General features: G+C 73.4%; 47 protein-coding genes (1 of these 47 cut by a window edge). 23 read left to right on the forward strand and 24 right to left on the reverse strand.

Annotated elements, in window-relative coordinates; all coding sequences use genetic code 11:
• Positions 1-171: 171 nt before the first annotated feature.
• The gene (locus DRV84_RS10340; RefSeq protein WP_115980138.1) at positions 172-1170 is read left to right on the forward strand and encodes a helix-turn-helix transcriptional regulator; all 999 of its coding nucleotides are present in this window, start codon (positions 172-174) and stop codon (positions 1168-1170) included.
• Between the two features lie 369 nt (positions 1171-1539).
• Here DRV84_RS10340 and DRV84_RS10345 read toward each other — a convergent pair whose 3' ends face one another.
• A complete protein-coding gene (locus tag DRV84_RS10345; RefSeq protein ID WP_115980141.1) occupies positions 1540-2430 on the reverse strand; it encodes a LysR family transcriptional regulator in 891 nt (296 codons plus the stop codon).
• A gap of 148 nt (positions 2431-2578) precedes the next feature.
• Between DRV84_RS10345 and DRV84_RS10350 the strand changes: the two genes are divergently transcribed.
• From DRV84_RS10350 to DRV84_RS10380, 7 genes are all read left to right on the forward strand, one after another.
• On the forward strand, positions 2579-3055 hold the full coding sequence (locus tag DRV84_RS10350) for a formate dehydrogenase subunit gamma (protein WP_115980144.1): 477 nt from the start codon (positions 2579-2581) through the stop codon (positions 3053-3055).
• Entirely contained in the window at positions 3052-4578 is a 1527-nt protein-coding gene (locus tag DRV84_RS10355; RefSeq protein WP_115980146.1) for an NADH-ubiquinone oxidoreductase-F iron-sulfur binding region domain-containing protein, read from the forward strand. The genes DRV84_RS10350 and DRV84_RS10355 overlap by 4 nt, the downstream gene beginning before the upstream one ends.
• 136 nt (positions 4579-4714) lie before the next feature.
• The gene (fdhF, locus tag DRV84_RS10360; RefSeq protein ID WP_115980149.1) at positions 4715-7597 is read left to right on the forward strand and encodes a formate dehydrogenase subunit alpha; all 2883 of its coding nucleotides are present in this window, start codon (positions 4715-4717) and stop codon (positions 7595-7597) included.
• Between the two features lie 23 nt (positions 7598-7620).
• Positions 7621-8397 (forward strand): formate dehydrogenase accessory sulfurtransferase FdhD, encoded by a 777-nt coding sequence (gene fdhD / locus DRV84_RS10365; RefSeq protein WP_239995051.1) that lies wholly within the window; start codon positions 7621-7623, stop codon positions 8395-8397.
• A complete protein-coding gene (locus DRV84_RS10370; RefSeq protein ID WP_115980155.1) occupies positions 8387-8602 on the forward strand; it encodes a formate dehydrogenase subunit delta in 216 nt (71 codons plus the stop codon). The genes fdhD and DRV84_RS10370 overlap by 11 nt, the downstream gene beginning before the upstream one ends.
• A gap of 176 nt (positions 8603-8778) precedes the next feature.
• Positions 8779-10098: an NAD(P)/FAD-dependent oxidoreductase gene (locus DRV84_RS10375; RefSeq protein WP_115980158.1), complete on the forward strand. Its 1320-nt coding sequence runs from the start codon at positions 8779-8781 to the stop codon at positions 10096-10098.
• Between the two features lie 12 nt (positions 10099-10110).
• Positions 10111-10467 carry a DUF5368 domain-containing protein gene (locus DRV84_RS10380; RefSeq protein WP_115980161.1) on the forward strand — a complete coding sequence of 119 codons (357 nt, stop codon included), beginning with the start codon at positions 10111-10113 and terminating at the stop codon, positions 10465-10467.
• A gap of 100 nt (positions 10468-10567) precedes the next feature.
• Here the strand turns inward: DRV84_RS10380 and DRV84_RS10385 are convergent, their stop codons facing one another.
• Both DRV84_RS10385 and DRV84_RS10390 read right to left on the reverse strand, forming a co-directional pair.
• A complete protein-coding gene (locus DRV84_RS10385) occupies positions 10568-11395 on the reverse strand; it encodes a nitroreductase (RefSeq protein ID WP_115980164.1) in 828 nt (275 codons plus the stop codon).
• A gap of 218 nt (positions 11396-11613) precedes the next feature.
• Entirely contained in the window at positions 11614-12690 is a 1077-nt protein-coding gene (locus DRV84_RS10390; protein ID WP_115980167.1) for a CaiB/BaiF CoA transferase family protein, read from the reverse strand.
• 149 nt (positions 12691-12839) lie between these two features.
• Here DRV84_RS10390 and DRV84_RS10395 point away from each other — a divergent pair, with 149 nt between their 5' ends.
• Both DRV84_RS10395 and DRV84_RS10400 read left to right on the forward strand, forming a co-directional pair.
• Positions 12840-13646 (forward strand): TIGR03084 family metal-binding protein, encoded by an 807-nt coding sequence (locus tag DRV84_RS10395; protein WP_115980170.1) that lies wholly within the window; start codon positions 12840-12842, stop codon positions 13644-13646.
• 262 nt (positions 13647-13908) lie between these two features.
• Positions 13909-14751 (forward strand): enoyl-CoA hydratase-related protein, encoded by an 843-nt coding sequence (locus DRV84_RS10400; RefSeq protein ID WP_115980173.1) that lies wholly within the window; start codon positions 13909-13911, stop codon positions 14749-14751.
• A 48-nt stretch (positions 14752-14799) separates the two neighbouring features.
• Here the strand turns inward: DRV84_RS10400 and DRV84_RS10405 are convergent, their stop codons facing one another.
• The gene (locus DRV84_RS10405) at positions 14800-15693 is read right to left on the reverse strand and encodes a LysR family transcriptional regulator (protein ID WP_115980176.1); all 894 of its coding nucleotides are present in this window, start codon (positions 15691-15693) and stop codon (positions 14800-14802) included.
• Between the two features lie 110 nt (positions 15694-15803).
• On the opposite strand from DRV84_RS10405, the gene DRV84_RS10410 reads away from it, so the two are divergent.
• Genes DRV84_RS10410 through DRV84_RS10420 form a run of 3 tightly spaced genes read left to right on the forward strand, consistent with a single transcriptional unit; the run spans position 15804 to position 20636 of the window.
• On the forward strand, positions 15804-17348 hold the full coding sequence (locus DRV84_RS10410; RefSeq protein ID WP_115980179.1) for a proton-conducting transporter transmembrane domain-containing protein: 1545 nt from the start codon (positions 15804-15806) through the stop codon (positions 17346-17348).
• 31 nt (positions 17349-17379) lie between these two features.
• Positions 17380-19791, forward strand: coding sequence for a YbcC family protein (locus DRV84_RS10415; protein ID WP_115980309.1), 2412 nt, complete (start codon positions 17380-17382; stop codon positions 19789-19791).
• Complete coding sequence (locus tag DRV84_RS10420) at positions 19788-20636, forward strand: DUF6671 family protein (RefSeq protein WP_115980182.1); 849 nt, start codon at positions 19788-19790, stop codon at positions 20634-20636. The genes DRV84_RS10415 and DRV84_RS10420 overlap by 4 nt, the downstream gene beginning before the upstream one ends.
• 309 nt (positions 20637-20945) lie before the next feature.
• Here the strand turns inward: DRV84_RS10420 and DRV84_RS10425 are convergent, their stop codons facing one another.
• A complete protein-coding gene (locus tag DRV84_RS10425; protein WP_115980185.1) occupies positions 20946-22070 on the reverse strand; it encodes an NAD(P)/FAD-dependent oxidoreductase in 1125 nt (374 codons plus the stop codon).
• Between the two features lie 554 nt (positions 22071-22624).
• Between DRV84_RS10425 and DRV84_RS10430 the strand changes: the two genes are divergently transcribed.
• From DRV84_RS10430 to DRV84_RS10440, 3 genes are read left to right on the forward strand one after another with little or no spacing between them, the layout of a single operon-like run.
• Positions 22625-23320 (forward strand): hypothetical protein, encoded by a 696-nt coding sequence (locus tag DRV84_RS10430; protein ID WP_115980188.1) that lies wholly within the window; start codon positions 22625-22627, stop codon positions 23318-23320.
• A complete protein-coding gene (locus DRV84_RS10435) occupies positions 23317-24426 on the forward strand; it encodes an AAA family ATPase (RefSeq protein ID WP_115980190.1) in 1110 nt (369 codons plus the stop codon). Before DRV84_RS10430 ends, DRV84_RS10435 begins: the two co-directional genes overlap by 4 nt.
• Positions 24423-25646 carry a vWA domain-containing protein gene (locus DRV84_RS10440; protein WP_115980193.1) on the forward strand — a complete coding sequence of 408 codons (1224 nt, stop codon included), beginning with the start codon at positions 24423-24425 and terminating at the stop codon, positions 25644-25646. The genes DRV84_RS10435 and DRV84_RS10440 overlap by 4 nt, the downstream gene beginning before the upstream one ends.
• 232 nt (positions 25647-25878) lie before the next feature.
• Here the strand turns inward: DRV84_RS10440 and der are convergent, their stop codons facing one another.
• From der to DRV84_RS10455, 3 genes are read right to left on the reverse strand one after another with little or no spacing between them, the layout of a single operon-like run.
• Positions 25879-27348 (reverse strand): ribosome biogenesis GTPase Der, encoded by a 1470-nt coding sequence (gene der, locus DRV84_RS10445; RefSeq protein ID WP_115980196.1) that lies wholly within the window; start codon positions 27346-27348, stop codon positions 25879-25881.
• Between the two features lie 49 nt (positions 27349-27397).
• Complete coding sequence (locus DRV84_RS10450; RefSeq protein WP_115980199.1) at positions 27398-28753, reverse strand: PQQ-like beta-propeller repeat protein; 1356 nt, start codon at positions 28751-28753, stop codon at positions 27398-27400.
• Between the two features lie 26 nt (positions 28754-28779).
• A complete protein-coding gene (locus DRV84_RS10455) occupies positions 28780-29448 on the reverse strand; it encodes a hypothetical protein (RefSeq protein WP_115980201.1) in 669 nt (222 codons plus the stop codon).
• A gap of 214 nt (positions 29449-29662) precedes the next feature.
• Here DRV84_RS10455 and DRV84_RS10460 point away from each other — a divergent pair, with 214 nt between their 5' ends.
• Genes DRV84_RS10460 through DRV84_RS10470 form a run of 3 tightly spaced genes read left to right on the forward strand, consistent with a single transcriptional unit; the run spans position 29663 to position 34898 of the window.
• The gene (locus tag DRV84_RS10460) at positions 29663-30979 is read left to right on the forward strand and encodes an efflux RND transporter periplasmic adaptor subunit (RefSeq protein ID WP_115980204.1); all 1317 of its coding nucleotides are present in this window, start codon (positions 29663-29665) and stop codon (positions 30977-30979) included.
• Positions 30976-34638: an efflux RND transporter permease subunit gene (locus DRV84_RS10465; protein WP_115980207.1), complete on the forward strand. Its 3663-nt coding sequence runs from the start codon at positions 30976-30978 to the stop codon at positions 34636-34638. Before DRV84_RS10460 ends, DRV84_RS10465 begins: the two co-directional genes overlap by 4 nt.
• A 5-nt stretch (positions 34639-34643) precedes the next feature.
• Positions 34644-34898 carry a GlsB/YeaQ/YmgE family stress response membrane protein gene (locus DRV84_RS10470; protein WP_115980210.1) on the forward strand — a complete coding sequence of 85 codons (255 nt, stop codon included), beginning with the start codon at positions 34644-34646 and terminating at the stop codon, positions 34896-34898.
• A gap of 46 nt (positions 34899-34944) precedes the next feature.
• On the opposite strand, the gene DRV84_RS10475 is transcribed toward DRV84_RS10470, so the two are convergent.
• Both DRV84_RS10475 and DRV84_RS10480 read right to left on the reverse strand, forming a co-directional pair.
• Positions 34945-36774 carry an ABCB family ABC transporter ATP-binding protein/permease gene (locus tag DRV84_RS10475; protein WP_239995052.1) on the reverse strand — a complete coding sequence of 610 codons (1830 nt, stop codon included), beginning with the start codon at positions 36772-36774 and terminating at the stop codon, positions 34945-34947.
• A gap of 59 nt (positions 36775-36833) precedes the next feature.
• Positions 36834-38384 (reverse strand): LysM peptidoglycan-binding domain-containing protein, encoded by a 1551-nt coding sequence (locus DRV84_RS10480; protein WP_239995053.1) that lies wholly within the window; start codon positions 38382-38384, stop codon positions 36834-36836.
• A gap of 95 nt (positions 38385-38479) precedes the next feature.
• On the opposite strand from DRV84_RS10480, the gene DRV84_RS10485 reads away from it, so the two are divergent.
• Entirely contained in the window at positions 38480-39049 is a 570-nt protein-coding gene (locus DRV84_RS10485) for an LOG family protein (protein WP_115980216.1), read from the forward strand.
• Here the strand turns inward: DRV84_RS10485 and rarD are convergent.
• The 8 genes from rarD to DRV84_RS10525 form a co-directional block, all read right to left on the reverse strand.
• Positions 38935-39882 (reverse strand): EamA family transporter RarD, encoded by a 948-nt coding sequence (gene rarD, locus DRV84_RS10490; RefSeq protein WP_115980218.1) that lies wholly within the window; start codon positions 39880-39882, stop codon positions 38935-38937. The genes DRV84_RS10485 and rarD overlap by 115 nt on opposite strands.
• A 63-nt stretch (positions 39883-39945) precedes the next feature.
• Positions 39946-40398 carry a baeRF12 domain-containing protein gene (locus DRV84_RS10495; protein WP_115980232.1) on the reverse strand — a complete coding sequence of 151 codons (453 nt, stop codon included), beginning with the start codon at positions 40396-40398 and terminating at the stop codon, positions 39946-39948.
• Positions 40395-40613: a hypothetical protein gene (locus DRV84_RS10500; RefSeq protein WP_115980235.1), complete on the reverse strand. Its 219-nt coding sequence runs from the start codon at positions 40611-40613 to the stop codon at positions 40395-40397. The genes DRV84_RS10495 and DRV84_RS10500 overlap by 4 nt, the downstream gene beginning before the upstream one ends.
• 165 nt (positions 40614-40778) lie before the next feature.
• On the reverse strand, positions 40779-41378 hold the full coding sequence (locus DRV84_RS10505) for a superoxide dismutase (protein WP_115980238.1): 600 nt from the start codon (positions 41376-41378) through the stop codon (positions 40779-40781).
• 95 nt (positions 41379-41473) lie between these two features.
• On the reverse strand, positions 41474-42040 hold the full coding sequence (locus DRV84_RS10510) for a sarcosine oxidase subunit gamma (RefSeq protein ID WP_115980241.1): 567 nt from the start codon (positions 42038-42040) through the stop codon (positions 41474-41476).
• Complete coding sequence (locus DRV84_RS10515) at positions 42033-45050, reverse strand: sarcosine oxidase subunit alpha family protein (RefSeq protein WP_115980244.1); 3018 nt, start codon at positions 45048-45050, stop codon at positions 42033-42035. The genes DRV84_RS10510 and DRV84_RS10515 overlap by 8 nt, the downstream gene beginning before the upstream one ends.
• A gap of 73 nt (positions 45051-45123) precedes the next feature.
• Complete coding sequence (locus DRV84_RS10520; RefSeq protein ID WP_115980247.1) at positions 45124-45453, reverse strand: sarcosine oxidase subunit delta; 330 nt, start codon at positions 45451-45453, stop codon at positions 45124-45126.
• Between the two features lie 85 nt (positions 45454-45538).
• The gene (locus tag DRV84_RS10525; protein WP_115980250.1) at positions 45539-46786 is read right to left on the reverse strand and encodes a sarcosine oxidase subunit beta family protein; all 1248 of its coding nucleotides are present in this window, start codon (positions 46784-46786) and stop codon (positions 45539-45541) included.
• Between the two features lie 181 nt (positions 46787-46967).
• Between DRV84_RS10525 and ccmI the strand changes: the two genes are divergently transcribed.
• Genes ccmI through DRV84_RS10540 form a run of 3 tightly spaced genes read left to right on the forward strand, consistent with a single transcriptional unit; the run spans position 46968 to position 48955 of the window.
• Positions 46968-48212: a c-type cytochrome biogenesis protein CcmI gene (gene ccmI, locus DRV84_RS10530; protein WP_115980253.1), complete on the forward strand. Its 1245-nt coding sequence runs from the start codon at positions 46968-46970 to the stop codon at positions 48210-48212.
• Positions 48209-48700 (forward strand): Holliday junction resolvase RuvX, encoded by a 492-nt coding sequence (gene ruvX / locus DRV84_RS10535; RefSeq protein WP_115980256.1) that lies wholly within the window; start codon positions 48209-48211, stop codon positions 48698-48700. The genes ccmI and ruvX overlap by 4 nt, the downstream gene beginning before the upstream one ends.
• A 15-nt stretch (positions 48701-48715) precedes the next feature.
• Positions 48716-48955, forward strand: a complete 240-nt coding sequence (locus tag DRV84_RS10540) for a DUF1289 domain-containing protein (RefSeq protein WP_115980258.1) — start codon at positions 48716-48718, stop codon at positions 48953-48955.
• Positions 48956-49031: 76 nt separating this feature from the next.
• On the opposite strand, the gene DRV84_RS10545 is transcribed toward DRV84_RS10540, so the two are convergent.
• The 6 genes from DRV84_RS10545 to DRV84_RS10570 all read right to left on the reverse strand — a co-directional run.
• Positions 49032-49823 carry a hypothetical protein gene (locus DRV84_RS10545; protein ID WP_115980260.1) on the reverse strand — a complete coding sequence of 264 codons (792 nt, stop codon included), beginning with the start codon at positions 49821-49823 and terminating at the stop codon, positions 49032-49034.
• Positions 49817-50641, reverse strand: coding sequence for a sulfite exporter TauE/SafE family protein (locus DRV84_RS10550; RefSeq protein ID WP_115980263.1), 825 nt, complete (start codon positions 50639-50641; stop codon positions 49817-49819). Before DRV84_RS10550 ends, DRV84_RS10545 begins: the two co-directional genes overlap by 7 nt.
• Before the next feature lie 398 nt (positions 50642-51039).
• Complete coding sequence (gene dusA, locus DRV84_RS10555; protein WP_115980266.1) at positions 51040-52059, reverse strand: tRNA dihydrouridine(20/20a) synthase DusA; 1020 nt, start codon at positions 52057-52059, stop codon at positions 51040-51042.
• Between the two features lie 192 nt (positions 52060-52251).
• The gene (locus DRV84_RS10560) at positions 52252-54504 is read right to left on the reverse strand and encodes a TRAP transporter permease (protein ID WP_115980269.1); all 2253 of its coding nucleotides are present in this window, start codon (positions 54502-54504) and stop codon (positions 52252-52254) included.
• Positions 54505-54629: 125 nt separating this feature from the next.
• Complete coding sequence (locus DRV84_RS10565; RefSeq protein WP_115980272.1) at positions 54630-55619, reverse strand: TAXI family TRAP transporter solute-binding subunit; 990 nt, start codon at positions 55617-55619, stop codon at positions 54630-54632.
• 397 nt (positions 55620-56016) lie between these two features.
• Positions 56017-56356: the 3' portion of a ubiquitin-like protein gene (locus tag DRV84_RS10570; RefSeq protein ID WP_147298851.1), read on the reverse strand. Its footprint extends 869 nt past the window's final position; the window shows 340 of its 1209 coding nt (coding positions 870-1209); its start codon lies off the right edge, out of view; the stop codon is at positions 56017-56019.

Raw genomic sequence — 56356 nt, forward strand, 5'->3', positions numbered from 1 at the left:
CGGCGGCGCGGCGCGGCGCGCCGCATGCGCGCCCCCACGCCGCGCGGGGCCTGCCCGCGACAGGGGGCGGCCATCCGACGGCGCGCGCGACGGCGTGGCGATCCGCAGATGGGCGCGCCCCGCGCCCCCGGGCGCAGACCCTCGCAACCGTATCGGCCGGAGGCTGAGGCCATGTCCTTCCGCAAGGCTGCCGACCTCCTGCGCCTCGCCGAGATCGCCGGCGCGCGGCACGGCGGCGTTTCGCTCGACGAGATCGAGGAGACCTTCGGGGTGGACCGGCGCACGGCGCAGCGCATGACGCGCGCGCTCGAGGACACCTTCCGCGGCGTGCGCACGCGCACCGACGAGGCGCGGCGCAAGTACTGGAAGCTCGACGCGGGCGAGGCGCGCATGGTCTTCGCCCAAGGGCTCCGCGAGGCGGAGCTCACCGCGCTCGAGATGTCGATCCGGCGCGCCGAACGCGACGGCGCGGCGCGCGACGCCGAGGCGCTCGCCCGGCTGCGCGACCGGATGCTCGCGGCGATGCCGGGGCCGCACGCGCGGCGGGTGGAGGCCGACGCGGAGGCGCTGCTGGAGGCGCAGGGCTTCGCCTCGCGCCCCGGCCCGCGGGTGCGGGTGCGCCCGGATCTCCTCGGCGTGATCGCGGAGGCGCTGAAGGCGCCGCAGCGGCTGACCATCGCCTACGCCGGCGCGCGGGACGCCGCGCCCCGCGCGCGCCGCGTCGAGCCCTACGGGCTGCTCCTCGGCACGCGGCGCTATCTCGTCGCCTGCGAGGCCGGCGGCGACGGCCGGCCGCGCCACTTCCGCCTCGACCGGATCGCCTCGGCCCGGCTGGAGCCGGAGGTCTTCGCGCGCGACCCGGGCTTCGACCTCGCCGCGCATGCCGCGCGCGCCTTCGGCTCCTACCACGACGCGCGGGAATACGGCGAGGTGGTCTGGCGCTTCGCCCCGGAGGCGGCGGCGGTGGCGCGCGAGTTCGTCTTCCACCCCGATCAGGAGATGACCGAGGCGGCCGACGGATCGCTCACCGTCCGCTTCCACGCCTCGGGGCACCTGGAGATGGCCTGGCATCTCTACCAGTGGGGCGACGCGGTCGAGGTGCTCGCGCCCGAGGCGCTCCGCGGCCTCGTCGCGGGGCATCGGCGCGGCGATTTCCCGGCGCTCCCGTGACGGCCGCTGGCGAGAGGGGGCGCTGCCCCCTCTTGGCCTGACGGCCAATTCACCCCCGGGATATTTGAGCCAAGAAGAAGGGGCTTGGGAGAGCTCGTCCATGCCGGCCGCGACAGGGGCGGGCCTGCCGGACGGCTATGCGGCGCGATGGCGGGGCGGCCGGCGCCTCGGTCCGATGAGGGGTGAGGCCGGAGGCGGGGCGCGGGCTTGCAGGCCGCCGGTCCGGCGGCGTGCGGTGCGACAGGCGGACCGCTCTCGGGACGGGGCGCGGTGTCGGGGCCGGGCGCGCCCTGCGCGCGGCGCTGTCCGAAGTCAGCGTCGCGCGGAGGCGTGTCGGCTCGTCCCGGCGGCGGGCGGCGGCCCGTCGCCTCAGCCCTCGGCGCCGGCGAGGCGGCGGGCCTCCTGCAGGAGGGCGGCGACGGCGGGCGTCGGCGGGTCGCGTTCGGGGGCGACGAGGCCGATCAGGTGCTCGGCCTCCGGCGCGACGAGGGGCACGGCGTCGAGCGCGCCGAGGCGGGTGAAGAGATCGGCGAGCCGGCTGGGCAGCACCGTGGCGAGGCCGCCGTCGACGACATGGGTGACGAGGGTAATCACCGAATTCGCCTCGAGCACCGGGTCGGCCTCGACGCCCGCCTCGGCCATGTGCCGGGCGACCAGCCGGCGGTTCTGCATGTCCGGCGTCAGGAGCGCGAGGTCCAGCCCGGCGAGCTCGGCCCAGTCGAGGCGCTCGCGGCCTGCGAGCGGGCCGCCGCGCGGCGCGAGGGCCATGTAGCGCTCGCGGTAGAGCGGCAGGGCGGTGACGCGGCCGAGCGGCTCGGCGTCGAGGTAGGTGACGCCCGCGTCGGCCTCGACGTTCTCGAGCATGGCGCGGATCTCGGCGGAGCTGCGCGAGAGGAGGCGCAGGCGCACGCCGGGGTGGCGCGCGCGGAAGCCGGTGGTGAGCGCGGTCACCGCCGAGAGCGCCGTCGGGATCACCGCGAGGCGCAGCACCCCGGTGAGGCCGCGCCGGGCGGTGCGCATCTCCTCGCGGAGCGCGCGGGCGTCGGCGACGATGCGGCGCGCCCAGTCGAGCACGCGCTCGCCCTCGGGGGTGAGGCCCTGGAACCGGCTGCCGCGCCAGACGAGCATCACGCCCAGCTGGTCCTCGAGCTGCTTGATTCCCGCCGAGAGGGTCGGCTGGGTGACGCCGCACTCCTCCGCCGCGCGGCCGAAGTGGCGCGTCTGCGCGAGGGCGATGAACATTTCGAGCTTGTCGATCACGGGCGCGGGATCCGGAGTGCGTTTGCGGCAGGGCGTGGTCGGGGACCGACGTTTGATAGAAACCCTCTATCGAGGCACGAAGCTGCGACATTGAAGCGCAGGGCGTCAAGGGGCATCCGGGCGGAGAAATTCCTGACGGAGCAGGCGGATGGCGCTCGACACGACGGAGACCCGGCACGCCCGGCTGGAGGCGATCCTCGACGCGCACGCGGGCCGTGAGGGGCCGCTCCTGCCGATCCTGCACGACGTGCAGGCGGCCTTCGGCTGCGTGCCGGCGGAGACGATCCCGCGCATCGCCGACCGGCTGAACCTGACGCGCGCCGAGGTGCACGGGGTGGTGAGCTTCTATCACGACTTCCGCGACGAACCGGCCGGGCGCGTGGTGGTGAAGATCTGCCGCGCGGAGGCCTGCAAGGCGGTGGGAAGCGACGCGCTCGCCGCCGCGGCGGAAGCGCGCTGCGGCGTGGCCATGGGCGGGACGGCGCCGGGCGGCGCGGTGACGCTGGAGCCGGTCTATTGCCTCGGGCTCTGCGCCTGCGGCCCGGCGGCGATGGTGGACGGCGAGATCCTCGGCCGGATGGACGCGGCGCGCCTCGACGCGGCGCTGACGGAGCGCGGGGCATGAAGGTCTGGCTCCCCCGCGACGCGGCCGCCAAGGCGCTGGGCGCCGAGGCGGTGGCCGCCGCGCTCGAGGCGGAGGCGGCGCGGCGCGGCGTGGCGCTGGAGCTCGTGCGGACGGGCTCGCGCGGGATGGTCTGGCTGGAGCCGCTCGCGGAGGTGGAGATCGACGGGGCGCGCCACGCCGTCGGGCCGATGACGGCGGCCGATGTGCCCGCGCTTTTCGACGGGGCGGCGGCACATCCCAAGGCGCTGGGGCCGGTCGAGGCGCTCGACTGGATGCGCGCGCAGACGCGGCTGACCTTCGCGCGCTGCGGCGTGATCGACCCGCTGAGCCTGTCGGACTACGCGGCGCACGGGGGCCTCGCCGGGCTGCGCCGGGCGCTCGGGATGGCGCCGGCGGAGATCGTCGCGGAGGTGACCGAGAGCGGATTGCGCGGGCGCGGCGGCGCAGGCTTTCCGACCGGCCTCAAGTGGAAGACGGTGCTCGAGGCCGAGGCGCCGCAGAAATACATCGTCTGCAACGCCGACGAGGGCGACTCGGGCACCTTCGCCGACCGGATGCTGATGGAGGGCGACCCCTTCACCCTGATCGAGGGGATGGCGATCGCCGGGCTCGGCGTCGGCGCGACGCGGGGCTACGTCTACCTGCGCTCGGAATACCCCGACGCGATCGAGGTGATGGAAGCGGCGGTGCGCCTCGCCCGCGAGGCGGGGCTTCTAGGCGAGAGCGTGCTGGGCTCGGGTCGCGCCTTCGACATGGAGATCCGCGCGGGCGCGGGGGCCTATGTCTGCGGCGAGGAGACCTCGCTCCTGAACTCGCTCGAGGGCAAGCGGGGCATCGTGCGCGCCAAGCCGCCGCTGCCGGCGATCGAGGGGCTCTTCGGGCGGCCCACGGTGGTCAACAACGTGCTCTCGCTCGCCACGGTGCCGGTGATCTTCGAGAAGGGCGCGGCGTTCTACGCGGACTTCGGGCTCGGGCGCTCGCGCGGCACGATCCCGCTGCAGATCGCCGGCAACGTCGCGCGCGGCGGGCTCTTCGAGACGGCCTTCGGGATGCCGCTCGGGCGGATCGTGGAGGAGATCGCGGGCGGCACGGCCTCCGGGCGCCCGGTCAAGGCGGTGCAGGTGGGCGGCCCGCTCGGCGCCTACATGGTGCCCGCGCAGTTCGACACGCCCTTCGGCTACGAGGAGGTCGACGGTGCGGGCGGGCTCGTCGGGCATGCCGGGCTCACCGTCTTCGACGACGGCGCCGACATGCTGGAGATGGCGCGCTTCGCCATGGAGTTCTGCGCGGTCGAGAGCTGCGGCAAGTGCACCCCCTGCCGGATCGGCGCGGTGCGCGGCGTAGAGACGCTGGAGCGCGTGCGCGCGGGCGACGCGGCGGCCGTGGGGCTTCTGGAGGATCTCTGCGAGACGATGAGCGCGGGCTCGCTCTGCGCGCTGGGGGGCTTCGCGCCCTTCCCCGTGACGAGCGCGCTCAAGCACTTCCCCGAGGAGTTCGGGGCGGCGCGGGAGGCCGCGGAATGAGGCGGGGTGGTTTCGCCGCGCAGTGGCGCGGCGACCGGCCGGGGGGCGCTGCCCCCGTCGCCATTGTCGCTCGGACCAATGGCGCGACAATGGCAACCCCCCGGGATATTTCCACCAAGAAGAAGGATCGGGTGGAATGAAGGATTTCGTCATTCCCTGGGACGACGCGGACAAGGGCACGCCGGCACGGACGGGCGCGCCCGTGACGCTGAGCGTGGACGGGATCGCGGTGACCGTGCCGGAGGGCACCTCCGTCATGCGCGCGGCGGCCGAGGCGGGCATCCAGGTGCCGAAGCTCTGCGCGACCGACAGCCTCGAGGCCTTCGGCTCCTGCCGGCTTTGCGTGGTGGAGATCGAGGGGCGGCGCGGGACGCCCGCCTCCTGCACGACGCCGGTGGCGGACGGCATGGTGGTGCACACGCAGACCGACACGGTCGCGAAGCTCCGCCGCGGCGTGATGGAGCTCTACATCTCCGATCATTCGCTGGACTGCCTGACCTGCGCGGCCAACGGCGATTGCGAGTTGCAGGACATGGCCGGCATGGTGGGCCTGCGCGACGTGCGCTACGGCTACGAGGGGGACAATCACGTCTTCGCCCGCGCGGGCGGCGAGGCGAACCCGCGCTACCAGCCGAAGGACGAATCGAACCCCTATTTCACCTACGACCCCTCGAAGTGCATCGTCTGCTCGCGCTGCGTGCGGGCCTGCGAGGAGGTGCAGGGCACCTTCGCGCTGACGATCCAGGGCCGCGGCTTCGACAGCCGGGTCTCGGCCGGCACGGCGGGCGACGATTTCCTGAGCTCGGAATGCGTGAGCTGCGGCGCCTGCGTGCAGGCCTGCCCGACGGCCACGCTGCAGGAGAAGAGTACATACGAGCTCGGCACGCCGGACCGGAAGGTGGTGACCACCTGCGCCTATTGCGGGGTCGGCTGCTCCTTCGAGGCGCAGCTCAACGGCGACCGGCTCGTGCGCATGGTGCCGTGGAAGCACGGCAAGGCGAACCGGGGGCATTCCTGCGTGAAGGGCCGCTTCGCCTACGGCTACGCGGAGCACCCGGACCGCATCCTCAACCCGATGATCCGCGAGACGATCGACCAGCCGTGGCGCGAGGTGTCGTGGGAGGAGGCGATCGGTTTCGCGGCCCAAAGGCTGCGCGGCATTCAGGGAACCCACGGACGCCAGGCCATCGGCGGTATCACCTCCTCGCGCTGCACCAACGAGGAGACCTACCTCGTCCAGAAGATGATCCGCGCGGTCTTCGGCAACAACAACACCGACACCTGCGCGCGGGTGTGTCATTCGCCCACGGGCTACGGGCTCAAGACGACCTTCGGCACCTCCGCGGGCACGCAGGATTTCGACTCGGTCGAGGCCTCGGACGTCGTCGTGGTGATCGGGGCGAACCCCACCGACGGGCACCCGGTCTTCGGATCGCGGCTGAAGAAGCGGCTGCGGGCGGGCGCGAAGCTGATCGTGATCGACCCGCGGCGGATCGATCTCGTGCGCACGCCGCATGTGGAGGCGGCGCATCACCTGCCGCTGCGCCCCGGCACCAACGTGGCGGTCCTCACCGCGATGGCGCACGTCATCGTGACCGAGGGGCTGGTGGACGAGGACTTCGTCGCCACCCGCTGCGATGCGGAGGCCTTCGAGGACTGGGCCGCCTTCGTCGCGGAGGAGAGGAACGCGCCCGAGGCGACCGAGGCGCTCACCGGCGTGCCGGCGGCCGAGCTGCGCGCGGCGGCGCGGCTCTACGCCACGGGCGGCAATGGAGCGATCTACTACGGGCTCGGCGTGACCGAGCACAGCCAGGGCTCCACCACCGTCATGGCGATCGCCAATCTCGCCATGGCCACCGGCAACATCGGGCGCCCGGGCGTGGGGGTGAACCCGCTCAGGGGGCAGAACAACGTGCAAGGCAGCTGCGACATGGGCAGCTTCCCGCACGAGCTGCCCGGGTATCGCCACGTCTCGGACGACGCCGCGCGGGAGGTGTTCGAGCATGTCTGGGGCGCCAGCATCGACGCCGAGCCGGGGCTCCGCATCCCCAACATGCTCGACGCCGCCGTGGCCGGCGAGTTCAAGGGCATCTACATTCAGGGCGAGGACATCCTGCAATCGGACCCGGACACGCGGCACGTGGCGGCCGGGCTCGCCGCGATGGACTGCGTGATCGTGCACGATCTCTTCCTGAACGAGACGGCGAACTACGCGCATGTCTTCCTGCCCGGCTCCACCTTCCTCGAGAAGGACGGCACCTTCACCAACGCCGAGCGGCGCATCAACCGCGTGCGCCGGGTGATGGCGCCGAAGAACGGCTTCGCCGACTGGGAGGTGACGCTGCTCTTGGCCAACGCCATGGGCGCGGACTGGGACTACACCCACCCGTCCGAGATCATGGAGGAGATCGCCGCGACGACGCCGAGCTTCGCGGGCGTGACCTATGCGCTGCTGGAGGAGAAGGGCTCGGTCCAGTGGCCCTGCAACGAGGTCCGGCCCGAGGGCTCGCCGGTGATGCACGCCGAGAGCTTCGCCAACGGCAAGGGCCGCTTCATGGTCACCGAATACGTGGCCACCGAGGAGCGGACCGGCCCGCGCTTCCCTCTGCTGCTGACGACGGGGCGGATCCTGTCGCAGTACAACGTGGGCGCGCAGACGCGGCGCACGCCCAACACCGTCTGGCACAAGGAGGACGTGCTGGAGATCCACCCGCACGACGCCGAGGTGCGCGGCGTGCGCGAGGGCGACTGGGTCAAGATCGCCTCCCGCAAGGGGGAGACATCGCTCAGGGCGCATATCACCGACCGGGTCGCGCCGGGCGTGGTCTATACCACCTTCCACCACCCCGACACGCAGGCCAACGTGGTCACCACCGACTATTCCGACTGGGCCACCAACTGCCCGGAATACAAGGTGACGGCGGTGCAGGTCGCGCCGTCGAACGGGCCCACCGAGTGGCAGCGCGACTACGCCGAACAGGCCGGGCGCGCGCGGCGCATCCTGCCGGCGGCGGAGTGATGGGGGCGCCGCGCCTCTCTCCGATGGCGCGCGCGCGCCCGCCCGCGCCCCGGCCGCTGGCCGAGGAGGCGGCCATCGCGCTCGTCTACGACGCCACGACGCAGGCCGTGATGATGGCCACGCCCGCCGATCTGGAGGATTTCGCGGCGGGTTTCACCCTGACCGAGGGGATCGCGCGCGACCTGTCGGACATCGCCGAGCTGGAGGTGGTCGAGCATCCGCAGGGGATCGAGTGCCGCATGTGGCTCGCCGCCGACCGGGCCGAGGCGCTCGCCGCGCGGCGCCGCGCGATGGCGGGGCCGGTGGGCTGCGGGCTCTGCGGGATCGACAGCCTCGAGCAAGCGGCGCGCCCCGCGGCGGAGGTCACCGCGCCGCTCGCCCTGCCCCGGTCCGAGATCCCGCGCGCGACGGAGGCGCTGCGCGCCGCGCAGCCGCTCCACGACGCCACGCGCGCGGTGCACGGGGCGGGGCTCTGGGTGCCGGGCGAGGGGCTCGTCGCGGCGCGCGAGGACGTGGGCCGGCACAACGCGCTCGACAAGCTCGCCGGCGCGCTGGCGCGCGGCGGGGTGGACGCGCGGCGGGGCGCGGTCGTGCTGACCTCGCGCGTCTCGGTCGAGATGGTGCAGAAGGCCTCCGCCATGGGTGCGCCCGCGATCCTCGCCGTCTCCGCCCCCACCGCCGCGGCGGTGCGCCTCGCCGAGGCGGCCGGGATGACCCTCGTCGCCCGCGCGCGCGACGGCGCCTTCGAGATCGCCGCCCACCCGCACCGCATCGTGGAAAGGCCCCCGCATGTCGCCTGAGAAGCTCGCCCGCATGGCCAACCAGATCGCCACCTTCTTCCGCGCGCAGCCCGCGGAGGACCGCGCGGCGCTGGTGGCCAAGCACCTCGACGATTTCTGGGAGCCGCGCATGCGCCGCCAGCTCCTCGAGCTCGTGCAGGCGGGCCACGCCGATCTCGACCCGCTGGTGGTCGCGGCGGCGGGGCGGATGCGCGCGCCGGCCTGAGCGGCCCGCCCGCTCGGTGCGCCCTTGCGGGCGCGTCTCGCGAAGAGGCCCGGCGACGGGCCGATGAGCCTCCGCCGGCGCGAAATTGGTGAACCTGCGCCACGCCTTTTTGATCTGGGTCAACGCAGCGGCATGCGATCGTATTCCATCTTCGCCATATGACGCGGAGGAGACGCATGACCGATTCCAGAGATTTCACCGCCAGCCGCCGGGGCTTCCTCGGCCTCGCGGCCGGCGCGGGGGCGCTGGCGCTCGCCGGCCAGGGCGGCCCGGCGCGCGCGCAGGTGCGCACGAGCGCCCATATCGTGATCCTCGGCGCGGGCGCCGCGGGCACGGCACTCGCCAACCGCCTCGCCGAGCGGCTCGACGGCGCGCGCATCACCATCGTCGACGGCCGGGCCGAGCACTGGTACCAACCGGGCTTCACCCTGATCGCCGCCGGGCTCCAGCCGGCCAACTACTCCGTCAGCACCACCGACGAGTGGCTGCCCGACGGCGTGACGCTCAAGCCCGAATACGCCGCCGAGATCGACCCCGAGGCGAAGACCGTGGGCCTCGCGGGCGGCGAGCGGCTCGACTACGACTACCTGATCGTCGCGCCCGGCATCACGATGGACTGGGACGCGATCGAGGGCTTCTCGCTCGACATGGTGGGCGAGAACGGCATCGGCGCGGTCTACGCCGGGCCCGACTACGCGGCCAAGACCTGGGCGGCGATGGACCGTTTCACCGAGGAGGGCGGCGAGGCCGTCTTCTTCCGCCCAGCGACCGAGATGAAATGCGCCGGCGCGCCGCTCAAGTACACCTTCCTCACCGACGACTACGCGCGGCGCAAGGGCACGCGCGGCGCCACCAACATCACCTACGCGGCGCAATCGGACAGCCTCTTCGGCGTGCCGATCGTCAACGAGAAGGTGGAGATGCTCTACGACGACCGCGGCGTGGAGCGGCGCTACGATCACGTGCTCAAGGCGCTGGATCCGGGGCGCAAGGTGCTGACGTTCGACACGCCCACCGGCGAGGAGGAGATCCCCTTCGACTTCACCAACATCATCCCGCCGATGCGCGCGCCGGAGGTGGTGCGGCAGTCGGGGCTCTCCTGGGCCGATCGCTGGGTCGATCAGGGCTGGGTCGAGGTGGACCAGCACACGCTCCGCCACCGCCGCTACCCGGAGGTCTTCGCCGCGGGCGACGTGGCCGGCGTGCCCAAGGGCAAGACCGCGGCGAGCGTCAAGTGGCAGGTTCCGGTGGTCGAGGAGCAACTCGTCGCGCAGATCGCGGGCGACACGACCGACGCCGCCTACAACGGCTACACCTCGTGCCCGCTCATCACCCGCGTGGGCCGGGCGATGCTGATCGAGTTCGACTACAAGAACCACCTGGTGCCGAGCTTCCCCGGCGTGATTGCGCCGCTCGAGGAGCTCTGGATCAGCTGGCTGATGAAGGAGGTGGCGCTCAAGGCCACCTACAACGCGATGCTGCGCGGCAAAGCCTGAGGAGGACGCGTCATGGAAGAGCTCTCGTTCGAAACCCTGATCGCCGTCTTCGAAGAGGTGTTCGGCACATTTCTCTTCTGGAGCCTCGTGGTGGTCGCGGCGGTGATCACGATCGGCTACATCTACGTGCTGATCCGCGACCGCGCGGTGAGCTGGCGGAAATTCCTGCTCGCCCAGCTCTCGATGCCCGTGGGCGCGGTGGCCGCGATCTACTTCGTGTTCTGGGTGACCAAGTCGGGCTTCGCCGACATGGGCGGGCCGATCGACATCATCGTGCTGCTGGGCGTGGGCCTCGCCGGCGCCATCGGCGCGGCGATCCTCGTCTACACGGTGCAGTCGATGATCGCGCCGCCCGAACAGGAAAGCTGACCGCGTTTCGCCCGCCGCCGTGCCTCCCTTCGGCGGCGGGCCCTCAGCGGCGGGGCGGCGCCACGCGTCGTCGTCTCCCTCGGGCGCCGCTCCGCCGCGCTCAACCGCGCCAGTCCACGACATCGTCGGGGCTGGCGCGCGCCGTTCGGTAGCCGTTGGCCGGGTGATCCGGATCGGCGCGGCCGAAGGCGATGCCGCAGACGATCCAGCGGTCCTCCGGCACGGCGAACCAGTCCCGAAGGAACGGCGCCTGCGTGGCGAGGGCGGCCTGCGCGATGGTGGCCACGCCCGCGGCCTGCGCCGCGGTCATGAAGGCGGTGACGAAGGCGCCGCAGTCGAGCACGCCGTAGGTCCCGAGCGCCGCGGGGGCGGTGACGAGCGCCACATGCGGCGCGCCGAAGAAGCGGAAGTTCTCCAACGTCTGCCGGGCCGAGGCCGCCCGGTCCCCGCGCGCGACGCCCACGGCGTCGTAGAGCTGCCAGCCGCAGGCCGAGCGGCGCGCCTTGTAGACGCCCTCGTAGGCGGTCGGGAAGGGGATGTCGGGCGCGGGCGCGGCGGTCTGCGCGTGGGCGTAAAGCGCCGCGCGCAGGCGGTCGGTCTCGGGCTTGCGGGTGACGATCAGCTGCCAGGGCTGCGTGTTGTTCCAGGAGGCGACGCGCTGCGCGGTTGCGACGATGCGCGTGACGGTCGCCTCCGGGATCGGCTCGGGCAGAAAGGCGCGACAGGACCAGCGCGCGGCGAAGAGCCGGTCGAGCGTCGCGAGCGCGTCGTCCCCTGGCCCGGCGGCGTCCGGGGCGGTGTCCCGCAGGCTGTCGGGCGCACGCCCCGGTGCAGCGTCCCTGGCGGTGCCCCGGACGCTGGCGGGCGCGCTGGCGGGCGTGGCATCGGACCCGCTGCCCGACGCGTCCCCGTCCGCTCGGCGCGCCATGCCGGGCGCGTCTCGCTGGGCCTGCTGTTCCCGCTCGCGCGCATACCCGTCCGCTCGCTGCGCCCTCTCGGGCGCGTCGCCGTCCGCTCGGTGCGCCTTGTCAGACGCGTCTCGCTGGGCCTGGTGCGCCCGCTCGGGCGCGTCCGCTCGCTGCGCCCTGCCGGGCGCGCCCCCGTCCGCTCGGCGCGCCCTGCCGGGCGCGTCTCGCTCCGGCCCGCTCATGCCCGGCCCTCCAGCCAGGCGCGGATGGCGGCGCCATGCTCGCCCCGCGCGGGCGCCGGGCGGACCGGGGCCGCCCGGCCGTCGAAGCGCGGCGCCGGGGCGGGCTGCAGCGTCTCCTCCGCGCGCACCCACGTGCCCCGCGCGGCGAGATGCGGGTCGCGGGCGGCCTCCTCGGGCGAGAGCACCGGCGCGACGCAGGCCTCCGCGCCGGCGAAATGCGCCGCCCAGTCGTCGCGCGTGCGCTCGGCGAAGCGCCCGGCGAGGCGCGCGGTCAGGCGCGGCCAGCGCTCGGCGTCGAACTGCTCGGCGAAATCGGCGTCGCCGGCGAGGTCCAGCCGCGCGAGGAAATTGGTGTAGAACTTCGGCTCGAGGCACTGCACCGCGACGAAGCCGCCGCAGGCGCAGGCGTAGGTCCGGCACCAGTGCGGCCCGTCGAGCAGGCTCCGCCCCCGCGCCATGCTGAGCCCGAGCGCCATCAGGAGCGCCATCATGTGGGCCGAGCCGTCCACGATCGCGGCGTCCACCACCGTCCCCTGCCCCGTCGTCTTGGCGCGCAGGAGCCCGGCGAGCATCCCGGCGACGAGGTAGAGCGCCCCGCCACCCACGTCGCCCACCAGCGTGGGCGGCGTCAGGGGCGCGTCGCCGGGTTCGGAGGCGTACCAGAGCGCGCCGGAGAGCCCGATGTAGGTGAGATCGTGCCCCGCCTCCGCCGCGCGCGGGCCGGTCTGTCCCCAGCCGGTCATCCGCCCGTAGACGAGCGCCGGGTTAAGCGCCCGCGCGCGCTCCGGCCCGAGGCCGAGGCGCTCCATCACGCCGGGGCGGAAGCCCTCGATCAGCCCGTCGGCGCGCGCGGCGAGCGCCTCGAGCACAGCCATGTCGCCCGGGTCCTTCAGGTCGAGCGCGATGGAGCGCTTGCCGCGGTCGAGCGCGCTGCGCTCGCCGAGGCCGGGCGTGCCCGCGGGCACCTTGCGGTGCACCACGATCACCTCCGCGCCCAGATCGGCGAGCGTCATGCCCGCGAAGGGCGCGGGGCCCAGCGCCTCGATCTCGACGATGCGGATGCCCTCGAGCATGGCCTCTCCTCCCGAGCCGAGCCTGCGCGCGATGGACGGCGCGTGCAAGCGCCGCAGCCGCGCGCGGGCGCCGGGCCGCCGGCCCCGGCCGAGGCGGCTTGAGCCCCGCGCGCGGCGGTGCCACCTTCGCGCGGAAGGAGGCGGCAGCGATGCAGCAGGCACGGGATTTCGGCGCCGAGAGCGCGGCGCTCGACGCGGTTCTGGACCGGCTCGACCCCGGGCACTGGCACCGGCCCACGCTCTTCAAGAGCTGGACGCCGGAGGATATCCTCATTCACCTGCATTTCTGGAACCGCGCGCAGGACCTCGCGCTGACCGATCCGGCGCGCTTCGAGACCGAGATGGCGCCGATGCGCGCCGCGCTGGAGGCCGGGCGCGGGCGGCTCCACGAGGCGGAGGTGGTGCGCGAGCGCGGCCCGGTGCTGCGCGCCGCCTGGGCCGCCTACGCCGCCGAGATGGCGCGGCGCTGGGCCGCGGTGGACCCGAGGCGCCGGGTGCCGTGGGTCGGGCCGGAGATGTCGGCGCGGAGCGCCATGTCCGCCCGGCACATGGAGACCTGGGCGCATGGCCTCGCCATCTGGGACATGCTCGGCCTCACGCGGGAGGAGGACGACCGCATCGGCAACATCGTCCACCTCGGCGTCGCCGCCTTCGGCTGGTCCTTCGCGGTGCAGGGGCTGGCCGCGCCGCCGCATCTGCCCCGGCTGGAGCTGACGGCGCCCTCCGGCGCGCTCTGGACCTACGGCGAGGCCGGGTGCCCCGACCGGATCGCGGGGCCGGCGGCGGATTTCTGCAAGGTGGTGACGCAGACGAGGAACGTCGCCGACACGGCGCTCCACGTCACCGGGCCGGTGGCGACCGCCTGGATGGCGCAGGCCCAGTGCTTCGCCGGCCCGCGCGAGGTACCACCCGCCCCCGGCGCGCGCGGGCCGGAGGCGCGCGCGCGGGAGGCGTGAGGCCGCGGTCGCGGGGCGCGGCCCCGTGCGCGCGCGCCCCTGACAGGGCGAGGCGAGGCCGCAGCGCCCGGCGCTTTCGGGCAGGCCGGACAGGCGACGGCCCGGACCACATGATTCGCTTCCCGGACCGCGGCGGCTGGCCAGCCCGGCGATCTGACCCGACGTATCGCGCGTTAGACACTGGCAGGTGTCGTCCGACGTGCTAGGGTGTCCGCGCTGCGGCACGGCCGACTCCCGGCCTGCCGGGGAGAGGACAGGACCGATGGTCTACGCGCCACGCGACGGCACCCGCGCGAGCCGGACGCTCCCCGCGACGCCGACCCTCGACCTCGAGGAGGGCGACGGATGGCTCGCCATCTGGCTGAACGGGCCGGAGGACGGCAACCTGCTGACGGCGCGGCGGGTCGCGGACCTCGCCCGGGTCTGCGAAACGCTCGCGCTGCGCCCCGACATCCGCGGCGTGAGCTTCCGCGGGCGGGGCGGGCGCTTCTGCGCGGGCGGCGATCTCTCGATGCTGCGCGCCGCGGCGAGCGGCGACGTCGAGCGCGAGGCCCTGATCCGCGCCTCGCGCACCACCGGCGCGCTGATGCGGCGGGTGGCGACGCTGCCGCAGCTGACCGTCATGATCGTCGAGGGCGAGGCCGTCGCGGGCGGCTGCGGCCTCGTCGCGGCCGGGGATATCGTGGTCGCGCGGCAGGACGCCACCTTCGCCTTTTCCGAAACGCAACTCGGCATCGTGCCGGCGCAGATCGCGCCGGTGGTGATGTCGCGCCTCGGCAGCCGGATCGCCCGGCGGCTCCTGTTGCTCGGCGGGCGCCTCTCGGCGGAGGAGGCCGCGCGCGCGGGCCTCGCCGACGTCGTGGTGCCCGACGGCCCTGCGCTCGAGGCCGAGCTCGATGCGCTGCGCGCCCAGGCGCGGCTCTGCGCGCCCGGCGCGGTCTCCGCGACCAAGCGGCTCCTGATGGACCTGCCGGGGCTCTTCCCGGACGAGCAGCTCGACATGGCCGCGCAGGTCTTCGCCGACCAGCTCGACAGCGCCGAGGGTCGCGAGGGGCTCGAGAGCTTCTTCGGCAAGCGCCCGCCCGACTGGACGCAGGACGCGTAGGCGGCCACCGCGGCCGGGCCGTGGCCCGGTGCGCGCGACCGACGGCCGTCAGCCCCGCGGCGCGCCCGGGGCCGCCCCGTGCACGAGCGCCCGCAAGAGCGGATTGGGAAAGCGCCGCGCGAGCGTGACGGCGTAGAAGCTCTCGACGATGCCGGGCAGGCGGTGCGCCTCCACGAGCGTGCCCTGCGCGAGTTCGTCGGTCACCACGATCGGCGGCAACACGGCGAGGCCCGCGTCGGCACGCGCCATGAGCCGCATCATCGCCATGTCGTCCACCTCCGCCGCGATCTGCGGGCGCAGGCCGAGCCGGTCGCAGAGCGCGTCGAAGCCGGTGCGCACGCCGCTGTCGCTCGTCGGCAGGATCACCGGCTGATCGGTCAGCAGATCCTCGAGCGCGGCGCCGCCCGAGAGCCGGGCGGGCGCGCCGACAAGGCTCACCCCCTGTTCGTCGATCTTGTGCGAGACGAAGGGCGTCACCGCGTCCTCGGCCGCCGCGCGGTTGAGGAGCACCACGTCGAGGTTCAGCCGCTCGAGCGCCTGAAGAAGCTCCGCCGGCCCGCCCGAGCGCAGCACGATCTCGACGTCGGCGCGCCCCATGAGCGGGCGCAGGAAGGCCAGCGTGAAGTTGCGCGACAGCGTGGCGAGCGCGCCGACGCGCAGCGCCCGCCGCGCCCGCCCCTCGGCGCGCAGGGTATCGAGAAGCTCCTCCCCGGTGGCGAAGATCGTGTCGGCGTGATCCAGCGCGAGGCGCCCGGCCTCCGTCAGGTGAAGTTGCCGCCCCCGGCGCTCGAAGAGCGGATGGCCGAGCCGCTCCTCGAGCTTGCGGATCTGCGTCGAGAGCGCGGACTGCGAGAGGTTCAGCCGCTCCGCCGTGCGCGTGAGGTTGCCGTCGTGCGCCACGGCCCAGAAGTAGCGGAGGTGGTTGTAGTTGAGCTGCGCCATGATCGTTCAAATAAATCGAACGAAACGCGCGATACAATGAATTTCTAAATTCTGCGCCGCCGCATTACCCCTCGTCGGACAAGATCCGACAGCGCGAGGGAGTGCAGCCGATGGACCTTTACACCCTGTCCCTCCTGGCCCCGGCGGCGGTGCTCGTCGCCGCCGCGGCCGGGTTCCTGAACGCGGGTCGCCGCCCCGAGTGGGTCCCGCAGATCGCCGAGGGCGCGGCGCTCGCCGCCGTGGTCGCGGCGCTCGCCTCCGGCGCGGTGCTCGCCGCGCAGGGCCCCGGCACCGGCGAGATCCTCGGGCTGATGGTGCGCCTCGACCTGCTGAGCGTCGTGATGCTGCTGCTCGTGAGCTTCGTGGGCTGGGTCGTCCTGCGCTACACGCGGAGCTATCTCGACGGCGAGGACCGGCAGGGCGCCTTCACGGGCTGGATGGCGCTGACGCTCGCCTCGGTGCTGACCTTCGTGCAGGCGGGGCACCTCGGGCTCTTCGTCGTGGCCTTCGTCGCCACCTCGATCTTTCTCGAGCGGCTCCTTCTCTTCTATCCCGAGCGGGTGCCGGCCCGGCGCGCCGCGCGCAAGAAGTTCGTGACCGCGCGCCTCGGCGACGCGGCGCTGATCACGGCGGCCGTGCTGCTCTACAACGCCTACGCCACGCCGCAGATCGGCGAGATCCTCGCCGCCGCGCGCATCGGCGTGATGCCGGACGCGGCGCTCTGGGCGGCCGGGTTCCTCGCGCTCGCCGCGCTGCTGAAATCGGCGCAGTTCCCGACGCACGGCTGGCTGACCGAGGTCATGGAGACGCCGACGCCGGTCTCGGCGCTTCTGCATGCGGGCGTCATCAACGCGGGCGGTTTCCTGCTGATCCGGTTTTCGGACGTGCTGCTGCTCGCGCCCGGGGTGCTCGCCGTGCTGGTCATGGTGGGCGGTTTCACGGCGCTCTTCGGGGGGCTCGTGATGTTGACGCAGCCGGCGGTCAAGACCTCGCTCGCCTGGTCGACGGTGGCGCAGATGGGCTTCATGATCCTGCAGTGCGGGCTCGCCCTCTTCCCGCTGGCGCTTCTGCACATCGTGGCGCATTCGCTCTACAAGGCGCACGCCTTCCTCGCCTCGGGCATGGCGGTCGAGGGCGTCGCGGCGATCCGGCGGCCGGGGCCGGTGGCGATCCCCTCGGGCGGCGCGGTGCTGAAGGCCTTCGTCGCGGCGCTGGTGATCTACGGGCTCGTCGGCGCGGGCTTCGGTTTCGACGGGAAGTCGCCGCAGGCGATCGCGCTCGGCGCCATCCTGATCTTCGGCGTCGCCTACCTCTTGGCGCAGGGCCTCGCCGATCAGGCGCCCAAGGTGCTTACGCAGCGCACGGCGCTGATGTCGGTCGCGGCCTCCATCGCCTATTTCGCGCTGCAGCGGGGCACCGAGGCCGCGATGGCCGGCACGCTGCCCGCCACGCCCGCGCCCGGGCCGCTCGAATGGGCGCTCATGGTGCTCGCCGTGATCAGCTTCGGCGCGGTGGCGGTGGCGCAGGCGATGTTCCCGCTCTGGGCCTATCACCCGGCGGCGGCGGGGCTGCGCGTGCATCTTTCCAACGGGCTCTACGCCAACGCGGTGATGGACCGGATCCTCGGCGGCTGGGCGCTGCGGCGGACCGGCTGAGCGAACGACAGGGAGCGAGACGATGAAGGACATGACCAATCCCCAGCCGATCGACACGGCCGATCTGCTCGCCGCCGCGGACGGCGCGGGCCGGGCGATCCCGCCGGTCTGGCCGCTGGCCTCCTCGGTGGCGGTGAACCCCTACCTCGGGCAGACGGGCGAGAGCCTCGCCCGGACCGGCGCGCGGCTCGCGCGGGTGGCGGGGCTCTCGGTGACGATGCCGCGCGCGTGGTATCAGGCGCGCATCGCGGACGGGCGGATCAGCGACGACGATCTCGCCGCCGCGCTGGAGGCGAGCCCGCACGCCGAAAAGCCGGCGAGCCTCGCCGCGCTCAAGGAGGCCGCTGGTCGCGCGGAGCGCAAGCCGCACGCCCTGCCCACCCTCGCCGAGATGGCCGCCGAGCATTCGGGCACCGACTGGGCCGGGCTCGTGGCCGACCGGATCAGCCACTGGGCGGCGAGCTACTTCGACGAGGGGCAGGCGCTCTGGAAGGCGCCGAAGCGGCGCGGGCCTTACGCCGAGTGGCGCGCCGTGGCGACCCACGACCTCATCCCCGAGATCCACGGGCTGAGGGGCTTCGCCGCGCATGTCGCCGAGGCGCCCGAGACCGCCGAGGGCGCCATCGCGCGGGCGACGCGCCGCCTCGGCCTCGCGCCCGAGATGCTGGAGACCTATTTCCACCAGCTTCTGATGACCATAGGCGGCTGGGCGCAATACGCGCGCTACAGGCTCTGGCAGGTGGAACTCGGCGGCGGGACCGATCCGGTGATGACCGAGATGCTGGCGATCCGGCTGCTCTGGGAGGAGGCGCTCTTCCTGCAATACGAGGAGGCCGTGATCGACCGCTGGGAGCGGGTCAAGGCGAGCCATGCCGCCCCCCTCGCGCCGACGGTGGACCTCGTCCTGGACGAGATCCTGCAGGAGGCCGCCGAGCGCGGCGCGCAGCGGGGCCTCGCCGCGATGTTCGCCGCCGAGACGCCCGCGCCGGCGGAGGCGCGCCCGGCGCTGCAGGCGGCCTTCTGCATCGACGTGCGCTCCGAGGTGTTCCGCCGCGCGCTCGAGGCGCTCGACCCGCGCGTGCGGACGCTCGGCTTCGCGGGGTTCTTCGGGGTGGCGGCGAAGCACCGCGACTTCGCCTCCGACGTCGAGGAACTTCGCCTGCCCGTCCTGCTGAACCCGGCGGTGACGACCGTCGCCGGCGCGCCGGAGGACGCCGAGGCCGATCAACAGGCGCGCTTCGCGGCGCGCGCGAAGCGGGCCTGGGGCCGGTTCAAGCTTGCCGCCGTCTCCTCCTTCGCCTTCGTGGAGGCGATGGGGCCGGTCTATGCGGGTAAGCTGGTGCGCGACGCGCTCGGCCTCGCGCCCGCGACACTGCCCGACGGCCCGGCGCCACGGCTCGACCCGGCGCTCGATCTCGCGACGCGGACCGACGCGGCCGAGACGGTGCTGCGCGCCATGTCGCTGACGGAAAACTTCGCGCGGCTCGTCGTGCTCGCCGGGCACGGGGCGAACGTGACGAACAATCCGCACGCCTCGGCCTATCACTGCGGCGCCTGCGGCGGCTACTCGGGCGAGGTCAACGCGCGGCTGCTCGCCGGGCTGCTGAACGACCGGGAGGTGCGCGCGGGCCTCGTCGGGCGCGGCATCGAGGTGCCCGAGGACACGCTCTTCCTCGGCGCTCTGCACGACACGACGACCGACACGATCAAGCTCTACACCGCCGACGTGGACGCCTCCGCCCACGGCGCGGACATCCGGCAGGCGCAAGAGTGGTTCGCCGCCGCGGGCCGGGTGACGCGGGGCGAGCGGGCGCTGCGCCTGCCGCGCGCCGAGAGCGCGGCGGAGGTCGAGCCGCGCGCCCGCGACTGGGCCGAGGTGCGCCCCGAATGGGCGCTCGCCGGATGCCGGGCGTTCATCGCCGCGCCGCGCGGGCGGACGCTCGGCAAGGACCTCGCGGGCCGCGCCTTCCTGCACGACTACGACTGGAAACAGGACGAGGGCTTCCCGGTGCTCGAGCTCATCATGACGGCGCCCGTCGTCGTGGCGAGCTGGATCAGCCTGCAGTACTACGGCTCCACCGTCTCGCCGCAGACCTTGGGCGGGGGCAACAAGCTCCTGCACAACGTCACCGGCGGCATCGGCGTGGTCGAGGGCAACGGCGGGCTCCTGCGCGCGGGGCTGCCCTGGCAATCGGTGCACGACGGTGAGGATTTCCAGCACGAGCCGCTGCGGCTTTCCGTCTGCATCGAGGCCCCGCGCGAGGCGATGTCGGCCATCCTCGAGAAGCACGAGGGCGTCCGCGCGCTCTTCGACAACCGCTGGCTCCACCTCTTCGCGCTGGACGAGGCGGGCCGCCTCGCCTGGCGCTACACAGGCGATCTCGAATGGGAGGCGGTCGCGGCGGCCCCGCACGCCGAGCCGCGCCTCAAGGCGGTCGGATGAGCACGCGGGGCTCCGGCCTCTGGGCCGGGCGCATCGCCCGGCTCGCCACGATGCACGGCAAGGAGGCGGCGCTCGCGCCGCCTCTGGCGCGCGCGGGGCTCGAACTGCGCCGCGTGGCCGGCGTGGACACCGACGCGCTCGGCACCTTCACGGGCGAGATCCCGCGCGCCGGCAGCCTGCACGACGCCGCCGAGGCGAAGGCCCGGCTCGCCATCGAACTGTCCCGCGGCGATCTGGGCCTCGGGAGCGAGGGCGCCTACGGCCCGCACCCTCAGATCCCGGTGATCCCGCAGGGGGTCGAAACGCTCGTCCTCGTGGACGCCGCCCGCGATCTCGTCCTCTCCGAGACGATGGAGGCGCCCCGCCCCGTCTACGACCACGCGGAGGCGGCGGCGCTCCCGGCGCTCGAACCCTTCCTCGCGCGCATCGGCTTTCCGGGCCATGCGGTGATCGTCCAGCCCAAGGGCGGCGGCCCCGCGCGCAAGGGGCTGCGCGCCCGCACCGCGCTCGCCCGCGCGGTGGCGGAGGCGGCGGAGGCCTCCGCCGACGGCCTCGCCGTCGTGCAGACCGACATGCGCGCGCACATGAACCCGACGCGCATGCGCGCTCTCGCCGCGCTGGCGGAGCGTTTCGCCGAGCGCCTCACCTGCCCCTGCCCGGCCTGCGGCGCGCCCGGCTGGGGTCCGGTGCGCCCCGGCCCCGCGCTGCCCTGCGCCTGCTGCGGGGGCGCGACGCTCACGCGCGGCGCCCCGGTCCGGGGCTGCGCGGCCTGCGCGCACGAAGCGGCGGAGGCGTCGGCCACGGCGCAGGCCGACCCGATGCACTGCCCCGCCTGCAACCCGTGATCCGGGCGCGGCCCATTCCCGTCGGCACGTCGCCATGCCGCGGGCAGCCCACCGGTCCGGAGCTGCGCGGCCCGCGGACCCGAAGCCGCGGCGGCGACCGCCACCGCGCAGGCCGACCCGATGCACTGCCCCGCCTGCACCCCGTGACCCGGGCGCGGCCCATCACCCGAGGCGCGCCGCCATGCGGCGGGCGGACCCCCTCCGGCGCGCCCCCGGCGAAGCGCGCCCGAGCCTTCACGCCCCTCGGCCCCGCGTCACATCATACCGAGATATCGCCCGCAGCTGGCGCGCCCCGGTCGCCCCCGGCGATCACGCCGCGAGGCCGGGCCGGTCGGGCGCGAGGCCCGCGGGATCGACGCCCGCCTCGGCGAAGCCCTCGGGCATCGCGTGCCCGGCGACCAGCGCCGCGGCAAGCTGGCCCAGCGCCGGCGCCGTCTGGATGCCGTAGCCGCCCTGCCCCGCCAGCCAGAAGAAGCCCTCGGCGTCGGGCGCGTAGCCCGCCACCGGCTCGCCGTCCGCGACGAAGCTGCGCAGGCCCGCCCACTTGTGCGCGATCCGGCGCACCGAGAGGTCGAAGGCCTGCTCGACACGGTCCACCGCAATGGCCACGTCGAGCTCCTCGGGCTGCGCGTCGCAGGGCGCGGAGGGCGTCGCGTCGGCCGGCGAGATCAGGAGCTTGCCGGCGTCGGGCTTGACGTAGAAGCTCTCCTCGGCGTCCACCACCATCGGCCAGCCGTCGTCGGCCGGCCCCGCCGGCGGGTCGATCAGCGCCGCGGTGCGCCGCTTCGGCGTGAGGCCGACGGGCCGGACGCCCGCCATCCGCGCGATCTCGTCGGCCCAGGCGCCGGCGGCGTTGACGAGGACCGGCGCCTCGACCGTGCCGCCCCGCGTCTCGACGCGCCAAACGCCGCCCGCGCGCGTGACCGCGCCGACCTCCGCATCGGTCATCACCGCGCCGCCCGCAGCCTTGAGCGCGCGCAGATACCGCTGATGGAGCGCGTCCACGTCGATGTCGCTCGCCTCGCCGTCCCAGAGCGCGGCGGCGGCGTAGCCCGCGCGCAGGAGCGGCAGCCGCGCCTGCGCCTCGGCCACGTCGAGCGGCGCGAGGGCGCCCGCCATCTCGGCCTCGAGCGCGGCGAGCGCGTCGCCCTGGTCCTCCCGTGCGAGGAAGAGCACCCCGCGCGGACGCAGGAGCGGCGCGCCCGAGGGGCCCGTCCAGCCGCGGAAGGAGGGCCCGGAGGCGCGCGACAGCGCCCGCACCCCGGCCGGCCCGTAGGTGCAGGTGTAGAGCGCCGCCGAGCGCCCCGTGGTGTGATAGCCGGGCCGCGCCTCGCGCTCGAGCAGCACGACCTCCGCCGTCCCGGCCAGTTCGGCGGCGACCGAGGCCCCCGCGATCCCGCCTCCGATCACCGCGACATCCGCCGTCCGTGTCATGCCCTGTCTCCTTCGCTCTGCCGTCTCTCCCTAGCGCGACGGCGGCGCGAGGGAAATGCGCGGCCTATGCCCGGCGGCGGCCCGCCCGGGCCGCGCGCCGGGCACCGGGCACCGGAGCGCCGCGCGCAGGCGCCCGTCGCTCCATACCTGCGCCGAGGGGTGGCTCCACCGCCATCGGCTCACCGCCCGCCGCCATTTGCCCGCATGCGCGCGAAGGGATGGCTCCACCGCCTTGCCAAGGCGCGGCCTTGAACACTGCGCGCCCTTGCGCGCAGAGGTGGCGCCCGTGCGGCGCCGGACCCCTCGACGACGGCCTCGCGCCGCGCACGCGCAGGCGGGCGTGCAGAGCCGGAACATGCGGCATTCGGACGGTGGACGCATCGCGTGCGCGCGCGAGGACAGGCCGCACCGCGCCATTGCACCTTCGCAAGGTGAACGCCCCGCGCCCACAGAACCCCCGGCACGACGAGAGCGCCCCCCGCGAAGAGGGCCCGGACGGGCCCGATGAGCGGCGCCACTCGACCGCGCCGCCCCGGCGCCCTAGCTTGCGCCGCATGCTGATCGTCGCGCCCAACACCGTGCTCAACCCCGCCGCGCTCGAGACGCGGCAGGTGCCGAAGAAGATCTTCGGCCGCATCGCCGTCCTGCCCCGCCGCGCGGGGCCGGCGGCTTGGGCGCGGATCGCGCTCGACGTGCAGATCCTGCGCTATCTCGTGGCGCTCGCGCCCTTCGTCCTCGCCATGGCGATCTGGCCGCGCCTCGCCTTCCCGATCGCGCAGGCGCCGATCCTCATGGTGCTGCTGGTGGGCGTGGTCGAGATGCGCGTGCTGCGCCCGACGAAGGCGGGCCGCGCGCGTCTGATCGACGCGGACGCCGCCGAGCGGGGCCTCGACACGCTGCGCTTCCGCGCGCGGGCGGCGCTCACCCGGATCGCCGCGCGCAAGGGGATCGAACAGGAGCGCCTCCACCTCGTCGTCGAGCAGTCCGAGCTCGCGCGCGTGCCGCCGCTGACCCTCGTCTCGGTGCAGATCGACGGGCCGGAGCCGCGCCTCCTGCCGCTCGACGCCGCGGAGCGGGCGATCCTCTCCGACGGGCTCTTCGACGCCGAGCTGACCGAGCGCGACCTCCTGCGCATCAACCTGCGCGAGGAGAGCTTCCTGCGCGACGTGAGCCTCGAGGCGCGCGCCGTCTCCGCGCATGCGCGCCTCGCCGCGCGGATGGAGGCCGCCCGCGCGGAGGCCGCGGAATGAGCGTCAACGCCCGCCATCTCTCCGCCGGCGAGGCCGCCGAGGTGCTGGAGGCCGCCTGGCGCGCGCAGCGCGACCGGGGCCTGACGGTGAGCTGGATGCTCCACGGCCGCCCCGGCGTCGGCAAGACGCAGATCGTACAGGAGCTCGCCACGCGGATCGGCGCGCGCCTCTTCGACCTGCGCCTGACCACGATCGAGCCGCAGGACCTGCGCGGCCTGCCCTACTACGACCACGACGCACGCCGCACGGTCTGGTACCGTCCCGAGGATCTGCCCGACGATCCGGAGACCCCCTCGGTCCTCTTCCTCGACGAGCTGACGGCGGCGCCCCCGCACCTGCAGCCCACGGTCTACGGCCTGCTGCAGGAGCGGCGCGTGGGCCGCCACCGCCTGCCCGCCTCCGTCCTGATCGTCGCCGCCGGCAACGCGGTGGAGGACGGGGCGGTGGCCTACGACATGGGCACCGCCCTCTCCGACCGGCTGATCCATCTCGCCGTGCGGGCGAGCGCCGAGGACTGGCTGACCAACTACGCCCCGCGCCGCGCCATCGACCCGGCGGTGACGGCCTTCCTGCGCGGGCGGCCCGACCTTCTCGACACGACGGAGCGGAGCCTGCGCGACGGCACGCTCGTCGCCTGCACCCCGCGCAGCTGGGAGCGCGTCAGCGACATCCTGCGCGCGGTGCCCGACCGGCGCCTGCGCCAGGCGATGATCGCCGGCACCGTGGGCGAGGCGGCGGCGGCCGAATTCGCCCTCGTGGCCGACGAGGTCGCGGCGCAGGTCCGGGTGGACGAGATCCTCGCCGCGCGGCCGGGCGCCCGCCGTGCCCTCTACCCCGAGACGCTGCACGGGCTGAACGCGCTGGTCTACGGCCTCGTCGGCGCGGCGGAGGCGGCGAACATGGACGCGGTGATCGAGGTGATGGCCGGCATCCGCGAGCTCGGCGGCGAGGCGCGCTTCGAGGGGCTGCCGCTCGCCGAGCTCACCGCCTTCGGCTTCGAGATGCTGATCCGCAAGGCGATGGACGAGGGCACCGAGGCGGCCTTCCTGCGTTCGCCCGCCTACGCCGCCTACGCCGAGGAGCGCCGGGCGGCGGGCCTCGCATGAGCGTGCACTCCGAGCGCGCGGCGCCCGCGCTCGCCCACCTGGGCGAGGCCGACCCGGCGCTCGCCGCGCTCGCGCTCTGGATCGCGCACCGCGACGGCGAGCCGATGCGCTCGGACGCGACGACGATCCACTACGACGCCGCCTTCGCCCTGCGTCCCCGCCCCGAGCAGGTGGGCCTCGCGGGTCACCACATCCTGCACGTCGCCTTCCGCCACGCGGCGCGCATGGCGGCGATGGCCGAGCGCGAGGGCGCGCGCTTCGACGCGCGGCGCTTCACCCTCGCCGCCGACGCGCTCGTGAACGAGGCGCTGATCGCCGCCGAGCACGCCCTGCCGCGTCCGGCCGTGCGCCTCGCCGACCTGCTGGCGATGCTCGACGCCGCCGAGGAAAGCCCCGAGGCCGCGCTCGCCGTCTGGGACGTGGAACGCCTCTACCTCGCTCTGGGCGCCGAAGAGGCGCGCTCGGGCGGCGGCGAGAGCGCGGACTACGCCCGCCGCATGGGCCTCGCCCCGGACCTGGAGCCCGACCCGGACGGCGGCGCCGAGGACCCGCAGGCCGCCGACTGGCAGGGCCACCTCGCCCGCGCGCTCGAGGCCGGGCGGCAGGCCGGGCGCGGCATCGGCCGCCTCGCGTCGGCGCTCGGCGACCTGCCCGCGCCCCGCGTGCCGTGGGAGCGCCGGCTCCGCGGCCTCGTCGCCCGCGCGCTCGGCCACCGCCCGCAGCCCGCGCCGACGCGCCCCGCGCGGGCCTGGATCGCCCGCGAAGCGGCGGCGCGCGCGGCCCAAACGGCGACGCCCGGCTTCGAGCCCGCCCTCGCCCGCAAGGGCGCGCGCCCCCGCCTCGCCGTCGCCCTCGACACCTCGGGCTCGGTCGAGGACGCGACGCTCGCCCGCTTCGCCGCCGAGATCGCCGGCCTCGCCCGCCGCACCGCGGCCGAGACCCACCTCCTCGCCTTCGACGAGACGGTGCACGAGGCGCGCCTGCTGCCGCCCGCCGGCGTCGAGGCGGCGCTGCGCGCCCGCCCCCTCCGCCGCGGCGGCGGCACGAGCTTCGAAGAGGTGCTCGCCGCAGCCGAACGCCTGCGCCCGGCGATCGCCGTCGTGCTCACCGATCTCGACGGCCGCTTCCCGGCGCGCCCCGCCATGCCGGTGCTCTGGGCGACTCCCAGCGCGCCGCGCGCCACGCCGCCCTTCGGCCGGGTGCTGGAAATGGACGGCTGACGCCGCGGCGGCCTCAGCCGGACGAGGGGGCGCTGCCCCCTCTTGGCCTGACGGCCAATTCACCCCCGGAGTATTTGGACCAAGATGATGGACGCGCCACGCCGCCACGGTTCGCGCAGTCTGCGGCTGAGCACTCGCATGGAGGATCGATTCGGACCCATCATCTTGGCGAAAATACTCCGGGGAGCGCGAGGGGCAGCGCCCCTCGCCCCTGCGAAGCGACCGGGCGCCGTCAGGCGCCGCCGCCGGGCCGGCCGAGATGCTTGCGCAGGCGCGAGGGCTGGGGCGTCTTCCGGCCCTTGTAGGGGTTCTTCTCCGATCGCGACCGCAGCCAGAGGCGGATCGGCGTGCCGGGCATGTCGAAATCCGCGCGCAGGCCGTTGACGAGGTAGCGGGTGTAGGCCTCGGGGAGCTTGTCGGGGTGCGAGCACATGACGACGAAGCCGGGGGGGCGCGTCTTGGCCTGCGTCATGTAGCGCAGCCGGATGCGGTGGCCGCCGGGGGCGGGCGGGGGGTGCGCGGCGACCATGTCGGCGAGCCAGCGGTTGAGCTGCGCGGTGGGCACGCGGCGGTTCCAGACGTTCTGCGCCGTCTCGATCGCGGCGCGCAGGCGGTCCACGCCCTGCCCGGTGCGCGCCGAGAGGGTCACCAGCGGCACGCCACGCAACTGCGGCAGGAGCCGCTCGACCCCTGCGCGGAGCGCCTTGAGCTTGGCCTGTTTCTCGGGCTCGGCGTCCCATTTGTTGACGGCGACGACGACCGCGCGGCCCTCGCGCTCGGCGAGGTCGGCGATGCGCAGGTCCTGCGTCTCGAAGGGGGTGGCCGCGTCGAGGAGCACCACGACCACCTCCGCGAAGCGCACGGCGCGCAGCGCATCGGCGACCGAGAGCTTCTCGAGCTTGCCCGTCACCCGCGACTTCTTGCGCATGCCGGCGGTGTCGAAGATGCGCACCGGCAGCCCGTCCCAGTCGGTCGCGACCGAGATCGCGTCGCGGGTGATGCCGGCCTCCGGCCCGGTGAGCAGGCGTTCCTCGCCGAGGATGCGATTGACGAGCGTGGATTTGCCGGCGTTCGGCCGGCCCACCACGGCGATCTGCAGGGGCCGCGCGGGCGTCGGCACGCGCGCGCCCTCCGGGCTTTCGCCGGCCTCGTCCACGTCGACGTCGGTCTCGGGCGCCTCGGCGGTGGCGGCCTCGGTCTCCGCCTTCGTCTCGATCAGGGGCGCGAGCGCGGCGGCGAGGTCGGCGAGCCCCTCGCCGTGCTCGGCCGAGAGCGCGACCGGCTCGCCGAGGCCGAGGCCCCAGGCCTCGGCGATGCCGGCGGCGCCGGCCTGCCCCTCGGCCTTGTTGGCGGCGAGGATCACCTCGCCCGCGCGCCGGCGCAGGATGTCGGCGAAGACCTCGTCCGTCGCCGTCACGCCCGCGCGCGCGTCGATCAGGAAGAGGCAGGCGTCAGCCTCCGCCACCGCGCGCTCGGTCAGCCGGCGCATGCGGCCCGGCAGGCTCTCGTCGGTGGCGTCCTCCAGCCCGGCGGTATCGAGCACCGTGAAGCGGAGCGGGCCGATCCGCCCCTCGCTCTCGCGCAGGTCGCGGGTGACGCCGGGCTGATCGTCGACGAGCGCGAGGCGCCGGCCGACGAGGCGGTTGAACAGGGTGGACTTGCCCACGTTGGGGCGCCCCACGATGGCGAGGCGGAAACTCATCGGCCGCAGGCTCCTTCAGCGCAGGCCGCGGGCTTAGCGCATTCGCGGCTCAGCGGAAAGCGTGCAATCGCCCGTCGCGCGTGACGACGTAAAGCGTCTCGTTCGCGACGGCAGGGGTGGCGGTCGCGCCGCCGGGCAGATCGCGGGTCGCCACGCGCGCGCCGTCCTCGGGGTCGAAGATCCGCAAGCGGCCGTCGCCCCCGGCGACGATCAGCCGACCGCCGGCGAGGACGGGGCCGTGCTGCGCGTGGATCGCGGCGCGGCGGCGCGGGCGCGTCTCGGTGTAGCGCGGCAGCTCCACGGCCCAGATGCGGCGGCCGTCGCGCGCGTCGAGGCGCAGGAGCTCGTTGCGGTCGTTGACGAGGAAGAGCGACCCACCCGCCGGCCAGATCGTGTCGAAGGCCCCCTCTTCGGCGGTCCAGAGCCGCTCGCCGCTCTCGAGGTCGAAGGCCGCGAGGCGCCCCGCCGCGTTCGCGGCGTAGAGCCGGCCGTCCGCGATCACCGGCCCGCCGGTGATGTCGTCGACGAGGCCGATGGCGGTGCCGGGACGGCGCCCGGCGACGAAGGCCGACCAGCGCGGCAGCCCGCCCTCGGCGAAGACCGTCTGGATCTCGCCGGTGCCGAAGGCGAAGGCGACGCGCCCCCCGGCGGCGGCCGGGGCCGAGCCGCCGGCGAGGTTGCGCACGTCGCCCACGCCCTCGTTGCGCCAGCGCACGCGCCCGTCCTCGGCTTCGATCGCCCAGGCGGTGGTGTCGCCGGCGACGAGATAGACGAGCCCGTCGCGGTAGAGCGGATCGCCCGTGCCGGTGGCGTCGAGTTTCTGGTCCCAGCGCACCGCGCCGGTCGCGGGATCGACGGCGAGGAGGCGCCCGAAGGCCGTGGTCGCGAAGAGCGTCCCGTCGCCGTAGGCGAGGCCGCCGCCGATCGCCTCGCCGGGGCGGTCGCGCGCGGGCACGAGATCGAGCGACCAGAGCGGCGCGCCCTCGGCGCTCGTGGCGCGCAGCGTCGAGGCGGCGTCGATGGTGAAGACGCGCCCCTCGGCGAGGACCGGATCGGTGGCGATCCGCGCGCGGCGGCTGTCGCCCTGTCCGATGTCGGCGCTCCACGCCGGGGCGAGCGGATGGGAGAGCGCCGGGTGCTCGGGCCGGTAGAAGGCGCTGCCCGTGCCGTGGGTCCAGCCGGCGTTGGCGCGCGCGTCGGGAAGCGCGAGCGGCGCAGGCGTAGCCCGGGGCGCGGGCGCCTCGGAGGCCGCGCCCGGCCCGTCGAGGACGGCGCGCAGCGCCAGCCGCTCGCCCGGCAGGATCGTCTCGCGCTCGGCGCAGGCGGCGAGCGTCGCGAGCGCCCCGAGGAGGATCACCGCCCGGCTGGTCCGCCGCGCCGTGCCGGTGGTGTTTGCGCCCCGCATCGCCTGCGCCCCTTGTCCCTTGCGTTTCATCCGCCGGCGCGCGTCCCGGGCTCCGCCCCGAGCGCCACCATGAGCTGAGCGGCGCGGCGCCGGAGACCCGGCGTCGCGGCGGCGTCGCCCCGGATCGCCTCCAGCCGGTCGAGCGCCGCCTCGGTCTCGCCCGCCGCGATCTCGCCGAGCGCGATCTGCTCCTCCGCGAGGAGCCGCAGCGGCCCGCCGGCCGAGGCGATGGCGGCGAAGCCCTGCCGCCGCTCCTCCGCCGAGAGCGTGTCGCCCCGCTGCAGGAGCGCCTTGAAGGCCGCCATCCGGCCGTAGACCGGCGCCAGCTCGCCGCCCGCACCGCCGATGCCGTCGAGCTGCGCGGCGGCCGCCGACGCGTCGCCGCTTTCGGCGAGCGCCTCGGCATGGAGCATGTCGACGAGCGCCGCGGCGCCCGGCTCACCGGGGGCGATCCCGGCCAGCGCCTCGGCGCGCGCCCCGGCCGAGTCGCGCTCCAGCGCGGAGAGGATCGCGTCGCCGGTGGCGCGGGCGCGGTCGGTCGCCTGCGCCCTGCGCCACTCGTTCCAGCCGGCGCCGCCCACGATCAGCAGCACGGCGAGCACGGCGATCCAGCCGTAGCGCCGCATGAGCGTGAACATGCGGTCGCGCCGAACCTCTTCGGCGACTTCCTCGATGAAACTGTCGCGTTCGGTCACTCGGCCCCCCGGCGCTGGCTCCCTGCCCTCTTAAACGCTGGGCCGCACACTGCCAAGGGCATCGGCGCGCCCGGGCGGCGGCGCCGGCTTTGCGCGAACTTGCGGCGCTGCGGCGAAAAGACTAATCTGAACCGGTCGGTTCAGCGTAGAGGATGACGACACGACAACCCGAGCTTCGGGCGCCCCGCGCCGAAGCCGCCATGAAAGGCCGAGGATGCGACTGATCCCTGCTCTGACCGCGCTGCTGGTTCTGGCGACGCTCTACCTCGTGGTGATGGAGCGCGACGCGGTCATGCGGTTCGCGCAGGGCGAGCGCGTGGCGCTGTCAAAGCTCAATCCGCTCGCCCCCGAGCCGGAGGACCCCGCGCCCGACCCAACGACCGAGTCGGCGAGCGCGCCCGCGGCGGAGAGCGGGGCGGACGCGCCCGCCGCCGACACGGGGCAGGCGGACGGCGCCGACCCGGTCGCCGTGGTCGCCCTGCGCTCCACCGCGCGCGAGATCGACAGCGCGGTCGAGCTGCGCGGCGAGACGGAGGCGGCGCGCGAGGTCGAGCTCAGGGCCGAGACGTCGGGGCTCGTGATCTCGGAGCCGCGGCCGAAAGGCACGCGCGTCGAGGCGGGTGACGTGCTCTGCCGGCTCGATCCGGGCGACCGTGACGCCGCGCTCGCCGAGGCCCGCGCGCGGCTCGCCGAGGCGCGGGCGCGCATCCCCGAGGCCCGCGCGCGGCTCGCCGAGGCCGAGGCGCGGCTCGACGAGGCGGAACTCAACGCGACCGCCGCGACGCAGCTGTCCGAGGACGGCTTCGCCTCGCGCACGCGGGTGGCCTCGACCACGGCCTCGGTGCGCTCGGCCGAGGCGGGCGTCGAGACCGCGCGCAGCCAGCTCGAGACCGTGAAGGCCAACGTCGAGAGCGCCGAGGCCGCCGTGACCTCGGCCGAGACGGAGATGGCGCGCCTGACGATCGAGGCGCCCTTTCCCGGCCTCCTTGAATCGGAGACCGCGGAGCTCGGCAGCCTCCTGCAGCCCGGCGGCCTCTGCGCCACGGTCCTCGGGCTCGACCCGATCCGCCTCGTGGGCTTCGTCCCCGAGACGGAGGTGGAGCGCATCGAGGAAGGCGCCCGCGCCGGCGCGCGGCTGGTGAGCGGCCGGGAGCTCGTCGGCGAGGTCACCTTCCTGTCGCGTTCGGCCGATCCGACGACGCGCACCTTCCGGGTGGAGATCACCGTGCCGAATCCCGACCTGTCGGTGCGCGACGGCCAGACCGCCGAGATCGTCATCGAGGCCGACGGCGCGATGGCGCATCTCCTGCCGCAATCGGCGCTGACGCTGAACGACGCGGGCACGCTCGGTGTGCGGACGGTGACGGCGGAGGACCGGGCGCGCTTCGTTCCGGTGACGCTCCTGCGCGACACGGCGACCGGCGTCTGGGTGGAGGGCCTGCCGGACACGGCCGAGGTGATCGTGCGCGGACAGGAATACGTCACCGATGGCGTGCCCGTCGCCGTGACCTACCGGGAGGCCACGCAATGACCGGCATGGTGACCTGGGCCGCCGAGCGGGCGCGCATGGTGCTCGCCTTCATCGCGCTCTCGCTCATCGCGGGGGGCTTCGCCTATGTCTCGCTCCCGAAGGAGGGCGAGCCCGACATCGAGATCCCGGCGCTCTTCGTCTCGGTGAACTTCCCCGGCATCTCGGCGGCCGACGCCGAAAAGCTCCTCGTCAAGCCGATGGAGACCGAGCTCTCCGATCTCGACGGGCTCAAGGAGATGTCGGGCACCGCCGCGGAGGGCTACGCCGGCGTCGCGCTCGAGTTCGAGTTCGGCTGGGACAAGTCCAAGATCATCGCCGACGTGCGCGACGCGATGAACACCGCCGAGGGGCAGTTCCCCGACGGCTACGAGAAGTATTCGATCAACGAGATCAACTTCTCCGAGTTTCCCATCATCATCGTGAACCTCACCGGCCCGGTGCCCGAGCGCACGATGTTCCGCGTCGCCCGCGATCTTCAGGACGAGATCGAGGCGCTCGACGCGGTGCTCGAAGTGGGCGTCGCCGGCGAGCGCGAGGAGATGCTGGAGGTGGTGATCGACCCCCTCCGCCTCGAGGCCTACAACGTCACCGCCGACGAGCTCATCAGCGTGGTGCAGAACAACAACCAGCTGATCGCGGCGGGCGAGGTGGAGACCGCGCAGGGCGCCTTCGCGGTCAAGATCCCGGCGAGCTTCGATTCCCCGCGCGACGTCTACGACCTGCCGGTCAAGACCAACGGCGACCGGGTCGTGACGCTCGGCGATCTGGCGACGATCAACCTGACTTTCGAGGACCGCGAGGGCACGGCGCGCTTCGACGGGGAGCCGACGGTCGCGCTGCAGGTGGTCAAGCGCAAGGGCTTCAACCTGATCGACACCGCCGACCGCGTCGAGGAGGTGATCGCGGACGCGCGCGCCGACTGGCCCGACGAGCTGCGCTCGGCGGTGCAGATGGGCACCTCGAACGACCAGAGCCGCACCGTCGCCTCGATGGTCAGCCAGCTCGAGGGCTCGGTGCTGACGGCGGTGGCGCTGGTGATGATCGTCTCGCTCGCCGCGCTCGGCACGCGGGCCGCGCTCCTCGTGGGCTTCGCGATCCCGACGTCGTTCCTGCTGTGCTTCGCCTTCCTCGCGGTGATGGGGGTGACGATCTCCAACATCGTGATGTTCGGCCTGATCCTCGCGGTGGGGATGCTCGTCGACGGCGCGATCGTGGTCGTGGAATACGCCGACAAGCGCATCCGCGAGGGCTCGGGCCCGATGCGCGCCTACGTCGAGGCCGCGCGGCGGATGTTCTGGCCGATCGTGAGCTCCACCGCGACGACGCTCTGCGCCTTCCTGCCGATGCTCTTCTGGCCCGGCGTGCCGGGGGAGTTCATGGGGATGCTGCCGGTCACGCTGATCTTCGTGCTCTCGGCTTCGCTGGTCGTGGCGCTGATCTACCTGCCGGTGATGGGCGGCGTGACGGGGCGCGTCAGCCGCCTTTTCGCGCGCGCCTCGGACGGGCTGCGCGCGCGCACGCCGTGGGTGGTGCGCGCGGCGCTGGTGCCGGTGGCGCTTTACGGCGTGTTCCTCGGCGCGATGCAGGTGCTGAACCCGGGCTACCTCTTCGGCGGCACGCCGCCGCCGCTGCCGGGGGCGGTGGTCGCGGCGCCGGGCGTCGCGCTCTTTCTCGCCTCGGCGATGGCGGCCTCGATCACGCTGTCGGCCGCGCGGTTGGAGCTCGCGCCGCGGCGCATCCGCGCCGGGCGCCGGCGCACGCTCTTCGGCGGGCTGATCCGCCTCGTCACCGGGAACCCGGTGATGCCGCTCCTGACCGTGGCGGGCGTGGGCGTCGTCGTGGTCTCCGTCTTCATGTATTACGGCGAGAACAACAACGGCGTCGATTTCTTCGTCGAGACGGAGCCGGAACGCGCGATCGTCTACGTGAAGGCGCGCGGCAACCTGAGCCTCGCCGAGAAGGACGCGCTGGTCCAGCAGGCCGAGGAAATCGTGATCGCCCATCCGGGCGTGCGCTCGGCCTTCTCCTTCGCCGGCGAGGGCGGGCTCAACTCCAACACCGGCGGGGCCGAGGCGCCCAAGGACACCGTCGGGCAGATCCAGTTCGAGACGATCCCGTGGGAGGAGCGACGCTTCGAGCCCTCGCTCGACGGCAACGTCGTCCTCGCAGAGCTCTCCGAGCAGCTCGACCGCCTGCCGGGGATGCAGACCGAGATCCTCGAGGCGGCGCAGGGGCCGGCGGACGCCAAGCCGGTGCACCTCAGGCTCAAGGGTGACGACCTCGAGGCGCTGATCGAGGCGACCGGCACGGTGCGCGCGAAATACGACGCCCTGCCGGGTCTCACCCTGATCGAGGACACGCGGCCGCTGCCCGGCATCGACTGGCAGATCGACGTGGACGTGGAAAAGGCAGGCCGCTACGGCGCCGACGTGGCCACCGTGGGCGCGATGGTGCAGCTCGTCACCCGCGGGCTTCTCCTCGACACGATGCGGGTGCCCTCCTCCGACGAGGAGATCGAGATCCGCGTGCGCCTGCCGGAGGAGGACCGGCTGCTCTCCACCCTCGACACGCTGCGCGTGCGCACCGAGGACGGGCTCGTGCCGCTCGCCAACTTCATCACGCGCGAACCGGTGCAGAAGCTCGCCGAGATCACCCGCGTCGATCAGACCCGCCACCTCGAAGTGAAGGCCGACGTCGCGCCGGGCCTCGTCACCGTGACCGGCCCGGACGGCGCGCCGCTCGGCACCATGCCGGCGGAAGAGGCCGAGGCCCGCGTGGCCGAGGCCGATCCGGGCACGCCCTGGGCCGGCGCGCAGGTCGCCCCCGTCAACGCCAACGAGCGGATCGAGCGACTGACCGAGTGGCTCGAGACCGAGGCGGAGCTGCCCGCCGGCATCGAATGGGAGTGGACCGGCGACCAGGAGGAGCAACAGGAATCGGGGCAGTTCCTGATGAAGGCCTTCGCGGGGGCGCTGGCGCTGATGTTCATCATCCTGCTCGCGCAGTTCAACAGCATCTACAACTCGGTGCTCGTGCTGCTCGCCGTGGTGCTCTCGACCACCGGCGTGCTGATCGGGATGCTGACGATGAATCAGCCCTTCTCGATCATCATGACCGGCACCGGCATCGTCGCGCTCGCGGGGATCGTGGTGAACAACAACATCGTGCTGATCGACACCTATCAGGACTACGCCCGCTACATGCCGCGGATCGAGGCCATCGTGCGCACCGCCGAGGATCGTATCCGCCCGGTGCTGCTGACGACGATCACGACCATGGCGGGCCTCGCGCCGATGATGCTGGGCATCAGCCTCGACTTCATCGGCGGCGGCTATTCGATCGACAGCCCCACCGCGCTCTGGTGGAAGCAGCTGGCGACGGCGGTCGTCTTCGGCCTCGGCGTGGCGACGGTGCTGACGCTGGTCGTTACACCCGCGCTGCTCGCGATCCGGGTGTGGCTCGCCGCCTACGCCGTCTGGCTCGCGCGCGCGCTCGCCTGGGCGGGCGCCGGCCGGTCGAGCCGCGCGGCCCGCGACTGGGCGCTGCGCCGCGCCGCGCGGCGGGTGACGGCGCCGATGATCCTCTGGGACGACGGCACCGAGCCGGCCGAGACCGCGCCGCCCTACACGCCCGCGAAGCCGCTGCGCGCGGCGGAGTGACGGCCGTGGCCTTCGACAGCGTGCTCGCCATGCTCCTCACCGGCGTCGTCGCCGGCTGGCTCGCGGCGCGGCTGGTACGGGGCGGCGGCCTCGGGCTCGTCGGCAACATGGCCGTCGGCGTCGCCGGCGCGGTCCTCGCCGGGGTGATGCTCCCGGTGCTCGGCTTCGGGCCGGGCGGCGGCGTGGTCGTCACGGTCCTGCAGGCGACGCTCGGGGCGGTGGTCCTGCTGGTGGTGCTGCGGCTCCTGCGCTCCGGCTGAGCGAAACCCCGAGACCGGCGTCAGGCACTAGAGCTGAGCGCCGCGCTCAGGCCGCACGCTCGGCCTGTTGCCGCGCCCAGAGGCGCGCGTAGCGCCCCTGCCGCGCGAGGAGCGCGTCATGCGTCCCCTCCTCGAGGATGCGCCCCGCCTCCAGCACCACGATCCGGTCCGCATCCGCCACAGTGGACAGCCGGTGCGCGATGGTCAGCACCGTGCGCCCCTGCCCCGCGCGGCGCAGCGCCTCCTGGATCTCGGCCTCGGTGTCGGTGTCGAGCGCCGAGGTCGCCTCGTCCAGGAGCAGGATCGGCGGGTCCTTCAGGAGCGTGCGCGCGATGCCGACGCGCTGCTTCTCTCCGCCCGAGAGCTTGAGGCCCCGCTCGCCCACCTGCGTGTCGTAGCCCTCGGGCAGCGCGGCGATGAAGTCGTGTATCTGCGCCGCTTTCGCCGCCGCGACGATCTCGTCCTCGGCGGCGTCCTCGCGGCCGTAGGCGATGTTGTAGCGGATGGTGTCGTTGAAGAGCACCGTGTCCTGCGGCACCACGCCGATCGCGGCGTGCAGGCTCTCCTGCGTGACGGCGCGGATGTCCTGCCCGTCGATGCGGATCGCGCCCCCGGTCACGTCGTAGAAACGGAAGAGGAGCCGCCCGATCGTGGACTTGCCCGCGCCGGAGGCGCCGACGAGCGCGACCTTCTCCCCCGCGCCGACGCTGAGGCTGAACTCGCGCAGGATCGGGCGCGCGGGATCGTAGCCGAAGGCGACCCGGTCGAAGGCGATCTCGCCGCGCGGCACGGAGAGCGCCGGCGCGCCGGGGCGGTCTGAGACCTCCGCCGGCTGGTCGAGCAGGCGGAACATCTCGCCCATGTCCACGAGGCTCTGCCGGATCTCGCGGTAGACCGTCCCGAGAAAGCCGAGCGGCATGGTGATCTGGATCATATAGGAGTTGACCATGACGAAATCGCCCACGGTCAGCGCGCCGCGCTCGACGCCCACCGCGGCCATGACCATCACGATCACCAGCCCCGCGGTGATCAGCAGCGTCTGCCCGAAGTTCAGGAAGGCGAGCGAATAGGCGGTCTTGAGCGCCGCGGTCTCGTAGCCCGCCATGGCGCGGTCGTAGCGCGCGGCCTCCCGCCGCTCGGCGCCGAAGTATTTCACCGTCTCGTAGTTCAGGAGCGAATCGATCGCCTTCTGGTTGGCGTCGGTGTCCTGATCGTTCATCTCGCGCCGGAGGCGGACGCGCCACTCCGTCACCTTGAAGGTGAACCAGACGTAGAGCGCAATCGTCGCCGCCACGACGGCCAGATACCAGGCGTCGAACATCACGAAGAGCACGCCCGCGATCAGCGTCAGCTCGAGGATCAGCGGCCCCACCGAGAACAGCAGGAACCGCAGCAGGAAATCCACGCCCTTCACGCCGCGCTCGATGATCCGCGAGAGCCCGCCGGTGCGCCGCGTCAGGTGATAGGAGAGCGAAAGGCGATGAATATGCGTGAAGGTCTGGAGCGCGATGCGGCGCAGCGCGCGCTGGCCCACGCCCGCGAAGACCGCGTCGCGCAGCTGCTGGAAGCCGTTCGACATGAGCCGCGCCATGCCGTAGGCCACCGTCAGCCCGACCGCGCCGAGGGCGAGGTCCGACACCCCCTCGTCCGAGAGCGCGTCCACCGCGCGCTTGTAGAGCATCGGCGTCCCGACCGCGATCAGCTTCGCCGCGAGCAGCAGGGCGAGCGCGCCGGCCACCCGCCGCTTCGCCCAGCTCTCGCCCGGCGGCCAGAGATAGGGCGCGACCCGCCGGATCACCGCCCAGCCGGTGCGCCGTTCGCGCTTCGCCTCGTCGGCGGCGGTCTCCGTCGCGGGGGCTGTGACGTCGGCGGGCATCGCGATCCTCCTTGTGCCGCGCATCTAGCCCGTCCGCGCGCGCGCGGCCAGAGCCCGCGTCACCGCGGCACGGTGAAGACCTGCCCGGGGTAGATCAGGTCCGGATCGCGGATGCGGTCGCGGTTGGCCTCGAAGATGCGCACGTAGAGGATGCCTTCGCCGTAGGTGCGCCGCGAGATGCCCCAGAGCGTGTTGCCCCGTTGCACGGTCACGACGCGGCGGCCCGACCCGGCGGCGTCGGCGCTCGCCTCGGCGAGGCGCGCGGGCGAGATGCGCTCGAAGGGCGTCTCGAGCCGCGCGGTGACCACGCCGCCCGCGTCGATCGCGTCGAGGCGCATGGTGTAGACGCCCGTCTCGACCTCCGGCAGCTCCGCGCGCCAGGCGCCGTCGGAGCCGACGGGCGCCGTCGTGACCGGGCGGTTGTCGAGGTAGATCCGCACGAAGGCCGCACCGTCGCCGCCCTGCCCCGTCAGCCGCGGCACGCCGCCCGCGCCGTAGGCGATCGCGTCGATCGAAAGCGCGGCGAGCGCCTCGGGCGCGGCGCCGGGGCCGTCCGGGCGTTGCAGCACCCGCAGCCCGTCGCGGCCCGCGAGGATCACGCCGGGGGCGCCCGCGCCTTCCGAGGCCGGGGCCGCGGGGCCGGCCGGGCCGTCCTCCGCGACCCGGGGCTGGGGGGCTGTCGGGTCCGACGGAACGCGCCCCGGCGCGGCGGCGGGTGCGAGGTCCTCCCCGTCCGGGGCGGTGCCCTCGGCTGCCCCGGCCGTCTCCGATGCGGACCCTGCGGCGGATGCCGCCGCGGCGCGCTCGGGGCCCGGCCCGTCCTCTGCGTCGCCCGTCACCGGGGCGGTCTCCGCCGTGGCAATGGCATCCGTGGCGGCGCGGCTCCGCGACGCGGGGTCCGGCGCGGGAACGCCGTCGCCTGCGTCACGCGCGTCGGCCTGCATCCGCGCGACCTCCGCCGTCCGCCCGGGCCCGGTGGCCGCGCCCTGCCCGGCCTCGGCCGGCGGCACGGCCCCCGCGGGGTCGCTCGCCCCGTCCGCCCCCGCCGCCTCGGCCATCGCGCGATCCGCCATGCGGGCGGCCTCGTCCCCCTCGGCCACGGCGCTCGCGGGCGGCGTGACGATCACCTCGTCGTCGGACGGCACTGGCACGCCGTCGCCGAGCATCTCCAGCGCGAGAACCCGCGGCGCGTCCTGCGGGCCGAGCGACAGGAAGCTCGCGAAGGTGCCGGAGGCGTCGGCCCGCGTGCGCGCAACCTCCGCCCCGTCGAGCAGGATCGCGACCTCCGCGCCCGGCGCGGCGCGGCCGGCGATCTGCGCGCTGCCGTCGGGCTCGACCCGGACGACATCGAAACTGGGCGGCGCGGGGGTCGCCGGGGCCTCCGGTGCGGGTGCCGTCCCAGCCGACGCTGCGGGGGCGGACGCCGCCTCCGGTGCCGGCTCCAGCTCGGTGGAGGGCTGCGCGGTCTCCTCCGCCGGCGCGGCCCTCTCCGGCGCGGCGTCCGGCGTCAGCCAGCCCGCGGCGTAAAGCGCGACCACGAGCGCGAGGCCGCCCGCGACGGCCCCCGCGGCCAGGGTCGCCCCCGCTGCCAGCCCGCTTGTCCTGCTCATGGTTCGCCGGCGACTCCGCGCGCATCTCCAGAAGGTTGAGCGACCCTAGCAACCCCGCTATCAGGGGTCAAAGCCGCATCAGCCCGTGACGAGGCATGCCCCGAAAGTCCATCTGCATCTACTGCGGCGCCCGTGACGGCGCCGATCCGCGTTTCGCGTCCGAGGCCGCGGCGCTCGGGCGCGGCGTCGCCGAGGCGGGCTGGCGGCTCGTCTACGGCGCCGGCGACGTCGGGCTCATGGGCCGCGTGGCGCAGGCCGCAGAGGCCGCGGGCGGCGCGACGCTGGGCGTGATCCCGCGCCACCTCGTGGAGGTGGAGGCGATGCGCGGCGCCGAGCGCCACGTCATCACCGAGACGATGCACGAGCGCAAGAAGGTGATGTTCATGAACGCCGACGCGGTCGCCGTGCTGCCGGGCGGCGCCGGATCGCTCGACGAATTCTTCGAGGTACTCACTTGGGCGCAGCTCGGGCTGCACGGCAAGCCCATCGTGCTCGTCAACGTCGCGAGCTACTGGGACCCGCTGCTCGGGCTTCTGGATCACGTCGTGGCTCAGGGCTTCGCCGCGCCGTCGCTGCGCGGGCTCGTCACGCCGGCCGACTCGGCCGAGGCGGCCCTCGCCGCGCTGCGCGCCGCCCTCTCGCGCCGCAGCGCCGCGACCGAGTAGAGCGCGAGCGCCGTCCAGATCAGCGGGAAGGCGACCGCGTCGTAAAGCCCGAAGGTTTCGCCGAAGATCAGCACGGCGACGAGGAACTGCAGCGTCGGGTTGAGGTACTGCACCAGCCCGACCGTGGCGTAGGCCACCCGCCGCGTCGCATAGGCGAAGAGCATGAGCGGCGTCGCGGTGAGCGGGCCCGAGAGCATCAGGAGCAGGCTGTCGCCGAGCCCCGTGCCGAAGGTGCCGCCCTCGCGGTGGACGCTCCAGAGGATGGCGAGCGCCACCGGCGCGAGCAGCGCCACCTCCGCCGTCACCGAAGTCACCGGCCCCACGGCGAGGCGCTTCTTCATCAGCCCGTAGAGCCCGAAGGTCCCGGCGAGCGCGAGCGAGATCCATGGCGCGACGCCCTCCCCGGCGGCCAGCACGCCCACCGCGAGCACGGCGAGCGCCACGGCCACGGCCTGCGCCCGCGTGAGCCGCTCCCCGAAGGCCACGACGCCGAGCATCACCGCCACCAGCGGGAAGATGTAGTAGCCGAGGCTCGCCTCCGTCGCGCGGCCGCTCTGCACGGAGAAGATGAAGAGAAACCAGTTCGCCGAGATGAAGAGCGCGGCGGCGAGGATGCGCAGGATCTTGCCCGGACGGTCGAGCGCCGCGGCCAGCCCCGCGAGGCGGCCCTGCACCGCCAGCACCCCCGCGAAGAAGACAAGCGACCAGAGCGTGCGATGGGCCAGCACCTCGAGCGGGGGCACATGGTCCAGCAGCTTGTAGTAGAGCCCCGAAAGCCCCCAGATCGTGCAGGCCGCGACCATCGCCGCGACGCCGCGTGCCGCGTCGGTCATGCCGCCCGCTCCCCGTGGTCGCCCGACGCGCTCTGCCCGCTCCGCGCGCCGGGCGCAAGCGGCTCAGCCGTCGAGCTCCTTCGAGAGGATACGCTCGATCTCGTCGCGGGGGTGGTTGGTGAGCTCCTTGCTCACCTCGCCGACGACGCGGTCGGCGACCTCCTTGTGCATCTTGTCCCGCAGCTCGCCGAGCACGCGGGCCGGCGCGCAGAGCACGATCCGCTCGAACTGGTGGCGATGCGCCATGCGGTAGAGCAGATCGGCCAGGTCGTCGGCGAAGCGCTTCTCCTCGAGGCGATGCCAGTCCGTGTCCTCCATCGCGGAGAGCTGCTGCACGCCAGTATCCTGCATCCGCCCCGGCCGGTCGGTGCCCTGCTCATGGGTGGCCGGGTTCTCCTGCGCTTCCTCGCGGACGACCTCGAGATTGGGGTTTTCCGCATCCGTCAGGTTGCGCAGGAACAACGCCTTCTCGCCGTCCGCGACCAGAACCCATGTGCCGTTGGTCAAAACGCTCATTCGGATTGCTCTCCACTCTCGTCGGGGTCCTCGTCCGCGCCGCGCACGCGGGTGGCGCCGGCCGGGCGCTCGGTCGCGCGCTTTTCCTCGTCCCGCGTGCCGATCCGGCGGGCGAGCCGGCCCTTGTCGCGCCCCTGCTGATCGACCTCGCCCTCGGCGAGGGGCAGCTCTTCGGTCTCGCGGCGCATATCTTTTGATCGCTTGCGTTCGGCCATGATGCAACTCCCTTCGCGTTTGCTGATCGCGGGAAACGCCGCGCGCGACGACGCTGTTCCCGCGCGAGCCTCGCACGTCCGCACCACGGCCGGGTTGATCGCGGGCAACGAAAAACCCCCGGAGCGGGGGCTCCGGGGGCTCTGTCCTGCGGGAGAAGATCAGCCTCACATGCGGGAGGCGACGTTTTCCCAGTTCACGAGGTTGTCGAGGAAGTTCTTCAGGTAGGCGGGGCGCTTGTTGCGGAAGTCGATATAGTAGGAATGCTCCCACACGTCGCAGCCCAGAAGCGCGGTCTGACCGAAGCAGAGGGGGTTCACGCCGTTCTCGGTCGAGGTGACCTTGAGGCTGCCGTCGGTGTCCTTGACGAGCCACGCCCAGCCGGAGCCGAACTGCCCGGCGCCCTTGGCGGCGAAGTCTTCCTTGAACTGGTCCACCGAGCCGAAGGCCTCGGTGATCGCCTTCTCCAGCTCGCCGGGCATGCCCGTGCCGCCGGGCGCCATCATCTCCCAGAACTGGGCGTGGTTCCAATGCTGGCTCGCGTTGTTGAAGACGCCGTTCTGCGCGACCGCGCCGGCCTGATAGTTGCCCCTGACGATCTCCTCGAGGCTCTTGCCCTCCCACTCGGTGCCGGAGATCGCCTTGTTCAGGTTGTCGACGTAGGTCTTGTGGTGAATGTCGTGGTGATACTCGAGCGTCTCGCGCGACATGCCGTTGTCGGCGAGCGCATCGTGCGAATAGGGAAGATCGGGAAGTTCGAAGGCCATGGACTGCACCCCTCTGTGATTTGTCGGCTTTCGCTATGGCGCGTAGATGTGTCTGCCGCGGCCACCCCGTCAACCCCCGCGGGCCGCCTGCGGTTTCACGGCCAGCCGACCTCGGCGCCCTCGTCGGCGGCCTTTTCCAGCAGGTCGAAGGCGTAGCGCGCGACCGAGCGGAAGCACATGAGCCGCAGCCGCCCCTCCTCGGGCATCCAGATCGCCGCCGGGATCTGCGCGAGCCGGGTGCGCCGCATCTCGCCCGGGCCGAAGGCGGCGACGTCCACCGGCGCGAGCTTCGCGATCACCTCGCGCACGCGCGCGCCCGAAAGCTCGAAGACCGCCCGCGCGTCCGAGACGTTGGCGACCAGCGCATGCGCCCCCGAAAGCGCGGCGTCGAGCGCCCCGGCGAGCTCGGGCGCGTCGGCGTAGGCGCAGAGGATCAGCACCTCGTCCGGCGACATCCACGCGAGCGCGACGCGCCCCGTCTGCACCATGCCGCGCACGTCCGGAAGCTCGCCCCCCGTCGCGTCGGCGAGCGCCTGTGCGAGGCTCTCGCCCTCCTCCGACAGGTCGCCGCGGACCGCGATCATGCCCTGCGGCGGCAGCTCGGCCACCGTGACGTAGCCCTCGGCGCGGGCGCCGCCCAATGCGGGTGCCGGTTCAGACATCCTGCTTCGTCCCTTCCCTGTCGTAGAAGACGGGCGCCACGATCTTCGCCTTCACCACGGTGCCGTCGACCTTCGGAAACTCAAGCACCTCGCCCATGCGTTCCGGGCCGCGATGCACCAGCCCCATGGCGATGCCGCGGCCGAGGGTCGCCGAGTGATAGGTCGAGGTCACGCGCCCCTGCGTGTTGCGCTGCCCGTTGGCGTTGGTGCCCGGCGCGGTAGCGTAGGCCGCCTCAGGCAGGACGGAGCCGTCCAGCGTCTCCAGCCCCACGAGCTTCCAGCGCTCCGGGTCGGCCATGTGGGAGCGCTGTTGCGCGCGCTTGCCGATGTAGTCGTCCTTCTTCTTCGAGATCGCCCAGTCGAGGCCGAGGTCCTGCGGGATCACCGTGCCGTCGGTCTCGTCGCCGATCATGATGAAGCCCTTCTCGGCGCGCAGGACGTGCAGGCACTCGGTGCCGTAGGGCATCACGCCGAACTCCTGCCCGGCCTCGAAGATCGCCTCCCAGAGGGCGCGGGCGTGGTTCGCGGGCACCGCGATCTCGTAGGAGAGCTCGCCCGAGAAGGAGATGCGGAAGACGCGGACGGAGAAGCCCGCGAGGGTTCCTTCCGTCCAGCCCATGAAGCTCAGCGCTTCCTTCGAGACGTCGAGGCCGCCGAGCTTTTCCAGCACCTTGCGCGCGTTCGGGCCGACGACCGCGATCTGGCCCCACTGCTCGGTGACGTTGAGCGTCCAGACCTTCCAGTCCCACCACTCGGTCTGGAGCCATTCCTCCATGTGGGCGTGGACGTGGTCGGCGCCGCCGGTCGTGGTGTGGCAGAGGAAGGTCTCCTCGTCGAGCCGCGCCACCACGCCGTCGTCCATCAGGAAGCCGTTCTCGCTGCACATCAGGCCGTAGCGGCAGCGTCCGGGCTTCAGGGTGCTCATCATGTTGGTGTAGAGCATGTCCATGAAGCGGGGGGCGTCCGGCCCCTTGACGAGGATCTTGCCCAGCGTGGAGGCGTCCAGCATTCCAAGGGCTTCGCGGGCGTTCTTCACCTCGCGGTTCACCGCGTCGGCGCGGCTCTCGCCCTCGCGGCGGTAGGTGTAGGGCCGCCGCCACTGGCCCACCGGCTCCCAGTCGGCGCCGTGCGCCGCGTGCCAGTCGTGCATGGGCGTGCGGCGGACGGGCTGGAAGGTCGCCCCCGTCGCCGGCCCCGCGATGGCACCCATTGAGATCGGCGTGTAGGGCGGGCGGAAGGTGGTGGTGCCCACCTGCGGGATCTCTTCGCCCAGAGCTTGAGCGAGCACCGCGAGGCCGTTGATGTTGCTTAGTTTCCCCTGATCCGTCGCCATGCCGAGCGTGGTGTAGCGCTTGGCGTGCTCGACGCTCTCGTAGCCCTCGCGCGCGGCGAGTTCGACGTCCGAGACCTTCACGTCGTTCTGGAAGTCGAGCCAGGCCTTCTGCCGCAGCTTGACCGAGGCGCCCTGCGGCATGAGCCACACGGGCGCGAGCGGCGCCTCATCCCTCGCGTCGCCCGAGGGCGCCGCGTCGCTCTTCGGCGCGTGCCCCGTCTCCTCCGCCGCCCGGGCGCCGGCGGCATGGGCGTCGGCGAGGATCTCGCCCGGCCCGAGGGCGCCGTTCGCCGCGCCGGCCGCGATCACGTTCGCCGCGCCGTCGTCGCCCAGCGGCGCGCGGTCGGGATCGGGGCGGAAGAAGGCCTCCGCCGCGTCCCAGACGAGCTTACCGCCCGTGTGGGACCAGAGGTGCACCACCGGCGACCAGCCGCCCGAGACGGCGACCGCGTCGCATTTGATCTCCTGAACGGTGGCGCCCTCGCCCACCTGCGGGCAGGTGTAGACGGCCTCCACCCGCTTGCCGCCCTTGACCTTGGCGACGCCGCGCCCGGTCTCGACGCGGATGCCCGCCGCGCGCGCCTCGTCCATCAGCCGCCCGCCGCCCTCGGGGCGCGCGTCGATCACCGCCGGCACGTCGAGCCCCGCGGCCTTCAGGCAGAGCGCGGTGCGATAGGCGTCGTCGTTGTTGGTCACCACGACCGTCCGGTCGCCCGGCGAGACGGCCCAGTTCACCACGTAGTCCCGCACGGCGGAGGCGAGCATCACGCCCGGCACGTCGTTGCCGGCGAATGCGAGCGGACGCTCGAGCGCGCCGGTGGCGGTGACGATCCGCTCGGCCCGGATGCGCCAGAGGCGGTGGCGCGGGCCCGCCGGCGCGGCGAGGTGGTCGCCCGCGCGCTCGTAGGCGAGGACGTAGCCGTGATCGTAGACGCCCGCGCCCATGGTGCGGGCGCGCAGCGTGACGTTCTCCATCGCCTCGAGCTCGGCCACCGTGGCGGCGACCCAGTCGTCGGCGGGCTGGCCGTCGATCTCGCCCCCGTCCACGGGCGCGCGGCCGCCCCAGTGCGGCGTCTGCTCGATCAGGAGAACGCGCGCGCCGGCCCGCCCCGCGGCGCGCGCCGCGGCGAGGCCCGCCGTGCCCCCGCCCACGATCAGCACGTCGACGAAGGCGTAGAGGTGTTCGTAGCGGTCCGGATCGCGCGTCTCGGGGTCCGGCGCCTTTCCCAGCCCGGCCGAGCGGCGGATGACGGGCTCGTAGAGGTGCTTCCAGAGGGGGCGCGGGTGGATGAAGGTCTTGTAGTAGAAGCCCGCCGGCAGGAAGCGCGCGAGCGCCGCGTTCACCTGCCCCACGTCGAAATCGAGGCTCGGCCAGTGGTTCTGGCTGGTCGCCGTCAGCCCCTCGAAGACCTCCGTGGTCGTCGCCCGCTGGTTGGGCTCGTGCCGGTCGCCATCCCGCAGGTTGACGAGCGCATTGGGCTCCTCCGCGCCGGAGGCCACGGGCCCGCGCGGGCGGTGATACTTGAAGCTGCGCCCCATCAGGAGCTGGCCCGCGCCCATGAGCGCGGAGGCGAGCGTATCGCCCGGATGGCCCGAGAGGCGCTTGCCGTCGAAGGTGAAGGAGACGCGGCGGGAGCGGTCGAGGAGCCGCCCCCCCGTGGCGAGACGTGTGCTCATTCCGGCGAACCTTTGCGCGGATTGCGAGGGCGGGAGCCTCCGGCGGGGATATTTGGACCAAGAAGAAGACGCATCAGGAGAGCCCCCGCCACGCCCAGCCGGGCCGCTTCGCGGTGATGGCGGCGCGGATATGCGCGGGCGGCTCGGTCGTCTGCGCCGGGTAGGTGCCGAAGACCTCGAGCGTCACGGTGCAGCGCGCGGCGTGGAACCACTTGCCGCAGCCCATCGCGTGGCGCCAGCGCTCGAAATGCACGCCGCGCGGGTTCTCGCGCTCGAAGAGATAGGCGTGGAAGGCGTCGTCGTTGCCCTCGGGGCCGACGCGGGCGAGATGCGCCTCGCCGCCGGGGGCGAGCTCGGTCTCCTCGGCGGCGACGCCGCAGTAGGGGCAGGTCAGTCGGAGCATGGTGATCCTCCCGAAGCCAGGGGCCAAGGATTTTCGAAAATCCTTGGCAAAATTCTTCGAAGAATTTTGCGCGGGGCGGCGGGCATCAGTGCGCCACCCCCGCCGCGACGCTCTCGTCGATGAAGCGGCCCTCGCGGAAGCGGTCCAGCGAAAAGGCAGCGGCGAGCGGCCCGGGCTCGCCCTTCGCCATGGTCTCGGCCATCGCCCAGCCGGAGCCCGGGATCGCCTTGAAGCCGCCCGTCCCCCAGCCGCAGTTGATGAAACAGCCCTCGAGCGGCGTCTTCGAGATGATCGGCGAGCGGTCGCCGGTCATGTCCACGATGCCGCCCCACCAGCGCAGCATCTTGAGCCGCGAGAGCATCGGGAAGGTCTCCACCAGCGCGCGCACCGTCTCCTCCACGTGGTGGAAGCTGCCGCGCTGGGTGTAGTTGTTGAACCCGTCCGCGCCGCCGCCGATCACCATTTCGCCCTTGTCGGACTGGCTCAGGTAGCCGTGCACGGTGTTGGCCATCACGACGACGTCCATCGCGGGCTTGATCGGCTCGCTCACCAGCGCCTGCAGCGCCACGCTCTCGATCGGCAGGCGGAAGCCCGCCATCTCGGCCAGCCGCCCGGAGTGGCCCGCCACCACGATGCCGAGCTTGTCGCAGTCGATCGGCCCGCGGGTCGTGTCCACGCCGGCGACGCGCCCGCCCTCGCGGCGGATGCCGGTCACCTCGCATTTCTGTATGACGTGCATGCCCATCTCGGAGCAGGCGCGCGCGTAGCCCCAGGCGACCGCGTCGTGGCGCGCGGTGCCCGCCCGCGGCTGCCAGAGCGCGCCGAGCACCGGGTAGCGCGGCCCCTCGAGGCGGATGATCGGACAGAGCGCCTTGACGCGCTCGGGGCCGATGAACTCCGTGTCCACGCCCTGCAGCGCGTTGGCCTGCGCGGTACGGCGGTAGCCGCGCACCTCGTGTTCGGTCTGCGCGAGCATCATGACGCCGCGCGGGCTGTACATGATGTTGTAGTTGAGCTCCTGCGAGAGCGTCTCGTAGAGGCTGCGCGCCTTCTCGTAGATCGCCGCCGACGGGTCCTGCAGGTAGTTTGAGCGGATGATCGTCGTGTTGCGCCCGGTGTTGCCGCCGCCGAGCCAGCCCTTCTCGAGGATCGCGACGTTGCGGATGCCGTGGTTGCGCCCGAGGTAATAGGCGGTGGCGAGGCCGTGTCCCCCCGCGCCGACGATGATCGCGTCGTAGCGCCGCCGCGGCTCCGGATTGCCCCAGGCGCGGCCCCAGCCGGTGTGGTCGCGCAGGGCCTCGCGGGCGATGGCGAAGGCGGAATAGCGTTTCATGCGGCCTCTTTCCGGCACGGCTGTCGATGCCCTCTTGTGGACCGGGGCGCGGGCGCGCGCCCCGTCCCGAAACGTCGCATTCGGGATCGGTTGCGACATGACGCGCGGCGGCGCGATTGGGGGTTTCGCCGGGGCCTCGGGGCGCTTAAGTCACTCCCGGGCGAGGGTGGCAGGAGGGCCCATGCTGTTCTGGATTATGGTTGTCGCGCTGTCGGTCGCGGTGGCGCTTCTTCTCGGCCTCGCGGCGCTGCGCGCGCGCGGGCAGGCGCAGGAGGCGGCCGACTACGATCTCAAGGTCTATCGCGACCAGCTGAAAGAGGTCGAACGCGACCTCGCGCGCGGCGTCATCTCCGAGGAGGACGCGGAGCGGCTGCGCACGGAGATCTCGCGGCGCATCCTCGCGGCCGACGCCGCCGCCAAGGCCGCCGCGCGCGGCGAGACGGTGCAGCCCCGCGGGACGGGCCCGCTGCTCGCCGTGGTGGTGGCGCTCGGCGTCGTGGGCGGGGGCACATGGCTCTACATGGACCTCGGCGCGCCGGGCTATCCCGACCAGCCGCTCGCGCAGCGCATCGCCGCCGCCGAGGAGCGCCGGCAGACCCGGCCGAGCCAGGCCGAGGCGGAAGCCGACGTGCCCGCGCAGCCCCCCGCCGAGACGCCCGAGGACTACGCCGAGCTCATGGACCGCCTGCGCGCGGTCCTCGAGGAGCGGCCCGACGACGTGCGCGGCCACATGCTGCTCGCCCGGAACGAGGCGGCGCTCGGCAATTTCACCGAGGCCTACGCCGCGCAGGAGCGCGTGCTGGAGCTGCGCGGCGATGGGGCGACGGCGCAGGACTACGCCGATTACGCCGAGATGCTGGTGCTGGCCGCCGGCGGCTACGTCTCGCCCGAGGCCGAGGCCGCGCTCGCCGCGGCGCTCGAGCGCGACCCGCGCAACGGGGTCGCGCGCTACTACCTCGGCGTCATGTTCCGCCAGATCGGCCGGCCCGACCGCGCCTTCACCACCTGGGACCGCCTCCTGCGCGAAAGCCGGCCCGAGGCGCCCTGGGTCGCGGCGCTGCGCCAGCAGCTGCCCGAGCTCGCCGCGCGCGCCGGGCGCACGGACTACCAGCTCCCCGAGATGGCCGCTCCGGCCGCGCCCGCGGCCCCCGGCCCCACGGCAGAGCAGATGGCCGAGGCCGAGAACATGACCGAGGAGCAGCGCACCGCGATGGTCCGCGGCATGGTCGACAGCCTCGCCCAGCGCCTCGCGCAGGACGGCGGGAACGCGGCGGAATGGGCGCGGCTCATCAACGCGCTCGGCGTCCTCGGCGAGACGGAGCGCGCGAGCGCGATCCGCGACGAGGCGCTCTCGAAGTTCGCCGGGGACGAGACCGCCCTCGCCCGCATCCGCGAGGCCGCCGAACGCGCCGGGATCGGCGGGTGATCTTCGCCGAAATCGAGGCGTTCGCGGCCGCCCTGCCCCGCACCGGCGCGGTCGCGGGGCTCGACCTTGGCACGAAGACCATCGGCGTCGCGGTCTCGGACGGGCTGCGCGCGATCGCCACGCCGCTCGTCACGATCCGGCGGACGAAGTTCACCGCCGACGCGGCGGAGCTCGACCGGCTCCTCGCGGGACGCGAGATCGCAGGGCTGATCCTCGGGCTGCCGCGCAACATGGACGGCTCCGAGGGCCCGCGCGCGCAGTCGACGCGCGCCTTCGCCCGCAACCTCGACGCGCGCGCGCCACGGCCGCTCGCCTTCTGGGACGAGCGGCTTTCGACCGTGGCGGCGGAGCGCGCGCTCCTCGAGGCGGATACGACGCGAAAACGTCGCGGAGAGGTGATCGACCACGTCGCCGCGTCCTATATCCTGCAAGGCGCGCTCGACCGGATGGGCCGGATCGGGGCGCGGGCCGACGACGACTACGACTGAGGCGAGGCGAGGCGCATGGCGGACGACGTCTGGAAACGCGACGAGGTGGAGAGCCCCTGCGTGCAGATCTGCGTGATCCACCCGGAGACGCGCCTCTGCACGGGCTGCCTGCGCACGATCGACGAGATCACCGCCTGGTCGAAGATGTCGCCCGAGGCGCGGCGCGCGGTCATGGCGGCCCTGCCCGAGCGCGCGCCGCAACTGCGCCAGCGCCGCGGCGGGCGCGCCCGCACCCGCGCCCGGCGGGAGGGATAGCGCGCGCCGCGCGCCGTGGGCGGCACGGCGCTTGCAAGCGCCGTGCAAGGGCCTTCGCAAGGCCCTTGGCCGCGCCTCACGGCGCGGCGAGCCAGCCGCCGGGTTCGGCGCAGAGCGGGCGGAAGTAGGCGATGCAGCGGCCCTCCGGCGCGGCCGCGGCCCCCGCGCCCCAGGGCGCGACGCCGTGCAGGGCGCGCCTGTGGACGAGCACCGCCTCGCCCGGCCGGGCCGGCAGGGGCACGCGGCGGCAGGTCTCGAAGGCCCTCCGCCGCGCGGCGTGATAGGCCTCGGTCACGTCCACGTCGCCCCAGTCCTCCGGCGCGATACCGGCGAAGGCCTCCGCGAAGGCCGCGCGCATGATGGCGTGGCTGCCCTCCCAGACGACGAGCGGCGCGGCCTTGGCATCGGCCTCGCTCAGCGGCAGACCGAGGATCCAGCGGTGCGGCTCGCGCAGGTGGCGCCGCCGCGCCGGCCCCTCGGGCAGGAGGCCGTCGACATGCGCCGCATCCCGCCTGGCGCGATAGCGCAGGGCGGCCGCGCTCTCGCCCGCGCGGGGCTTCGGGTAGCCCGGGAAGACCGTCGAGAGCTGCGCGCGATGGAGCGGCGGCAACGGCCCCTCCAGCGCCGCGACCGCCGCGCGGAGCCCCTCGGGCAGCGCGGGGCCGCCCGCCACCCGGCCCTCGGCGTCGTTGGCGAGCGCGTCCACGCCGACGAACCACGTCCCCTCGCAGTCGAGCCAGCGCGCGCTCAGCGCCGGATCGGCCAGCGCCGCGCGCGCCGCCGGCCGCGCCGCCTCCGCCCAGGCCGCGAGAGCCGGGTCGAACGGCAGCCGCGCCCAGCCGCGCGCGGCGTAATCCGCCCTCACCATCCGAGCGCCTTGCGCAGCATGTTGCCCGCCACCAGAAGCAGGAAGACCGCGAAGACGCGGCGCAGGGGCGTCGGGTTCATCGCATGCGCGATCCGCACGCCGAGCGGCGCGGTCAGGAGCGTCATGGCGATCACCACCGCGAAGGCCGGCAGATTCACCGCCCCGATGGTGAAGGGCGGCCGGTGCGCGGGATCGATGCTCAGCAGGAGAAAGCCCGCCACCCCGGGCACCGCGATCAGCATGCCGAAGCCCGCCGCCGTCGCCACCGCCCGGTGGACGGCGACCCCGTGCAGCGTCATAAGCGGTACGCCGAAGCTGCCGCCGCCGATGCCCATCAGCACCGAGAGAAAGCCCACCCCCGGCGCGTAGACCGCCCGGCGCACGCCGCGCGGCATCTCCGGCGCGAGGCGCCAGTGCGGCTTGCCGAGGCCGAGGTAGAGCCCGATCGCCACGCCGAGCCCGCCGAAGAGCCCCTGCAGCACGGAAGAGCGCAGCGCCGCCGCGAGCAGCACGCCGAGGACCGCGCCCATCGCGATCCCCGGCGCCCAGCCCTTCAGGATGTCCCAGTCCACCGCGCCCTTGCGGTTGTGGCTCATCACCGAGCGCGCCGAGGTCACGACGATGGTGGCGAGCGAGGTCGCGAGGCAGATCTGCATGAGCTGCGGTCCGTCGTAGCCCAGCGTCTGAAAGGCATAGAAGAACGACGGCACCAGCACGATGCCGCCCCCGACGCCGAGAAGCCCCGCGAGCACGCCCGCCGCCGCGCCGATGACCAGAAGAAGGGCGAACATCTGAGCGAGCAGGACGGGATCGGGCATGGGGCCTCCGCAGGGTGGTGTGCGTCGGCGCCAGATAGACAGGGTTTCGCCGCCGGTCACAATGGGGGCGGAGCGGCCCCGTCGCCGCCTGCACTTTGAGAGAGGGCGTCCGCGCCGGCGCCTCCTGCCGCGCGCCCGGCGCGGTGGCGCGCCTCGACGCCTCGAGACCCGCGGCAGACCACGCAGTCACGCGCCCGGGCGGCCGGCGATCCGGCGTAATCGCGCAGGCCCGGCGTCGGCGCGCCGCGCCTTTTCCGTCCCATCGGGATGCGGCACGACATCACCTCGGTGCGCGTCACGCCGGTGAACCGCTGATGCGGCTCCCCGTGACGTGATCCCCCGGCGGGGATGCAGCGCAAGCCCGCGCCGCGCACCACCGGCCCGCCCATCCGCACCGCTCAGGCGCGGACCGCCTCCTCCTCCGCCTCCGCGGGCGCGACGGCGGCGAGCGCGGCCTCCACGAGCTCCGGCCCGGCCTCGGGCCGCGTCGCCCCGTCGGAGAGGATCTGGCGCCAGCGCCGCGCGCCGGGACGGCCGGCGAAGAGGCCCAGCATGTGCCGCGTCACCTGATGCAGCCGCCCGCCGGCGGCGAGGTGATCCTCGATAAAGGGCAGCATGGCGCGCACGGCCTCTTCCCGTGTGGGCGCGTGACCCTCGCCCCAGAGCCGCGCGTCGGCCGGCCCGAGGATGTCGAAGGGCCGGTGATAGGCCGCGCGCCCCACCATCACGCCGTCGAAGCCCTCGCGCAGGAAGGCCTCGACCTCGTCGAGCGACTGCACGCCGCCGTTGATCGAGAGCCGCAGGTCCGGAAAGGCCGCCCGCATGTCGCGCACGAGATCGTAGTCGAGCGGCGGCACGTCGCGGTTCTCCTTCGGGCTGAGGCCCTGCAGCCAGGCCTTGCGCGCATGGACGATCACATGCGCCGCCCCCGCCGCCTGCATCCGCGCGAGGAAATCGGGCAGCACCGCCTCGGGCGCCTGATCGTCCACCCCGATACGGCACTTGACGGTCACCGGCACGTCGACGGCCGCGCGCATCGCCGCCACGCAGTCGGCCACCAGATCGGGCGAGCGCATGAGCACCGCGCCGAAGCAGCCCGATTTCACCCGGTCCGAGGGGCAGCCGACGTTGAGGTCGATCTCGTCGAAGCCGGCCCCGGCGCCCATGCGCGCGGCCTCGGCCAGCTCCCGCGGGTCCGAACCGCCGAGCTGCAGCGCCACCGGATGCTCGCAGGGGTCATGGCGCAAGAGATGCGTCGCCCCCCCGCGCACCAGCGCCGGCGCGGTCACCATCTCGGTGTAAAGAAGCGCCCGGCGCGACAGCGCGCGGTGAAAGACGCGGCAGGCGCTGTCCGTCCAATCCATCATCGGCGCGACCGAGAGGCGTGACGCCTCCCGAAGCGTTGACTTTGCTTGCATTCTTCCAGCCTCCGCCTGCGCGAGTGCTACGCGTGTAGCACCGATTGCAGCCAATTTCCCCCGGTTTTTTCAGGTTCCCCGCGTCGCGGTGCTACGGCGTAGCACCGCCCGGGCCGCTCCCGATCCGACCGCCCGCGCCGGCAACGACGCAGCTCTCGGCCCCGCCGCGCCCCGCCCCGCGGCGAAACCCCCTCAGTCCGCGCCGCGTACCGGGATCGTCGCGCCCGGCTTCGGGCGGACGATGCGCTGCACGAAGAGGATCGCGGCGGCGGCCAGGACGCCGGCGACGTCGGTGGCGAGGCTTCCCTCGATCATCATCAGCGCGGCCGCGACCAGCGCGGCGCGCAGGAACCAGACCGCCCGCGCGCCGAGGAACCAGCCCTGCACCCCGGCCGACAGCAGGAACACGCCGAAGACCGCCGTCGCCGCCGCGCGCGCGATCTCGAGCCAGTCGGCCTGCATCAGGAGCGCGGAATTGTAGAAGAACATGAAGGGCACCACGAAGGCGGCGATCCCGATCTTGAAAGAGACGACGGAGGTCTCCATCGGGTTCGCCCCCGAGACGCCCGCCGCCGCGTAACTCGCCAGCGCGACCGGCGGCGTGATCGCCGAGACCACGGCGAAGTAGAACACGAAGAAATGCGCGGTGAGCTGCGGGATGCCGAGCTCGACGAGGCCGGGCGCCACCACCGACGCGGCCACGGCGTAGGCCGCCGTCGTCGGCATCCCCATGCCGAGCAGGATCGCGATCAGCATCGCGAAGACCAGCGCCAGAAGCTGCGAGGCGGCGGCGAGGCCGAGGAGCAGGTTGGAGAACCGCGCGCCGACCCCGGTGAGCGAGATCACCCCCACGATGATGCCCGCACAGGCGCAGACCGCGATGATCTGGATCGACATGGTCCCGGCGAGATGGAAGGCCCGCGCGATCGCGCCGAGCCCCATGCGGTGGGGCGTCAGCCAGCTCACCACCGCTGCGGCGGCGGTCGCGAGCGTGCCCGCACGGATCACCGAGTAGCCCTGGAAGAGCGCGTAGATCAGGATCACGATGGGCACGAAGAGAAAGGCCTGCCGCGCCATCTGCGCGAGCTTCGGCAGCTCTTCGTCGCGCATCCCCCGCATGCCGAGCTTCGCCGCCTCGAAGTCCACCATGAAATAGACGGCGACGAAGTAGAGCAGCGCGGGGATGATCGCGGCGACGGCGATCTCGGTGTAGGGGATGCCGGTGATCTCAGCCATGATGAAGGCGCCCGCGCCCATGATCGGCGGCAGGATCTGGCCCCCTGTGCTGGCCGAGGCCTCGATCGCGCCGGCGGTGCGCTTGTCGTAACCCACCTTCTTCATCAGCGGGATGGTGAGCGAGCCGGTGGCGACCACGTTGCCGGCGGAGGTCCCGTTGATCATCCCCATCAGACCGGAGGCGAAGATCGCCACCTTCGCCGGCCCGCCCCGCGCCCGCCCGGCGAGCGCGAAGGCGAAATTCACGAAGTAGTCGCCCACCTTCGAGGCCTGCAGGAAGGCGGCGAAGATGATGAAGAGGATGATGTAGGTCGAGCTCACCGCCGTCGTCGGGCCGAGGATACCGGCGTCTGTGTAGACCTGGCTGAAGAACCGCTCCCAGCTGATCGCGGGGGCGTTGAGGAAGCCGGGCAGGAACTGCCCCGTGAAGACGTAAAGAAGGAAGACCGCCGAGATCACGACCAGCGCGAGCCCGGCCACCCGCCGCGTGAGCTCCATGATGAGGAGCGTCCCCGCCACGGCGGCGATCGATATGCCGATGGGCGCGAAGGGCGTGCCGGTCGAGTTGCGCATCAATGTGCCGTAGATCGTGACGAGATAGGTCGCCACGGCCGCGCCGCAGACCGCCAGCACGAGGTCGGCCGGATGGATGGCGTCGCGCGTGCGCCGCTGCGCCCAGGACACGAGGATCGCCCCCACGGTCGCCACCATGAGCGGCACGCCGAAGCGCCATATCTCGGCCGCGCGGATGCCCGCGTCCATGCCGTTCCACGAGGTGCCGCCGGCGATGGAGACGGCGAAGGACACCGCCGCGCCCAGCGCGAAGACCGCAGGCGCCATCAGCGCCCAGGCGAGCCACGAGAGCCAGCGCCGCTCGACCTCCGGCGCGAGGGTGAAGGACCGCCCGGCATAAAGCACGAAGCCGAGCGCCAGCGCGCCGGCGATGTGCACGATCCGGAAGTTCCAGGTCTCCATCGGGAAGCTCGGCAGGAACGGCAGATCCACCGCCCCCCCGGTCATCGCCGAGATCGACAGCCCGTTGAGCGCCGCCATGTGGAAGGCCGCGTAAAGCGCGGCCGCCGTGGTGACCAGCCACCAGTGCCAGCCCCGGTAGAGCCGGCGGTTGCCCTCGACGGGCTCCTTGTCCACGCCCTCGGCGACGACGGGGCCTTCGGGCCGATCCTGCTGAGGCTCGGTGCGATCGGTCATGCGCTCTCTCCCGCGACACCGGGACGCAATCGCCCCGGATCAGCGCGCAGTGCAAGGCCCGGGCCGCCGTGACGCTGCGGCCTCGGGGGTGGACGGGGCGGCAGCGCGCCCCGTCCGGTCACGTCTCACTCGCCGTGGACCATGTCCGCCGGGATCTCGGCGCCCGCGTTCTCGCGGAACCAGCGCGCCGCGCCCGGGTGCCACGGCAGGAGCTGGTTCTTGTCCCAGTTCCCGGGCACCGTGGAGGCCGCCGCGCGGTGGATGTTCATCATGCGCTCGTTGTCGGACATCACCACGTCGGTGACCGCGTGCACGAAGCTCTCGGGCAGGTCGCAGTTGGCGATGGAGAAGTTCCACATCGAGACCGAGCGCGCCGGCTCCTCAAGCGTCTGGTAGGTGTCGGCCGTGATCGCGAACTCCGAGACCGGGAAGGCCTCGAGGATCTGCGCGCGCTCCTCCTCGGTGAACTCGATGATGTTGATATCGGTCTGCACCTCGAGCTGGCTCACCGCCGGGACCGGCACGCCGGCGGCGAAGGCGATCACGTCGAGCAGCCCGTCCTGAAGCTGACCGCCGAGATCCGACCAGCCGCCGTTGCGCCGCTCGAAGTCGACGCCGAGCGTCTCCATCATCCGCGGGAAGTAGGTGTCCGAGGTCGAGCCCGCCGGGCCGAAGCCGATCCGGGCGCCGTCCGGGATGTCGGAGATGCTCTCGATCCCGGAGTCCGACAGCGCCGTGATCGAGAACGGCGTCTGATACATCGGGAACATTGCGCAGGCGTTCGTCATCTCGAGCCCCGGCGCGATCGGGTTGGTCCCCGCGAGCGATTCCGCCGCCGGCCCCATCGTCGTCATGCCGAAGGCTGCGTCGCCCGTGTGCACGAGCGCCATGTTCTGCATTGGCCCGCCGGTGACCTCGCCGCCGCCCGAAAGGCCCAGCTCCTCGGCGACAAGGTTCGCCCAGCCCGAGCCGTAGGCGAAATAGGTGCCGCCCTGGCTCGCCGTGCCGACGGTGAAGCTCTCGGGCCAGTCGGAGCGGTCGTAGTCCTGCGCCGCGAGCGGCGCCGCCGCGACCGCGAGCACCGTCGCGGCGCCGGTCAGTAGTGCCTTCGTCATGGTATCCTCCTCACTGGATCGCGCGCCCCGATCACGCCGGCATGCCGTCGTACCCCTCCGGGCGCCGTGCACCACGTTTTGCGGCAAGCGCCCGCGATGGCAAGCCCCGCGACCCCACGGCAGCCCCGCACGGCGATGTTTCGCAGGGATCGCGGGCCTGACCCGGCGACGAACACGCGTTCTCGATCAGAGGCCACCCCGCCAAGCGCTTACGCTCCAAAACCCGGCTCGATGGCGAGGGCTCTGTAGCGACAAGAAGGCCTGGCGGGTGCGACACGCGCGAACCGGGCGCGAGGCCATCACCCTGAGCAGCCACGACCGGCACCTGGTCGGCCTTCTCGATATGACATGACCGCGCCGGACGGGAGTGACCGGACGATCGAGCGACCTCCGCAGATCAGAACGCCATCGTCCAGTCGAGCCCGATGCTGACAGCATTGGTATCAGAGGTTATCTTCGCGCCCGTCACGTCGAGCCCGAGCTGCCCGTTGGCGAGGTCGCCCGAAACACCGAAGCCGAGCGTCGGAGCGAAAAACGTCTCGTCGGCCGCGCCGGACCGGTCGATTTTCGCATAGCCCGCGGCCGCCGTAACGTAAGGCATGAGCCCGGAGCCGCCGAGCGCGCTGCCGTATTCGAGGGTGAGACCGAGATCGGCGTCGATCCGGCGCGACTCCGCTTCGGGCACATCTCCGGTGGTGTTGGTATAGGCCGGGATGTGCTGGTCGTATCCTGCGACC

Source organism: Rhodosalinus sediminis (assembly GCF_003385555.1).
GTDB classification, from domain to species: Bacteria; Pseudomonadota; Alphaproteobacteria; order Rhodobacterales; family Rhodobacteraceae; genus Rhodosalinus; species Rhodosalinus sediminis.

Bases quoted from the DNA above. Each gene is read 5' to 3' on its own strand.
- DRV84_RS10340 (WP_115980138.1), top strand. From the start codon at position 172: ATGTCCTTCCGCAAGGCTGCCGACCTCCTGCGCCTCGCCGAGATCGCC.
- DRV84_RS10350 (WP_115980144.1), top strand. From the start codon at position 2,579: ATGGCGCTCGACACGACGGAGACCCGGCACGCCCGGCTGGAGGCGATC.
- DRV84_RS10355 (WP_115980146.1), top strand. From the start codon at position 3,052: ATGAAGGTCTGGCTCCCCCGCGACGCGGCCGCCAAGGCGCTGGGCGCC.
- fdhF (WP_115980149.1), top strand. From the start codon at position 4,715: ATGAAGGATTTCGTCATTCCCTGGGACGACGCGGACAAGGGCACGCCG.
- fdhD (WP_239995051.1), top strand. From the start codon at position 7,621: ATGGCGCGCGCGCGCCCGCCCGCGCCCCGGCCGCTGGCCGAGGAGGCG.
- DRV84_RS10370 (WP_115980155.1), top strand. From the start codon at position 8,387: ATGTCGCCTGAGAAGCTCGCCCGCATGGCCAACCAGATCGCCACCTTC.
- DRV84_RS10375 (WP_115980158.1), top strand. From the start codon at position 8,779: ATGACCGATTCCAGAGATTTCACCGCCAGCCGCCGGGGCTTCCTCGGC.
- DRV84_RS10380 (WP_115980161.1), top strand. From the start codon at position 10,111: ATGGAAGAGCTCTCGTTCGAAACCCTGATCGCCGTCTTCGAAGAGGTG.
- DRV84_RS10385 (WP_115980164.1), bottom strand. From the start codon at position 11,395: ATGGCGCGCCGAGCGGACGGGGACGCGTCGGGCAGCGGGTCCGATGCC.
- DRV84_RS10390 (WP_115980167.1), bottom strand. From the start codon at position 12,690: ATGCTCGAGGGCATCCGCATCGTCGAGATCGAGGCGCTGGGCCCCGCG.
- DRV84_RS10395 (WP_115980170.1), top strand. From the start codon at position 12,840: ATGCAGCAGGCACGGGATTTCGGCGCCGAGAGCGCGGCGCTCGACGCG.
- DRV84_RS10400 (WP_115980173.1), top strand. From the start codon at position 13,909: ATGGTCTACGCGCCACGCGACGGCACCCGCGCGAGCCGGACGCTCCCC.
- DRV84_RS10405 (WP_115980176.1), bottom strand. From the start codon at position 15,693: ATGGCGCAGCTCAACTACAACCACCTCCGCTACTTCTGGGCCGTGGCG.
- DRV84_RS10410 (WP_115980179.1), top strand. From the start codon at position 15,804: ATGGACCTTTACACCCTGTCCCTCCTGGCCCCGGCGGCGGTGCTCGTC.
- DRV84_RS10415 (WP_115980309.1), top strand. From the start codon at position 17,380: ATGACCAATCCCCAGCCGATCGACACGGCCGATCTGCTCGCCGCCGCG.
- DRV84_RS10420 (WP_115980182.1), top strand. From the start codon at position 19,788: ATGAGCACGCGGGGCTCCGGCCTCTGGGCCGGGCGCATCGCCCGGCTC.
- DRV84_RS10425 (WP_115980185.1), bottom strand. From the start codon at position 22,070: ATGACACGGACGGCGGATGTCGCGGTGATCGGAGGCGGGATCGCGGGG.
- DRV84_RS10430 (WP_115980188.1), top strand. From the start codon at position 22,625: ATGCTGATCGTCGCGCCCAACACCGTGCTCAACCCCGCCGCGCTCGAG.
- DRV84_RS10435 (WP_115980190.1), top strand. From the start codon at position 23,317: ATGAGCGTCAACGCCCGCCATCTCTCCGCCGGCGAGGCCGCCGAGGTG.
- DRV84_RS10440 (WP_115980193.1), top strand. From the start codon at position 24,423: ATGAGCGTGCACTCCGAGCGCGCGGCGCCCGCGCTCGCCCACCTGGGC.
- der (WP_115980196.1), bottom strand. From the start codon at position 27,348: ATGAGTTTCCGCCTCGCCATCGTGGGGCGCCCCAACGTGGGCAAGTCC.
- DRV84_RS10450 (WP_115980199.1), bottom strand. From the start codon at position 28,753: ATGCGGGGCGCAAACACCACCGGCACGGCGCGGCGGACCAGCCGGGCG.
- DRV84_RS10460 (WP_115980204.1), top strand. From the start codon at position 29,663: ATGCGACTGATCCCTGCTCTGACCGCGCTGCTGGTTCTGGCGACGCTC.
- DRV84_RS10465 (WP_115980207.1), top strand. From the start codon at position 30,976: ATGACCGGCATGGTGACCTGGGCCGCCGAGCGGGCGCGCATGGTGCTC.
- DRV84_RS10475 (WP_239995052.1), bottom strand. From the start codon at position 36,774: ATGCCCGCCGACGTCACAGCCCCCGCGACGGAGACCGCCGCCGACGAG.
- DRV84_RS10480 (WP_239995053.1), bottom strand. From the start codon at position 38,384: ATGAGCAGGACAAGCGGGCTGGCAGCGGGGGCGACCCTGGCCGCGGGG.
- DRV84_RS10485 (WP_115980216.1), top strand. From the start codon at position 38,480: ATGCCCCGAAAGTCCATCTGCATCTACTGCGGCGCCCGTGACGGCGCC.
- rarD (WP_115980218.1), bottom strand. From the start codon at position 39,882: ATGACCGACGCGGCACGCGGCGTCGCGGCGATGGTCGCGGCCTGCACG.
- DRV84_RS10495 (WP_115980232.1), bottom strand. From the start codon at position 40,398: ATGAGCGTTTTGACCAACGGCACATGGGTTCTGGTCGCGGACGGCGAG.
- DRV84_RS10500 (WP_115980235.1), bottom strand. From the start codon at position 40,613: ATGGCCGAACGCAAGCGATCAAAAGATATGCGCCGCGAGACCGAAGAG.
- DRV84_RS10505 (WP_115980238.1), bottom strand. From the start codon at position 41,378: ATGGCCTTCGAACTTCCCGATCTTCCCTATTCGCACGATGCGCTCGCC.
- DRV84_RS10510 (WP_115980241.1), bottom strand. From the start codon at position 42,040: ATGTCTGAACCGGCACCCGCATTGGGCGGCGCCCGCGCCGAGGGCTAC.
- DRV84_RS10515 (WP_115980244.1), bottom strand. From the start codon at position 45,050: ATGAGCACACGTCTCGCCACGGGGGGGCGGCTCCTCGACCGCTCCCGC.
- DRV84_RS10520 (WP_115980247.1), bottom strand. From the start codon at position 45,453: ATGCTCCGACTGACCTGCCCCTACTGCGGCGTCGCCGCCGAGGAGACC.
- DRV84_RS10525 (WP_115980250.1), bottom strand. From the start codon at position 46,786: ATGAAACGCTATTCCGCCTTCGCCATCGCCCGCGAGGCCCTGCGCGAC.
- ccmI (WP_115980253.1), top strand. From the start codon at position 46,968: ATGCTGTTCTGGATTATGGTTGTCGCGCTGTCGGTCGCGGTGGCGCTT.
- DRV84_RS10540 (WP_115980258.1), top strand. From the start codon at position 48,716: ATGGCGGACGACGTCTGGAAACGCGACGAGGTGGAGAGCCCCTGCGTG.
- DRV84_RS10545 (WP_115980260.1), bottom strand. From the start codon at position 49,823: ATGGTGAGGGCGGATTACGCCGCGCGCGGCTGGGCGCGGCTGCCGTTC.
- DRV84_RS10550 (WP_115980263.1), bottom strand. From the start codon at position 50,641: ATGCCCGATCCCGTCCTGCTCGCTCAGATGTTCGCCCTTCTTCTGGTC.
- dusA (WP_115980266.1), bottom strand. From the start codon at position 52,059: ATGCAAGCAAAGTCAACGCTTCGGGAGGCGTCACGCCTCTCGGTCGCG.
- DRV84_RS10560 (WP_115980269.1), bottom strand. From the start codon at position 54,504: ATGACCGATCGCACCGAGCCTCAGCAGGATCGGCCCGAAGGCCCCGTC.
- DRV84_RS10565 (WP_115980272.1), bottom strand. From the start codon at position 55,619: ATGACGAAGGCACTACTGACCGGCGCCGCGACGGTGCTCGCGGTCGCG.